This is a genomic window from Burkholderia lata (genome assembly GCF_902499335.1).
Classification (GTDB): Bacteria; Pseudomonadota; Gammaproteobacteria; order Burkholderiales; family Burkholderiaceae; genus Burkholderia; species Burkholderia lata_B.
In genome coordinates, this window is the sequence record NZ_CABVQK010000004.1 from 340,108 (window position 1) to 397,203 (window position 57,096).

The following is a 57,096-nucleotide window of genomic DNA, read 5'->3' on the forward strand; positions in this document are numbered from 1 at the left end:
GCAGCGTCCTGATCGTCTTCGTCGTCGTGCTCGTCGCGTCGTCGATCCGCATCTTCCGCGAGTACGAGCGCGGCGTGGTGTTCATGCTCGGCCGGTTCTGGAAAGTGAAGGGGCCGGGGCTCGTGCTGATCATCCCGATCGTCCAGCAGGTCGTGCGGATCGACCTGCGTACCGTCGTGTTCGACGTGCCCGCGCAGGACGTGATCACGCGCGACAACGTGTCGGTGAAGGTCAATGCGGTCGTGTATTTCCGCGTGGTCGATCCGGAGAAGGCCGTGATCCAGGTGGCGCGCTTCTTCGAGGCGACGAGCCAGCTCGCGCAGACGACGCTGCGCGCGGTGCTCGGCAAGCACGAACTCGACGCGCTGCTCGCCGAGCGCGAACAGTTGAACGCCGACATCCAGAAGACGCTCGATGCGCAGACCGACGCGTGGGGGATCAAGGTATCGACGGTCGAGATCAAGCACGTCGACCTGAACGAGACGATGATCCGCGCGATCGCGCGGCAGGCCGAGGCCGAACGCGAGCGGCGCGCGAAGGTGATTCATGCGGAAGGCGAACTGCAGGCGTCGGAGAAACTGCTGCAGGCCGCGCAACGGCTCGCGCTGCAGCCGCAGGCGATGCAGCTGCGCTACCTGCAAACGCTGACGACGATCGCGGCCGACAAGAACTCGACGATCGTGTTTCCGCTGCCGGTCGATCTGCTGGGGGCGTTGCTGGAGCGGTTGGGAGGGAAGCGCGAGGGCTGAGACGCTCGTTTTCCAGCCCGCGCGGCGCAGCTATCGATCCCGATGGACGCAGGGCCGTAACGGCCCCGCGCCCCGCGCGCATCAAGCCAGCAGCTTGCGCTCGGTCTTGCCGTACTTGATCGACTTCTCGTCCGGGATCATCAGGCCCGTGCGCTCGTCGCGGCCCTGCAGCAGGAAGCGCGCGTCCGGCTTGCCGATCTGTTCGGCCGCGAGTTTGCTGTCCGCGCCGATCTCGCCCTTCTTCATCCGGTTGACGATCACGCCGGCCGCGGTGTCCTTGAAGTCGCGCAGCATCCACGCATCGCCGTCGCTGTCGCCGAACACCAGCAGCGGGCCATAGCCCTTCTTCGACTCGAGGACGTTGCGGATGCCAACCGTCTTGCCGGGCCCCCAGTTGAAATGCCAGCCGGCCGGATACGTGCTCGTGTACTTGCCGTCCTGCATGTCGAGACGCAAGCCGATCACGTTCCCGGGCGGCACGCCGTAGCCATAGTTCGGATTGCCGGCGAACACGCGCACGACATCGTCGAGCGATGCCGTGCTCACGTACACGTCGATGCCGTTCGCGCGCAGCGTGTGCATCACCGCACGGATTTCCTCATGAATGCGGATGCCGTGGAAATGCGTGTCGGCCACCACGCCGGCCTTGCCCGGCAGCGTCTTCGGGCTTTCGTAGCGGACCTTGCGCAGCGCGTCGCCGATGCCGTAGTTGTTCGACGCTTCCGCCATCGCCTGCAGCTCGGCGGTCGTCATGTTCTTGTAGAAATAGATGATCCACTTGTAGCCGATCTCGAGCGGATGCGTGTCGCAAATCGCGTCGTACATGAAGTACAGCTTCGCGCGGAAATCCTTGAACTGGTCGGTCTCGCGAATCTCGTCGAGGCTCTTGTCGCCGCCGAATCCCTGGTAGTTCGCGTAGAGCCAGCGATAGTCGGATTCGACATCGGCCGCGAGGTCCTCCATCGTCACCGGCTTGCCGTCCACCGTCACGTAGTCCTTCATGAAGGCGCCCTTCGGCACGTCCTTCCACATTACGTCGACGAATTCACCCGGCGTCAGCTTGTACTGCAGATGGTTGATCTGGTACATCAGCAGCGCCTCTTCGCAGTCATTCATGATGCACGTGTTGTCCCAGTCGAACACCGCGTACGGTCGGCGCTTTTCGTCGTAGCGCGCGCTCGCGACGCCATGCCGGTCGAGCACCGCCTGCAGGCGCGCGGCGTTGAACGGCGACCAGCGGGCCGGGTCCAGCGCATCCGGCACGGTTGCGCTCTTCGCGTCGGCCGTGCCGGCCTTGAGCATCAGCGACGTCGCGGCGGTCGCCGCGGCAAGGGTATTCATGAACTGGCGGCGTTGCATGGTCTCTCTCCGTGGAAATGTCGAATCGGGTTCAGTCGCTATCCCGCGCGGCTCACCGCGCACCGGCCGCTCATCGGCACGGTGAAGCCGGGACGGCTCCGAACCGGGGGCGAATGATGTGACGAAATTATTTCGGCAATTTGACAGCGTCACGTCGCGACGCGACGGAGAGTTAATCCGGAGCGACATGCCGGGCCGTCGCAAGGCGGCCGTACGCTCGGCCATCCGGGCCGGCGCCCGCCGTGAGACCGCTCGTGACGATCTCCGGCCAGCGCCCCCGGTCCATACGGGTGCGCGCCGTGGGCCATGCGGCCCAACTTCCGGAAATCTAGAGTCTCCGCTCCATTTCGGCCCTTCATTAGGAGAAATCCTCACCTCCGGGGGCTGGCGCGCCACGCCGAACCGGCTATCATCATTACATCATTCAATGGCACATTAAATGCTGACTGAATAATTCGCGACGGGAACGACAGCGGATGCATTCCGGATCAGCGCCCCGCCTTACACAGGACTGGAGTACGCGTTGCGTGGGACCGGAGCAAGTGCTGAAGCACCAACACCGGTCGACAAGCGCTGAAGCGCCAACTCTGGCCGACATTTGGAGACGCATCATGGCCGACCACCATCCGCTGCCGGAAGTCCACCTCGACGAGCTGCCGCAATTCCGCGCGGTCCAGCAGCTCGCGTACCGCTGTGTCGAAACCGTCGGCGCGATGCTCTACCCCGGCATCACCGAAAAGGAAGCCGCGCGCCTGCTGACCGAATGGCTGCAGGACAACGGCGTGCACGACTGGCTGCACAAGCCGTTCGCGTGGTTCGGCGACCGCACCGCGTTCGAGGGCTTTTCGGGCCTCAAGCACATGGGCGGCTTCAATCTCGCGTTCTTCCCGAGCAACCGGCAGCTCGAGACGGACATGCCGGTGATCCTCGACGTCGCGCCCGTGCTCGACGGCATCGTGGCCGACGTCGGCTACGCGCACTGCCTCGGCCACAACCCGATCCTCGAACAGCTGCAGGACGACCTGATGGACCATCGCGACATGATCGTGCGGCTCGTGAAGGAGCGCCGGTCGATGGCCGAAGTCGCGCAGGAAGTCGACGCGCTGTGCCGCCGCCAGGGTGTCGAGCCGCGCCACAAGGCCTATCCGTTCAAGGTGCTCGCGCATCGCGTCGCGAAGATCCACAAGCTGTCGAAGCCGCGCTTCGTCGCGCGCTTCGGGCTGAACGCGACGCGCAACCTGCTGCTCGACCAGGGCCGCGCGGCGAAACAGCAAGGCTGGTCGCCGCTGTGGTCGATTGACCGCCGCTCCGAGCATGCGCCGGTGCCCGGCCTGTGGGCCGTCGAGCCGCACCTCGGCTTCGCCGGCGTCGGCGCGAAATTCGAAGAGCTGCTCGTCATCACCGAAGACGACGCGTACTGGCTCGACGAAGACCTGCCGCACGTGCGCCGCTGGCAGCGCCGCCAGGCCGAGCGTCCGCAGGCCGTCGCGACCGTGCCGGCCGCCGCCTGACGCAAACGCGCCTTTCCTCCCGAATCCCTGAACGACGGACTCACGATGCAGCCTCTTTCCGACGAAGCGCCGCTGGCCCTGTTCGAATCGGTTCATAGCGAAACGGCGGTCGCCTCCGGCGACCTGACGCTCGCGGTCAGGACCTGGGGCGACCCGGCCCGCTCGCCGGTCGTGCTCGTGCACGGCTATCCCGACGACAGCAGCGTATGGCAGCACGTCGCGCCGCTGCTCGCGCGCCAGCACTACGTGATTGCGTACGACGTGCGCGGCGCGGGCCTGTCCGGCGTGCCGAAGCGCACGGCCGACTACCACCTCGCGAAGCTGACCGACGACTTCGTCGCGGTGATCGACGCGCTCTGCCCCGGTCGCGCCGTGCACCTGATCGCCCACGACTGGGGCTCGATCCAGGGCTGGGAATTCGTCACCGATCCGCGCCTCGCCGGCCGGATCGCGTCGTACACGTCGTGTTCGGGGCCGTGCCTCGACCACGTCGGCTTCTGGCTGCGCGAACGCGTGCTGCGCCCGACGCCCGCGTCGCTCGCCAAGCTCGGCGGCCAGCTCGTGCGGTCGTGGTACGTGTACCTGTTCCACCTGCCGTTCATCCCCGAGCTCGGCTGGCGGCTGTGGCTCGGGCGCGCGTGGCCGCGCCTGCTGCGCCGGCTCGAGAAGACGCCCGCCGCGCCGCGCCCGACGCAGGCCGACGACGGAGCGCGCGGCGTGCGCCTCTATCGCGCGAACTTCATCCGCTGCCTGTTCGCGCCGCGCGAGCGCTACGCGCATGCGCCGGTGCAGACGATCGTGCCGCTCGGCGACAAATACGTGAGCCCCGCGCTGTCCGAGAACCTGTCGCGCTGGGTGCCGCAGTACTACCGCCGCGAGGTCGCGGCCGGCCACTGGCTGCCGCTCGCCGATCCGGCGCGCTTCGCGGATCTCGCCGGGCAACTGATCGACGCGGTCGAATCGGGCAACGAACCGCCCGCGCTCGCGAACGCGCGCCGCCGCGCGACGAGCGGCCGCTTCAGCGGCAAGGTCGCGGTAGTGACCGGCGCGGGCAGCGGCATCGGCCGTTGCGCGGCGCTCGCGTTCGCCCGCGAAGGCGCGACGATCGTTGCGTGCGACATCGATCTCGCGAGCGCCGAACGCACCGCGCTGCTGATCGGGCTGACCGGTGCGCAAGCGCACGCGAAGCGCGTCGACGTCGGGTCCGCCGACGAAATGGAAACGCTGGCGACGTGGGTCGGCAGCGAACTCGGCGGCGCGGACGTCGTGATCAACAACGCGGGCATCGGCATGGCCGGCGGCATCCTCGACACGAGCACGCGGCACTGGGAACGCATCCTGCACGTGAACCTGTGGGGCGTGATCCATGGCTCGCGGCTGTTCGCGCAGCAGATGGCCGCACGCGGCACCGGCGGGCACATCGTCAACACCGCGTCGGCCGCCGCGTTCGGGCCGTCGCGCGACCTGCCCGCGTATGCGACGACGAAGGCCGCCGTGCTGATGCTCAGCGAATGCATGCGCGCGGAACTCGCGGAGAAAGGTATCGGCGTGACGGCCGTGTGCCCCGGCTTCGCTGAGACCGGAATCATGGCGTCGACGCAATACGCGGGCGCCAACGCACAGGACGAAGCGCGGCTGCGCAAGCGCGCAACGAAGCTGTACCAGATGCGCGGCCTGAAACCCGAAACCGTCGCACAGGCAATGGTCGACGGCGTGCTGCGCAACCGCCCCGTCGTCGCGATCGGGGGCGAGGCGCACGCGATGCGCTTCGTCGGCCGCTTCATGCCGTGGCTCGGCCGGATGATCGCCCGCGTCAGCATGGCATCGCATTGACGGCGCACGACGCCGCACAGGGAGACACAGATGACCGATACCGCCGACTATCACAAGATCAAGGCCCGGCACGTGAAGTTCGACTTCAGCGATACGCCGATCACCTGGGTGCCGAACGACCCGGGCAGCACGCACATCATCAACACGCTGAACCTGCTGTTCCCGGAAGGTGAGCTGTGGTTCTGCCGCGTGTACAACAAGGCATTGCCGCTGATCACCGATGCGCGCCTGCGCGACGAGGCCGAAGGCTTCCTGCGGCAGGAAGCCGTGCATTCGCGTTCGCACGGCGGCGTTCTCAAGCACTACTACGACCGGCACGGGATCGACACGAAGCCGTTCACGCAAAAGCTCAACCGCCTCTTCACACGCGTGCTCGGCGAACAGCCGCTCGGGTTGAAGATCGGCCACACGCGTTTCTGGCTGCGCCAGCAGCTCGCGGTGATCGCGTCGCTCGAGCATTTCTTCGGCTATCTCGGCAACTGGGTGCTCAACGCGCACGGGCTCGACGAAGGGAAGGCCGACCCGACCATGGTCGACCTGCTGCGCTGGCACGGCGCGGAGGAAGTCGAGCACCGCACGGTCGCGTTCGACATCTACCGGCACCTGGGCGGCACCTATCCGGAGCGCTGCATACACATGGCGTTCGTGATCCTGCTGCTGCTCTACTACATCACGACGGGCGCGAAGTTCATGTACCGGCGCGACCCGGACGCCGGCCGCTACCCAGGCTTCGTGCTCTCGTGGTGGCAAGGCTCGCGGCGCGGGCACCTGCCGTCGTTCTGGAAGGTGATCGGCGCGGCGCTACGCTATTTCAAGCCGAGCTATACGCCGCACCACGAAGGCTCGACCGAACAGGCGCTCGCCTACCTCGCCCGCTCGCCGGCCGCGCAGGCGGCCGCGCACGGCGGCAACTGGGGCACGGCGAAGGGCGCCTGACCGGGTTTCTTGCCGGTTCGGCGGGCGGCGCCCGCCGAAATGCGTACAATCGCGGCTTCATTTCCCGGAGGTGCCGCGATGGCCATGAAGAAAACCGATCTCGAAAAGAACAAGGCGCTCAAGCTGACGCACTCGATGAAGCAGTCGAGTTCCGCGCGTTTCGGCAAGGGCGCCGAAGAAGCAGCCAAGCTCGACCGCCGTGCGCAGCGCAAGCTCGACCAGGAACACGGCCTCGTGCCGTTCGCGTGCAAGCTCAACGCCGAACTCGTCGAACAGCTGAAGGCACGCGCGGCCACGCACCCGGAAGGGATGACGGGCCTGCTGTCCGAGCTGCTCGTAAACGGGCTCGCGCAACGCGACGCGTGACCGCCACGTATCTCGAAATTTCCGTTGACATTGCTGCGCTACCACGACACACTCGTTCGCATGCTTACGCTCAAACCCGCCGCCATCGCGCATAAAAACCGAGTGAACGCCCACCCGTGGCGATCACCGGAGGCGCTTGTGCGTTAGCATCGAGATTCAGTTGCGCATGTCACAAGGCCTCGCCGGAAACGGATGAGGCCTTTTTGTTTTGGTGCGCGTCATCCCGCCCGGCTCAACGGATGGAGATGACGATGGACCAAGCAAGCCGGCTGGTTGTCTGCCCCGATCGGTGCCGCACCGATGCAATCGCATTGCCGCGGGTCGTGATGCAATTCACGGTCGCGCCGCGCAAGACGCTGACATGGTGCGCGCAAAACGATGCCGAGATCCGCGTGCACGACGCGACGCTGTGGGTCACGCGACAGGGCAGCGTCGACGATTACTGGATACGCACCGGCGACGTGCTGCGCGTGCGGCGCGGCGATCGCATCTGGATGAGCACTGAAGACGACCGCCCGGCCGAAGCATCGATCACGACCGCGTACGCGATGAGACGCGGCGCGTGGCTGGAACGTGCGCTCGAGCGAATGCGCAGCTTGCTCCGCGAGCGAAGTCGAAGTCGAAGTCGAAGTCGAAGCCGTACATGACGAAAGCGCCGCTGCGCACGCGATACGGGTACGCAGCGGCGTCACGAAATTCCGGGCGCGCACGTCGATGCATCGCGCTCGCCTATCCCGAAAATTATCGTTGACAACAACGTTCCACGAAGACAAACTCGTTCGCATGCCTACGTATACATCCATCGCCGCCGTGATTCATCGATCGATGAACATTCGAAAGAATGGTTCACGGGAGGCGCGTGTGCGTTAGCAATCGAGCAGTACCGCATGTCACACAAGGCCTCACCGGAAACGGATGAGGCCTTTTTGTTCTGGTGCGCGTCATCCGTCCGGCTCACTGAATGGAGAAGACGATGGACCAGGCAAGCCCGCTGTTTGACCGTCCCGATCGGCGCCGCGCCGGCACGATCGCATTACCGAATGTCGTGATCCGTTTCGCGGTCGCGCCGCGCACGACGATGACCTGGCGCGCGCCGCAGGACGCGGAGCTCCGCGCGCATGGCGCGGCGCTGTGGGTCACGCGCCCGCCGTGCGTCGACGATTACTGGGTGCAGCCCGGCGACGTGCTGCGCATCGCGCGCGGCGAGCGCATCTGGCTCGGCACCGATGCCGACCGGTCAGTCGAAGCGACGCTCACGACCGCGTACGTGCGTCGCGGCGAACGCTTCAGGCGCACGCTGGCCCAAGTGCAACGTTTGCTCTTCGGGATAGGGAGACGGAGCGGATGAGCGACGTGCCGTCAGGCACGCGAGACGCTCAACGGCCGCAACCGGAAATGGACGCACCTGCGGCGTAACGCGCCGCAGGTGCGCATCGAATGACGCGGCACGCCGATGCGTGCCGCGAGCGATCGCGCGCCGTACTCAGCGACGGGATGCAACCGATGCATCAGGTGCTGGCGGCGAGACGTGGGCCCGTGCTTCGTGGAGTGGAATCAAGGTCGGGGCGTTGCGCTGCCTGCGAGGTCACCCACGGATCGATGCCCTGCTTCTGCACCTCTTCGAGGAATGACACACGTGTGCGCCAGTAATCCGCTTGTAATTTCGCGTCGATGACGCGCTGTTCGGCAGCGAACAGTTCCATGCGCGCCGTCACGAGCATCGACGCAGCGGTTTTTTCCGGCGTGGGGGCGTGTCGCATAGCCCAACGGCTGATCCAGTTCAACATGCTGACCTCCGTGATTACGGACGAACCCGCATCGGGCAATCGCAAGCGGCCGTGCCTGCCCGAACACGCAACGGCCTTGACCGCACTTCACCGCCCGGCCTGCACGAACTGCGACTCCCCCGCGTCGGCAATTACCGGCCGGCGTGTGCATGCGCGGTGTATCTATCCTAGAAAGACTTGCCGGTTTATGCGATGGGGTCTTGCAATCTTTTACACAGAAACCACAGTCCCCCCCGCCTCGCGAAATGACAGTTGCGGACGGGACGGCTTCGGCGCACGATAGCCCGATATCTGCAACCGCCTGGACTGACGAATGGCCGCTGCACGCCGCTGCCGGGCATCCGTACCGGCCGCGTACGTGCGTTTGCGCGCACGCGCTGCCCGCCCCGCATGCGTGCATGCATGCGGGCGCTCCGTTTCAGTCGGATGTCATCCCGCCCCCGCCGCGCGCGATACGTCGCGCGTGCCGTTTTGCATGCCGTTGCGCACGCATCGGCCGGCCTCGTTCACGCGCCCCGCTCCCGTTTCCGCCATTTCTTCCGGCCCGTTCCGCCCGAACCGGTAAAATGCGCGCCTTCGTCGCGCGGCCGGACTGCCAGACCGTTCGCGCGCAGGCAGCCGATCGATCATTCGATCGTGCCCTCCAACTATATCGTCCGAGCTATCCGCGCTATTACAATCCGCCGATAGCCGGGCAATAGTGGCTGGTTACAGTAAGCCGGCCGCGCGCTGCCTTTACAACAATTCGGCACAACAAGCAACACGACAACCCGACCGGAGAAACGCCTTCATGGAATCCATCAAGCGGTATTTCGGCTTCGCTGAAGCCGGCACCGACTTCCGCACCGAAATACTCGCGGGCGTCACCACGTTCCTGACGATGGCCTACATCATCTTCGTCAACCCCGCGATCCTCGGCGATGCCGGCATGCCGAAGGAATCCGTGTTCGTCGCGACCTGCCTCGTCGCGGCGCTGGCGTCGATCATCATGGGGCTGTACGCGAACTACCCGATCGCGTGCGCACCCGGCATGGGCCTGAACGCGTACTTCGCGTACACGGTCGTCAAGGGGATGGGCTTCACGTGGCAGGCCGCGCTCGGCGCGGTGTTCATCTCCGGCTGCCTGTTCCTGCTCGTCACGCTGTTCCGCGTGCGCGAGGCGATCGTCAACGGCATTCCGAAATCGCTGCGGATCTCGATCACCGCGGGTATCGGCCTGTTCCTCGGCATCATCTCGCTGAAGACGTCCGGCGTGATCGTCGGCAGCCCGGCCACGCTCGTCACGCTGGGCGACCTGCACAAGCACGACACGATCCTCGCGATCATCGGCTTCTTTACGATCGTCACGCTCGACCACCTGCGCGTGCGCGGCGCGATCCTGATCGGCATTATCGGCGTCACGATCCTGTCGTTCTTCTTCGGCGACAACCAGTTCCACGGCGTGTTCTCCGCGCCGCCGTCGATCGACGCGACGCTGTTCAAGCTCGACATCGGCGCCGCCCTGTCGACCGGCATCATCAACGTGATCCTCGTGTTCTTCCTCGTCGAGCTGTTCGACGCGACGGGCACGCTGATGGGTGTCGCGAACCGCGCGGGCCTGCTCGTCGAAGGCAAGATGAACCGCCTCAACAAGGCGCTGCTTGCCGACAGCACGGCGATCGTCGCAGGTTCGGTGCTCGGCACGTCGTCGACCACCGCGTATATCGAAAGCGCGTCGGGCGTGCAGGCCGGCGGCCGCACGGGCGTGACGGCCATCACCGTCGCGGTGCTGTTCCTCGCGTGCCTGTTCATCGCGCCGCTCGCCGGCGTCGTGCCGGGGTATGCCACGGCACCGGCACTGCTGTACGTGTCGTGCCTGATGCTACGCGAGATGGTCGACGTGCCGTGGGACGATGCGACGGAAGCCGTGCCGGCCGCGCTGACCGCGCTGCTGATGCCGTTCACGTACTCGATCGCGAACGGTGTCGCGTTCGGCTTCATCGCTTACGGCGGCCTCAAGCTGCTGACGGGCCAGGCCCGTACGGTCAAGCCGATCGTGTGGATCATCGCAGCCGTGTTCCTGTTCCGCTTCTTCTATCTCGGCAGCGAGTGACGGTCGCGCTTCGGCGCGATGCACGATGAAAAAACGCCACCTTCGGGTGGCGTTTCCGTTTTCGCATGATTCATCTGCGATCCTGACGAATCGACCCGCACGGCGATACCGACGCTCGGGCAATCCGGTGCGGCCCGCATACGAAAATGCCGCCCGGCCCCGCCGAACGGCATCGCATGAAGGCAACGTCTTCGCGTGCGCAGCGTTCAGCGCCGCGCGCAGCAAGACGAGCGTCGTGTCATCCGCGCCAGTTTGCCTCGTAGAAGCGGACGTAGCCGCTGCGCAGCGTCACGCATTGCGCGCGCGTCTCCGACAGCAGGCGCCGTGCGGCCGCCTCGATACGATCACGGTGCTGGTCGAACGCGCCGACCATGTCCTCGAAGCGCGGCGACGCCGCGCCGAAGTGATCTTCCAGCGCCTCGGCCGTGATCTGACATTGGACGCGCTCGCCATTGACCAACGCCGTGAACGCAAGCATCAGGTCGCGCCCCGAATACTCAGGCTTCTCGTTCGTGAAATGAATCTGCATGGGAGCCGCCTCGACCGGTAGAAAACGAATGACCGCGTCCGTCGTCCGCTACCGGCCGGACGAAATGTACGCGGGCTCGCCGACGGAGGCACGGCCCGCGGGGATAGGCGCGGACAATGCATGCCGGTTGATTTCCACTTTAGACGGTTTCGCGCAGGAGACAAATTTTCCGGCGTGCGTCGTTCCGACGCGCATTTCATCAGATCAGCGCGGCATCCGGCACCGTTTCGGAAACCGGCGTCAGTGCGGATCGGTCGGCCAGACGTTGAGCGCAATTGCAGCCGACGTGGCGCCCACCGCAATTGCGGCCGCCCCGTATCGCACCGCATCGGTCAGATCGAACAGCAACCCGTGGATCGCCACGGCAATGCCGCCCAGCATGATGAATGTGGCGATGGCCGCCAGCACGACTCTCAGTTCCGTCCGAACCATGATGCGTCTCCCGAACGGATGCATGTCGCGTCGCATGCATGTTGCAATGCGGAACACGGCGCGTGCGTGCTCCATTTCCATCATTGCAGGCGGGCATTTAAAAGCAAGGGGATTTTGTTCGCGGTCGCGTAGCGGACGCGGCGCTTGTATGATGATGCGTACCCGGATGGCCGGCGTTCGCACATCGATGGTGCGGCGCACGCGGAGGCGGGAATCCGTAGAGGATTTCGGCGAGTGTGCGTGTGCCGGATCGGCCATTTTCGAGGAGCATGGGGCATCATTAAGCGCTGAAGCGCTAACTGCCGCCGACCGCGAAGCATGGGGTCGCTGTAAGCGCTAAAGCGCTAACAGTGACCGACCGCGAAGCATGGGACCCCTGTAAGCGCTGAAGCGCTAACAGGGGTCGACAGGAGACAAGTCATGCCGCAACCCTTCGTGCTGCCCGCCACCGCGGGTCGCACCGACCTGCTTGCGCAGGCGCATGCGCGTTCGACCGCGGTCGGCCTGCGCGCGCACGAACGCCCGGATTTCTCGCCGCTGTCGCGCATCGCGCTGCGCGAACTGCTCGACACGAACCAAGCGCTGTTCTCGCACGCCCGCCCGGTGATGGAGAACCTGCACGCGCAAATCGCCGACACGCAAAGCCTCGTGCTGCTGACCGACGCCGATGGCGTGATCCTGCACAGCATCGGCGACGCGGACTTCATCGAAAAAGCCAACCGCGTCGCGCTATGTACCGGCGTCTCGTGGGCGGAAGGCGCGCGCGGCACCAACGCGATCGGCACCGCGCTCGCATCGGGCCAGGCCGTCGCCGTGCACGGCGCCGAACACTTCCTGCGCGCGAACCATATCCTCACCTGCTCGTGCGCGCCGATCTTCGACCCGTTCGGCCGCACGCTCGGCACGCTCGACGTCAGCGGCGATCCGCGCGGCTCGAGCCCGCATACGCTCGCGCTCGTGCGGATGTCCGCGCAACTGATCGAGAACCACCTGTTCGCGAACCAGTGCGCGGAAGCCTTGCGGCTGCGCTTTCATGCGCACGAGGAATGCGTCGACTCGCTGTTCGCCGGGCTCGTCGCCTTCGGCCCCGACGGCGGGCTGATCGCCGCGAACCGCAGCGCACAATTCCAGCTCGGCGCGTCGTTCGACGCACTGCAGCATCAGGCTAGCGACGCGCTGTTCGGCATGCGTTTCGGCCAGCTCGCGCAGCAGGCGGCACGCGCACCCGGCGCAATGTTCCGCCTGACGCTGTCGACCGGCGTACGCGTGCTGGCGCGCTGCGAATTCGCGGAAGCGCACAAGACCACCATCGCCGTCACGCCGCCCGTGCCCGCCGTACGGGTGCGCGCACCGGACCCCGACACGATCACGTTCGCGACGCTCGACACGGGCGACGCACGCATGGCCGCCGTACTCGAACGCGTCGCGAAGATCCGCGGGCGCGACCTGCCGCTGCTGATCCTCGGCCAGACCGGCACCGGCAAGGAATGGCTCGCCCGCGCGCTGCACCAGGCGTCGCCGCGCGCGGATGGCCCGTTCGTCGCGGTCAACTGCGCGGCGCTGCCCGATTCGCTGATCGAGGCCGAGCTGTTCGGCTACGAGGACGGCGCGTTCACCGGCGCGCGCAAGCGCGGCAGCCCCGGCAAGATCGTGCAGGCCGACGGCGGCACGCTGTTTCTCGACGAAATCGGCGACATGCCGCTCGCGCAGCAGGTCCGGCTGATGCGCGTGCTGCAGGAGCGCGCGGTGATGCCGCTCGGCGGCGCACGCGCGGTGCCGGTCGACGTGCGCGTGGTCTGCGCGACCCATCGCGACCTGCGCGCGATGATCGCGGAAGGCACGTTCCGCGAAGACCTGTTCTACCGGATCAACGGGCTCGCGGTCACGCTACCGGCGCTCGCCGCACGCACCGACCTGCCGGCGCTCGTCGAGCGGATTCTCGCGCGGCTCGCACGCAGCGAACCGATGCCGCGCAGCATCGCAGCCGACGTGCTCGACGCATTCACGCGCCACCGCTGGCCCGGCAATCTGCGCCAGATGACCAACGTGCTGCGCACGGCCGGCATGCTGGCCGAAGACGAAGCCGAAATCACGCTGGCCCATTTGCCCGACGATTTCTGGCTCGACTGCGACGACGCACCGGCGGCGCCCGCCGCCGCTGCGCCAGCCACCGCGGCCGGTACGCGCGAAGGAACGACGCTGCAAAGCCATCAGGCCGCGGTGATCGATGCCGTGCTCGCGCGGCATGGCGGCAACGTGTCGGCGGCCGCGCGCGAGCTCGGGCTCGCCCGCAATACCGTGTACCGGCACCTGCGCCGGCATTGACGCCAGCGGCCGGCCGGCGCCGGCCGCCAGCCCGTTCGGGTATGCTTGGCGCGTTGTCGCCGAACCGCCGCCCGCCTCTGCCTCCGCCATGACCGATCCGGAACACCTCCCCCTCGTGCGCATCGAGCCGCTCGGCGCGACCTTCGATGCGCCCGATTCGCTCACGCTGCTCGAAGCCGCCGCGTTCGCGCACGTGTCGCTGCCGCGTTCGTGCCGCAACGGCACGTGCCGAAGCTGCCTTTGCCGGATCGTCAGCGGCAGCGTACGCTACACGATCGAATGGCCGGGGCTGAGCCGCGAGGAAAAGGCCGACGGCTATACGCTGCCGTGCGTGGCCGTCGCGACGTCGGACCTCGTGCTCGACGTGCCCGACGCGGTCATGCTCGACTAGACGCGGTGCGCGCTTGCGCGTGCCGTCCAGCAAAGGTTGATCCTGTGTGGAGAACGTCATGACCCAGCAAACCGATCGCATCGAAAAACAGGCCCAGCTCAACGCATCACCCGACCGTGTGTGGGAAGCCGTCAGCAATTCCGGCGAATTCGGCCAGTGGTTCGGCGTCACGTTCGACGGGCCGTTCGCAGCCGGCCAGCCGCTGTTCGGCCGCATCACGCCGACACGCGTCGACGACGACGTCGCCAAGGCGCAAGAGCCCTACGCGGGCACCGTGTTCGAAATCGTCGTCGATCGCGTCGAGCCGAAGGATCTGTTCTCGTTTCGCTGGCATCCGTTCGCGATCGATCCGAATTTCGATTACACCTCCGAGCCGATGACGCTCGTCACGTTCGCGCTCGCCGCACAGGCCGGCGGCACGCTGCTCACGGTCACCGAAACGGGCTTCGATCAGTTGATCGAAACGCGCCGCGCGAAGGCGCGCGAGATGAACGATCACGGCTGGGCCGCGCAGATGACGCTGATCACGAAATACCTGGCGAAACACGCGTAGCGCGCCGCAACGCCGCACGTCCGTGCCGACATGCGAATCGACGTGCGTGGCATAATCCGCTCCATCGTTGTCCAACCGTCGCCGCGCATCGCATGCTGAGTCGTCGCCTCCGGAAGATCGGCAGTCTGATCGGGATGCTCGCCATCCTGATGACGGCACTCGCGCCGACGATCTCGCAGGCACTGACGACGCAGCAGCGTGTCGATACGCTGCTGGCCGGCTACTGCACGACCGCGCCTGCCAACGGCGAGCACTCCGCCGATTCGTCGCGGAAAAGCCTGCAGGCCCACCTCCAGGCATGCGGCTATTGCAGCCTGCTTGCTCACACACCCGCCATGCCCGCGCCCGAACTGACGTTCGCGGCCAACGTGCACGTCATTCAGCATCGCGAAGCAACCCGCTTCGAAAGCCTGCGCCGCGCGCTGCCGCTCACGGCCGCGCAACCGCGCGCCCCGCCATTCTCGTCCTGATTCGTCGTCAACGCCCGTGATGCCGTAGCGCATCGCGTGGTTCGCGCACGCCACCGGCGCGCGCGACGTGTCACGTTTCGAAGGACGATCATGTGTCACCGTGTTGCGCGCGGCATCGTGCCGTGCGTGCGGCTGGCGGCTTCCGGTTCGTGCTGTCGCACCGACATTCGCTTGCGGGCGAACGTCCGGCCGCACACGTTCGCGCCGGCATCGGTGCCGATGGTGCGCGTGCATCCGTTCGTCGAATTCGTGTTGCTCCATCCAGTTCGCCACTCGCACACCCAACCATGAAGACCACCTCTTTCATTCGCGGCGCACTCGCCGCACTCGGCTTCGTCGTCATCCAAGCCGCCCAGGCCCACGCGCTCCCGAAGACGCAGGACCCGGCCGCCGACGCCACGCTTTCAACCGCGCCGCATGCGGTCACGATCGGTTTCAGCGAAGCGCTCGAGCCCGCTTTCAGCTCGATCGCCGTCACCGACAGCCACGGGCAGTCGGTCGTCGACGGGAAATCGTCCGTCGACGCCGGCAACCGGAAGCGCATGCACGTCGCACTGGCCAGCCTGACCGCCGGCACGTACACGGTCGCGTGGATCGCGGTGGCCAGCGACGGCCATCGCACGCAAGGCCACTACACGTTCACGCTGAAATGACGTTCGCGATGCGCGCCGGCGTTCCGCGCCGGCCGCGTCGCCGCCGCTACCCTTTGCATCCGCTGCATCCCCCCATCAGGAGAACCAACCATGAAACGCTCGATTCCAACCGGCCTGCTGTTCGCACTGCTGGCGCTGCACGCCCCCGTCACCTTCGCCGCGCCGGCCGTGCAGGCAGAAAACTGCTGGATCCGCGCGATGCCGGCGGCCGTGCCGTCGTCCGGCTACTTCACGCTGAAGAACGACGGCGATGCCCCCGTCACGCTGACGGGCCTCGACTCGCCCGCGTACGGGATGGCGATGCTGCATGAAACGCAAACGAGCGGCAGCACCGCGAAGATGGTCCACGTCGACGCCGTCGAAGTGCCCGCGCACGGCACGGTGACTTTCAAACCGAAGAGCTATCACGTGATGCTGGAGCAACCGCGCCAGGCCGTCGCACCCGGCGCGAAGGTGCCGTTCCGGCTGCATTTCGCTGGCGGCTCGACGGTGTCCGTGACCTGCGACGCCAAGGCGCCGACCTACGCCGGCCAGTAATACCCACCGCCCCCGATCGAAGGAGACGCACATGAAACATCGCCTGCCGCTGGCCGACCTGATCGTCCGCTACCGGACGCCGCTGAACGTCGCCGTGATGATCGTCTGCGGGATATGGGCCGGGTGGATCGCATGGATGACGCGGCCCGCCGCGATCGATACGCCGCCGTCGATTCCGGCGTACTGCATGCGCGACGCAAGCTGACGCGCCGCGACGGCACGGTTCCGGCGCAAGCCCGCGCCAATTATTGGCGTGGCATCATCGCTTCATCCCGACCGCCGGAACCGTCTCTCGGAGCGCCGCATGTCCATTCAGACCTGGATGCTGTTTGCCGCAGCCTATCTCGCCACGACGCTGTCGCCGGGGCCCAACGTGCTGCTCGTCATCCGTAACACGGTGCGCTACGGCACGCACGGCACAGCCGCGACGATCGCGGGCAACCTCGTCGCGCAAGGCGTGGTCGTGGTGCTCGTCGCGCTCGGCGTCGGCGCGGTGCTGGCCGCGATGCCGCCGCTGTTCGTCGCGATGAAGGTGGTCGGCGCCGCGTACCTGATGTTCCTCGGTGTCCGGCAACTGCGTGGCGACCGCAAGGCCGCCGCTTCGACCGGTGCGACGGAAATCGCCGCGCCCGACCGCAGGAAACTGTTCCGCGAAGCGCTGTTCGTATCGGGCAGCAATCCGAAGACGATGATCTTCCTGTCGGCGTTCATGCCGCAGTTCATCGTGCATGACCGTCCGCTCGCGCTGCAGTTCGTCGTGATGTACGCGACGATCGCGTGCACCGTCGTGGTCGTTCACAGCGTCTATTCGGCCGGCGTGCGCCGGTTCCATCGCGGCTTCGGCATGAGCCGCGCGGTGCGTGCGCTCAAGCGCGCCAGCGGGCTGCTGTTCGTCGGGCTCGGGATCAAGCTGCTGACTGCGCGGCAGGCGTAAGCGGGCGCGCGCCCGTCAGCGCGTGTGCGCGGCCAGCTCGGCCGCGATCTCGCCGAACGACGGCCGCGCATCGACATCTTCGTTCAGGCAGGTCATCGCAAGCGCATCGAGCGCGTTCCTGCCGGCCCAGGTGTGCGGTTCGCATCGCTCGAGCAACTCGCCGAGCAGATGGCCGAACGCCCGCACCTCGAGCCGTTCGAACGCAGTAGCACGCGTGCGGTCCTTCACGTCATAGAGCGACGCTGCGCCGAAATCCCCGAGCAGCGCACCACCTTCGCCATCGTGCAGGATGTTGTGCGCATACAGGTCACCATGCATGATGCCGTGCACGTGCAGATGGCCCGCCACCGACGCGATGCCATGCGCGATCCGCACCGCCTCTGCCGGCGCGAAGCTCGCGTCGGCCGCATACACGTCGCGCGTGCAGGTCGCGAAGCTCGGCGGCCCGGCGAGGTTCGTGAGCGCGGGATCGACCAGTTCCATCACGAGGCCGTGCGTGCCATCTGGATGCCCGCTCACCTTGCCGATCACCGGGATCATGCCCGGATGTCGGCCGGCATGCAGGCACGCAGCCATTTCGCAATCGGGCAGGCCGTCGCTCGTCACCGCGCCCTTGAACAGCTTGACCGCGACCGCCCGCGGCGGATGCCCGTCCGCACGCCATTGCGCGCGGTAAATGACGCCCGACGCGCCCTCGCCCAGCTTCTGCTCGCATGCCAGCGACGCCCAGTCGACGTCCGCGACCTCGGGCCCGGCCGACGCCGCGGCTTCCGGCGCAGCGCCGAACGGGTTGCCTGCGGTGGCGAGCCACGCAAGGCGCGGCAGGCGCAGCAGCCAGTCGGGCAGGTCGTCCAGCCGGTTCGCGGACAGGCGCACCAGTTCGAGCGCGCGGCATGCGGCCATTTCCGCCGGCAGCGCGCGCAGCCGGTTGCCGGCGAGCATCAGCTTCTGCAGCCGCGAGCAATCGCCGATGTCGGCGGGCAATGCGTCGATTGCGTTGTCGGTGAGGATCAGCCAGCGCAGCGCGCGCGGCAGCGACCCGCTCGGTACCGTTTGAATCCGGTTCGCCTTGAAGCCGATCATGTCGAGCTGCCCGCATGCGCCGAGCACGTCGGGGAAGGCGGTGAAGCGGTTGCCGGACGCGAACAGGATACGCAGGCGGTGCAGCCGCGGCAGGTCGTCCGGCAGCGCCGAGAGCGCGTTGCCGGTCAGGTCGAGCACTTCGAGCGTGTCGGCAAGATTGAAGATCTCGCGCGGGAATTCCGTCAACCCGCATGCGAGCTTGAGTTGCCGTGCGCCGGCGAGTTGCCCGGCCTGCAGTTGTTCGAGGGTGTGTGTCACGCGGAGAAAGCGGGTTGCGGTTGCGACGATCGTCGGGTCGATCGCCCGAATTCTACCGGGATCGCCCGCGTACGATCACCGATCGTGTCACACCCCCTTCACAAACGCGCAACGTCGCGCTAGAATTGCGCCCCTTGCAGTGCCGACGTGGTGAAATTGGTAGACACGCTATCTTGAGGGGGTAGTGGCGAAAGCTGTGCGAGTTCGAGTCTCGCCGTCGGCACCAGGATTTCTTCTCTCATCGTTGTGCGACATGCGACAAACGCATTCCGGCAACGATCGACGATCATCCCGCGCAATCGCGCACCTCTGCTTCCGATTCCGATATTCAGGCTGCAACCAAGCACTACCGTGCTGCGAATTCGCGCGCGCCCCCGACTGCCGCCTGGACTGGGCAGAACAGCCGGAATCGCACGCACGCTACGTCGATCACGACGCCAGCACATCATCCCCCTTCACCGCATACGCCGCCTCCCGCCGCCGCAACCGCATCGCGATCAACGCGGCCAACACCGCCAGCGCCACACCGGCCAGGAACCCGCCCGTATAACCGACCTTCGCCGTGAGCGACAGGATCGTCGACGACGCGATCAGCTCGCCGAGATCGCGCGTGCTCTGCACGGCCGTCACGTCGGTGCCGGCCTGGTCGCTGCCGCCCGCGAAGCGCATGCCGGCCGTCATGATCGACACCGACGTGATCCCGGTCGCCAGCGAACCGAGTACCGTGCACAGCCATGCCCACGACGGCGACACCGGCACCCACCCGCTCGCCTGCGCGAACCACAGCAGCGCGGCCGCGCCCGCACAGCTCACGCCGGCCGTAAACGCACGCCACAACCCGAGCCGCCTGACGAGCCACGCGCCGCCGCCGCAACCGAGCACGACCGTCACGATGCCGCCGGCCATCCCGAGTTTCCCGATCGCGTCGAGCGTCCAGCCCGCATCGTTGAGAAACAGCTTCGACAGGCCGAAGCCCGATACGGCCGTCATCGCCGACAGCAGCGCGAGCGACAGCAGCGACCACGAACGCGGCCGCTTCGCGAAGCGCACGAGGCTCGCATTGTGTCCGGCTTGCACACGTGCGCGATCCGCATCGCGCGGCAGCACCCAGAGCACGCATGCAAGGCTCGCGAGCGGCACGGCAGCGAGCGCAAGAAACGCGGCGCGCTGGCCGAACAGGCCGATCAGCGTCAACGTGCCGGCGCCGCCGCCGAAGAAGCCGATCATCACGCCCGCGATCTGGATCGCGTTGATCTTCGCGAGCGTGTCGCCGCTGAAGTGCTCGGCGGCCATCCCGTCGTTCGCGATGTCCTGCGTCGCGCTCGCGAGCGACGCGACGGCCAGCAGGCCGACCGCCCAGCCGGCCGTCGCGACCGTCATCCCGATCTGCGCGAGGCTGCCGAGGCACAGCACGACGAGCGTCTGCATCGGCAGCATCCAGCTGCGCCGCCGGCCGATGCGCGGCGACCAGCGGTTGTCGACGACGGGCGCCCACAGGAATTTCACGACCCACGGCAAACCGACGAGCGGCAGGAACGCCAGTGCGTGAAGCGGCGCGCCGTCGTGGCGCAGCAGGGTCGGCATCGCGTCCATCGCAATGCCGATCGGGATTCCCTGTGACAGGTAAAGCAGCGTGATCGTGATGACCAGGCGGCGATGTTCGAGCAGATCGCGCATCGAAGTCTCCAGTTGCATGAAATTAAAAAGGTTCGACACCTGCCGGCACGCGCGCGGGCCGCATCGCATCGCGGCGCGGACGGCGCGCGGCACGCAGCAGCAATGCGCCGAATGCGACGAGTGCCGCGTCGATCGGCCAGTACACGGGTTCGCCCGTGCCGAGCAGCGCGATCGCACAGTGCGTCACGCCGGCCAGCCCGTAAGCGGCGCCGGCCGCACACATCAGCCGGCGTAGCCAGGCCGCGCGATCGGCCACACAGGCCGCAAGCGCGACCGTGCCGCCCCACACGGCCCAGAACAGCATCGCGAGCACATGGTCCACGTGCACGCCATCGGGCAACGCACGCCCCGCGAGCAGCAGTACGCCGCCCGCGAGCACGAGCCCGCCGCATGTGCCGACGGCGACGGCGGCCAGCACGTTCGCGACGCGATCGTGCTGCGCCCGCCGTCGCTCGATCCACAGATGCAGACCCGTCGCGCACAGCGCACACGCGGCGAGCCCCATCAGGAAATGCACGACGCGCAGCACGCCACCCATCGCACCCACCCAGCCGTATTGCGCGAAATGCAGCGGCTGCACCGCGATGAACGCGCGCAACCAGAAGCCTCGGCCGCGCGACGTGGCATCCGCGAGCCATTGCCCGTCCGTCGCGCGATACAGGTGATGCTCGAACACCGCCGTACTCGGCAGGCCGGCGGTCGTACCGGCAATCTCGACGCGCGCGTTCGCATCGCCCCTGCCATGCAGCACGACGGCTTCACGCCGGAAATCCGGCATGCGTGCCGCGTCGCGCCGCAGCAGTGCATCGAGATCGGGGGCACGTTGCCACGCGCCGCCGGCAGCGGCTGGCGGCGGCCCGCCGAGCAGTTCGGCGAACGCGCGCTGCGGCTGCCCCGGATACGCGACGCCCGCGAGCGACACCGTGCCGAGTGCACCGAGCCCCGACAACGCACCGGTGAACGCGAACAGCACGAGCCACGGCGAGCCCCACAGGCCGATCCACGCGTGCAGATCGAACAGCGCGGCGCGCAACCCTTTTCCGCGCCGGATACGCGCCGCGTCGGGCCAGCGCCGGTGATGCACGACAAGCCCCGCGACGATGAGCACGAGCAGCACGATTCCCCACAAGCTGACGAAGATGCGCCCGGGAAAGCCCGCGAACAGCGTCTTGTGCAGCGTGACGAGCAACGCCGCGCGTCCGCCGTCTGCCAGCCGCTCGCCCGTCGCCGGGTCGAGCGCCAGCGTGCACGCCTGGCGCGCATCGCAGAAACGGATCGCAGGATCGTCCGGTTGCGGCAGCAAGATGCGCGCATCGCGCAACGGCACACCGAGCGCCGCCGCGCGTGCGACAAGTTCATTCAGCGGCAGCAACGGCCGGGCGACGGCGATCGACGATGGCCGCCACCAGCCCTGCATCGAATCGGTCGCGAGACTCCAGGTGCCGCTGAACAGCACGACGAACAGCACCACGCCGAACAGCGCACCGGCGCCGCGATGCAGCGCGCGCCAGCGCGAACGCGACGAAGCGTCCATGTCAGCGCCCTCCCCAGAACATCGCGCACGGCACGAGCACCGCGAACCACGCACCCGCGCGCCACGCGGCCTGACGCCGCCCGGGCGCGACGAGCACCCACAGCAGCGCGGCAACGCCCGCGGCAAGCGACAGCAGCACGGCCGCGTAGAGCCGGTTCAGGCCGTCGGCCGGGTAATGACGGGCCAGCGTAACCGCGAGCGCGACCGCGCCCGGCAACACACCGCCGATCGCGAGCGCCACCCGCGTCCCCCAGCCGCCCGCCATCAGAACTGCCCGCGCACGGTCAGCATCACGTTGCGCGGTTCCCCGTAACGGTTGTTCCAGCCCGGGTTGCTCAGGCTCAGGTAGTACTTGCGGTCGAACAGGTTGTTGACGTTGACCGCCGCGCTCCAGTGCTTGTCATAGCGGTAGCCGAGCCGCAAGCTCGCGAGCGCGTAGCCGCCCTGGCTCATCGTGACGCCGTTCGCCTGCGCCGAGTAATTGCTCTGCACCTGCACGCCGCCGCCGACGCTCCAGCGCCGCTCCTGCCACGGCAGGTCGTAGTTGGTCCACAGCCGGAACAGGTGGCGCGGGTTCAGCAGCGGCGCGAATGACGAGCCCGCGTTCGCGAGGTTGTCCGCGTAGCTCATCGTGTCGTACGTGTAGCTCGCCCACACGCTCCACCACGGCGTGATGCGGCCGTTCGCCTCGAACTCGAAGCCCTGGCTGCGCACGCTGCCGCCGTTCACGTAGTAGCAGTTCGGCCCCGCGCACGGATGCGCGAGATCGACCTGCGGGTTGTTGTCGAGATCGATGCGGAACGCCGCGAGCGACACGTTCAGCTTGCCGCCCGCCAGTTCGCCCTTCACGCCCGTCTCGTACGTGCGCCCCTTCACCGGCGTCAGGATGCCGCCACCCCACATCGACTTGGTTTGCGGCTGGAACACTTCCGCATAGCTCGCGTACCACGACCAGTCGCGCGCGAAATCCCAGATCAGCCCGCCGTAAGGCGTGAACTGATGGCCGGTGTTGAAGTGCGCGCCGAGGCTGTCCTGGTTCCACCAGCTCAGCCGCCCGCCGAGCACGAGCGTGACGGGTTCCGCAAGCTTGATGCGGCCGAGCCCGTACACGCCCTTCTGCGAAATGTCGTTCTGCTGCGATTGCTGGAACGGGCCGACGCCCGGCTCGGGCACGCTGCTCGGGTTCCAGCGAAACACGTTCACCGGCGTGCCGACCACGTTGCCCTGCAGCTGCGCCGACATCTGCCCGCTGCTGCTGTTCGCGTAGGTCACGCCGAACAGCAGGTCGTGCGTGAGCCCGAACGCATGCACCGGGCCCTGCACGTTCGCATCGAGGCTGCGGCTGTAGCTGCTGAACTGGTACGCGCCGCCCGTCAGCGCGCCACCCGCGCCGGTCGCCGGGTCGATCGCGCCAAACGAGCCCGCGTACTTCAGGTCCGAACGCACGCTCTGGTACTCGCCGCTGACCTTCGCCTTCCAGCCGGCGCCGAGCTTCTGCTCAACCGACGCGAACGCACGTGTCGTATCCCAGTCGAAATGGCCCCACGCGGTGTCGAGGAACGTCGAGCGAGACAGGCCGAGGCTCGATCCGTCGCGCGCCATCGGCACGCCGGACATGTCGGGTATCGAACGCGTCGTCTGGTATTGCGCGCCGAACGTGAGCAGCGTATCGCGGGTCACGTCGACCTCCGTGATCCCGTAGATCGAGCGCGTGTCCTGTTTCGCGTGGTCGTAGAAGAAATGGCGATCCTCGTACGCGGCGACGAGCCGGCTGCGCACGGTGCCGGCCGCATTGAGCGGGCCGCCGATGTCGGCTTCCGCGCGATAGCGGTCCCAGCTGCCGACACTCACGCTCGCGTTCGCGGAGAACTGGTACTGCGGCCGCTTGCGCACGAGGTTGACCGTCGCGGCCGGATTACCCGAGCCGTGCAACAGGCCGTTCGCGCCGCGCAGGATTTCCACGCGCTCGTACACGGAGATGTCCTGCGGCGCGCTCGCCATGTCGCCGATCACGACCGGCACACCGTCGAATTCGAACGAATCGACCTTGAAGCCGCGCACGAAGTACGCAGTGGTGAGCAGCACGTAGGGCTGCACGGTCACGCCGGCCGACTGCTGCATCACCTCGTCGAGCGAGAACAGGTTCTGCTGGTCGATCCGCTCGCGCGTCGTCACGCTGACCGACTGCGGAATCTCTCGCAACGCCAGCGGCATCTTGCCGACCGTCGCCACCGACGGATCGTCGGCCACGCCGCGCGATGCATTCACCGAAATCGCCTTCAGCTCGCCCGCGGCGGGCTTCGCGGCGGTCGTTTCCGCCTTCCGGACTTCCGCGCCGGCCGCCGGCGCCGGCGCCGTATCGGCAAACGCCGCCGCCGGATGTGCGGCGATCAGCAGGCCGAGATACAGCGACGGACGCCAGCGCCCTCGCCCGAAAAGGGCGACTCGCGCGCCCTTCGTCCTTGATCTCCCAGGTTCCAGCACCTCGTACCGCATTCACGCCCCCGTATTTGATAATCATTCTCATTATCAAATAGAACCGGCAGGCGATTTTTCGATCGAGGGGCTTTTCCTATCGATTCCGGGCACGCCGGATCGCATTGTTCACGTCAGTGCTCGGATTCGGCCGGCCGGGCCTCCGCGTCCGTATCCGCATCGGCGGGCGGCGGCCCGTCGGGCAATTGCCCGGCGCGGGCGAACGTCGCGTACCACGCATCGGTCTCGACCAGCTGCGCGTGCGTGCCGGTCGCCCGCACCCTGCCCGCGTCGAGCACGACGATCGTGTCGGCGGCCGCCGCGAGCGCCGGCTGGTGCGTGACGACGACGCGCGTGCGCTGGCCGCGCAGCGCGACGAGGCTGTCGCGCACGCGCCGCGCGCTCAGCTCGTCGAGGCTCGCGGTCGGCTCGTCGAACATCAGCACCGGCGCACGCGCCAGCAGCGCACGCGCGAGACACGCACGCTGGCGTTGCCCGCCCGACAACAATTGGCCGCCCGGCCCCACGTCCGACTCGAACCCGTCCGGCAATCGCTCGGCGTCGCGCAGCAGGCCGACCGCGTCCAGCGCGTCGCGCAGTTCGGCATCGGACGCGTCCGGGCGGCCCATCCGCACGTTCCACGCGAGGCTGCCGCGAAACAGCCCGTTGTCCTGGAACACGAGGTTGCGCGTCGCGGCGAGTGTCGCCTCGCTCAGGTGCCGCACATCGGATCGGCCGAGCAGCACGCGCCCGGCACCCGGATCGTCGAGACGTGCGAGCAGGCCCAGCAGCGTGCTCTTGCCGGCCCCCGTGGGGCCGACGATCGCGACGAAGCCGCCCGCCGGGCAATGCAGGTCGACGCCGTCGAGCAGCGTCGCGCCGGTGGCCGACCGGTAGCCGACGCGCACCGCGTCGACGCTCGCATCGTGTACCGGCGTGCCGCGCTCGGGGCTATCGAAACGCGGCGCATGCAGCACCGCGAGCACGGTGTCGAGCGCGCGCCAGCCGCCGCGCAGCGCCTGGTCGAGCTGCGTGAGCTGCGCGAGCGGCTCGATGAAGCGCACGAGCAGCACGAGCACCGCCACGGCCGTCGCGGCATCGAGCCGGCCGGCGGAGACGGCCCATGCGCCGCCGACCAGCATCGCGACGAACACGCCCTGCACCGCGCCTGCAAAGCCGAGTTCGATCGGCAGCGAGCGCCGCATCAGCGCACGCGTGCGGCGATGCTGCTCGTCGAACGCGTGCTGCAGCGCCGCGCGTGCGTCGCCTTCCTGGCCCGCGAAGCGCAACAGCCCCTGATGCGCGGCGAAGGTCTGAAGCTGCACGGCCATGTCGCGATCGCCGGACGCGCGCGCCTGTTCGAATGCGAGCGTCCGTGTACCGCCGCGTTCGAGCAGCGTGAACAGCAGCACGGCCGCGGCCGCGAGGCACAGCGCGATGCGCCAGTCGATCCACGCGAGCCCTGCGACAACCGCAAGCGGGGTTACGACCGCGCCGATCAGCGGCCCGAGCAGGTGTGCAGGTATCCCCATCGCCTGCATGACCGGCCCGCGCAGCAGCCCGGACGGATGACGGTCGCGCACGGCCTGCCACGACGCGATGCGCGGCAGGTGCCGCACGAGGCGTTCGACGAGACCGGCCGCGAGCGCGCCGCCCGCGCGATAGCCGCCGCGCTGCGCGACGTACAGCACGAGCGCGTGGCACAGCGTCAGCGCGCCGAGCGCGATCGTCCAGTGCAGCACGGCCGCATGCACGCCGGCGAACCATGCGCGGATCAACGGCACGAGCAGCAACCCGCAGGCGCCGTCGAGCAACGCGGCAGCCACCGCCCAGCCAACCCCGCGCCACAGCGCGCGGCGTGTTTCGGATGGCAGGCACTGCAAACGTTTGAGCGATTTCATCATCATGCGGCCTCCCCGCCTGCGACACCGCGTTCGTTCCATAGCCGCGCATACAGCCCGCGCGCGGCCAGCAGCACCGCGTGCGTACCACGCTCGACGATGCGGCCGCGATCCATCACGAGAATCTGGTCCGCATGCCGGATTGCATCGAGATCGTGGCTGACGATCACGCGGGTGCGCATGTCGCCGCGCAGCGCATTGCGCAATGCACGCCCGGTTTGCGGATCGAGCGCAGAGGCCGGTTCGTCGAGCAGCAGCAGCGGCGCGGGCGACAGCAGCGCACGTGCAATCGCCAGCCGCTGCAGTTCGCCGCCGGACAGCTGCACGTCGCGCCCGCACACGCAGTCGTAGCCGCCCGGCAACGCGTCGATACGCTCGTCGAGGCAGGCCGCGCGTGCGACTGCGCGAATTTCGTCGTGATCGGCGTCGGGCCGGTAAAGCGCGATGTTCGCGGCAATCGTCACGTCGAGCGCGGCGGCTTGCTGGAACACCATCGCGACCTGCTCGCGCCGCGTATCCGACGCGAGCAGCCGCAGATCGGCGCCGCCGAGCCGCACCGTGCCGCGGTCCGGATCCATGAAGCGCGCGAGCAGCATCAGCAGCGTGCTCTTGCCCGCGCCCGACGGCCCGACGATCGCAGTGGTCGTGCCGGCCGCGATCGTCGCGTCGATGTCGCGCAGGATCGGCGTGCCGCCGATGTCGACGCTCACGCCGCGCAATTCGACCGACGCGTCGCGCGGCACCTGAGCAGCGCCATCGGCTGGCTCCGGCAGGCCCGGCTGTGCGAGCAACGCATCGAGGCGTGCAGCGGCCGCGCGCGCTTCGCGCAATGCGTCGGCACCGTGGCCGAGCGCACGCACCGGCGCGGCGACCGCCCAGATCAGCAGCGCGAACGCGCACAGTTCGCCGACCGGCAAGCGGCCGGCCGTCAGCCACATCGCGCCGAACACGACCCACGCGAGCAGAAACGGTGTGCCGAGCAGCACCTGCGTGCAGGCGCCGGGCCCGCCGACGCGGCCGACCCACGCTGAAAACGCCTGTTCGAAGCGCCCGGTCGACTCCAGCGCAGCCGCCTCGATACCCGCGCCCGGGTACTGCCGCACGAGCGCCGGGTTCTGCGCCAACTGTGCGTAGTCGCCCATCAGCTGTTCGAGTGCCGCATTGCGGGCAGCGACAGCCGGTGCGAACCGCGCCGAACGCATCCAGCGAAACAGCGCGGCGCCCGCGACGAGCGGCACGAGCGCGAACGCGAGCAGCGCGGGATTCAGGTAAAGCAGACACGCGAGCGCTACGCACGGCACGACAATCAATTGCGTGACATCGGCCGGCGCATGCGCGACGAGCTGGTGCAGCGCGCGCACATCCTGGTCGACATGACGCGAGACGCGATCGCTGCCCGCACGCGCGAACCAGCCGAGCGGCAAGCGCTGCAGATGATCGGCGAGGCGTCTGCGCAAGCGGTCGGCGAGATCGGCGTCGACGCGGTGTGTCAGGTGCAACGCGATCGTCTGGCCGCCCAGCCAGCACGCGCCGGCCACCACGGCCGCGACAAGCCAGCCGCGTGCCGTCGCGTCGAGCTGCGCGGTCGCGCGCCATGCATCGGCGACACGACCGAGCGCAAGCCACGGCACGAGCGACGCGACACCCGCCAGCGCCTGCAGCACGACCGCCGCCACGAGCGGCACCGCGAACGGCCGCAACATCGAAAGCAACGGCCTCTTCATGCGGCACGCTCCAGCAGCATGCCGAGCGTCGCCGCGCACGCGTCGCCCGGCGGCTGCTCCGGAAAGCCGAGTTGCATGGTCAGTTGCTGCCAGACGCGCGTCACGTCGATGCTGCGCTGATTGCACGCCTGCAACCCTTCGCCCGACACGAGCCGATCGACCGCGCGCACGGCCGCCTGCGGCCAGCTGCGCGCATGAATCGCGCCCCACGTGTCGCGCGCATCGTCGCAGATCTGGACGCTCGGCATGTCGCTGCCCGTCGTATCGCCGAAGATCGGGAACAGCCCGTTTTCGTCGATCTCCGGTTCGCGCAACGCCGGCGCCCACCACAGCGGGCCATGCGGCGACGCGAGCGTCCACGTGCCGGCGTCCGTCGTCAGCGTGATGCTGAACAGCATGCTCATCCGGCCGTCGTCGGCCGCCGCCATCTCGTTGTGCACGCGCAGCGAGACCGGCGTTTCGGCCAGCACCATCGCACATTCGCGCATCGACGACAGCGCCGGCCCGACCGGCTCGACCGACCACGGGCCCACGCCCTGCAGCGCGGCCGCGAGCACGTCGAGCGCCGCGAAACTGGCCTGCACCGAGCACACGACATCCGCATGCACCGGCGCACTCGTTTCACGCAGCCGCCGCGCGACGGCGATGAAGCGAGAGACGACCGGCAGGTTCGGATAGAAGCTGTTGAGCAGGCAGCGGCGGCCATGACGCGACGCGGTGCGCAGCACGCGATCCCATTCGTCGGGCAGCAGCGGATGCTCGATCACGACATCGATCCCGTGTTCGAGCAGCCGGCACGCGAGCGCGGCCCCGTCGGCGCCGCGCGCCGCGCCGCCGACCGCGACGCACGCGACGCGCACGTCCTCGGGCAGCGCTTCCGGACGGTCGAACACGGGCGCGCCGACACGCGCGGCCAGCGCGGCGGTACGCGCGCTGCCTTGCCCCAGGATGCCCGCGACACAATACGCATCGGACGCAGCGAGGCCCGCCGCATAGAACTGGCCGAAGCGGGAGCCGGCCACGACGACCGGCAGCGGATGGACCTTCATTGCGCCTCCTTCAGGCGGGTATCGACGAACGCGGCATTCAGGCAGTCGAAATGACCGCCGGGGATATCGACGGACGTGATGCCGCCGAGCGCCTGCGCCGTCCAGTACTCGGTGAGCGCCGCGCGCTGCTGCGGAATCAGCGGGTTGCAGCGCTCCGGCACGAACAGCCGCAGCGCACCCGTGTACGGAGCGTCGCCGGCCCAGTGGCTCGCCTGCACCGAATGCATGAAGAGCCGGTACAGCCGTTCGCGTTCGTCGAGCAGCGGATGCGCGACCTCGTCCTGCATCGATAATCCGGCGGCCGCGCGCAGCACGCGGCGGCGCAACGCGTCGAGCGGCTCGCAGCGACCGCCGAAAATCTCCAGCTGTGCCTGCAGGCTGCCGGGCGCGAGACGTGCGGGGTCGGCCTTCAACGCGTCGGCGAGTGCGTCGGCCAGCACATACGTTTCCGGAAAACCGAGCGCGTCGAGCGGCAGCCCGAGCGTCGCCGCGAAGTTGAACAGCACGAGCCGTTCGTCTTCGATCAGGTACGGAATCCGGTAGCTCGACACGATGTCGAGCGTGCGCACTTCGACGCCGAGCTGCACCAGCGACTTCGCCATTTCGAGTGCGATCAGCCCGCCCGAGCAGTAGCCGAGCACGTCGACCTCGCGCACGCCGGTGCGCCACAGTGCATCCGCATAGCGCCGGCCGAGCGTCGCATTCAGGTGGCGTGCCGGCAGGTCGAGATAGTCCTGCGCGTCGCGCACCGCGAAGCCGAGCACCGGCCCGAGCCGCGCGAGCGCCGGCATGACCGGACGATAGGCATGCACGGTGCCGAGCCCTTCGTGCACGACCACGCGCGGCACGCCGTCGCCCGGCGCGAGCGGAATCGGCCGCACGTCGGCACGCACGCGGGGCGCAGGCGCATGGATGACCGCCGATACGTGCGTCGTGCGCGGGGCGGCCGGTGACGGTGCGACCGACGGTGGCTCGCCCGCATCGCGCAAGCATTGCGCGAACGCGGCGGGCGTCGGTTGCGCAAGCACCCAGCGCAGCAACCGGTCGAACGGATGCGCTTGCGCGAGCGGTTCCTCGCCGCGCAGCCGCGACACGAGCTGCGCGATCAACAGCGAATCGCCGCCCGCAGCGAAGAAGTCCTGATCCGGCGTGACGTTGCGCGTATCGAGCACGGCTTCCCACAAGCCGATCAGCCGCGCCAGCAGCGGATCGGCGACGGTCTGCGCGTGGACCGGTCGAGCGGCCGCCGGCTCCGGTTCGCGGATGTCGGCGATGCCGGCCAGCGTCCGGCGGTCGATCTTGCCGTTCGCTGTCACGGGCAGGCGGTCGAGCACGCGCAGTTGAGACGGCACCATGTAGCCCGGCACGCGCTCCGCGACGAACGCCAGCAGCGCGTCCGGCGCGATGCGCGCCGCGCCGCGCTTCACGTGCGCGAGCAGGATGTCGTAGCCGAGCGCGTCGAGCGGCGTGCCGGGTGCCACGCAACCGAGCGCACGATCGCCACCATCCGACTGCAGCCACTCGAGCCACTGCGCGCGCGGCACGAACAACCGCGCCGACTCGGCACGCGCGTCGTTCGGCGTTTCCATCATCAACCCCTGGCTGATGCTGATTTCCGGATGCTCGGTCGTCAGTTCCTGGATCACCCACCACGCATCGGCCGCCGACAGCGCACGCAATCCTGCGATCAACGCGACCGTGTCGCGCGCATTGTTCAGCGCGCCGGAGCTGATCGTGACGTCGACGGAATGCGGCGCGATGCCCTGCGCGTCGAACGGCGCGTTCATGTCGAACCGCACGAACCGCATCCACGGATACGCGGCAAAGCGCTCGCGCGCCGCCGCGAGGAAATAGCTCGACACGTCGCTGAACAGGTAGTCGATCCGTGTGCCCGCTTCGGCCAGCGGGGCAAGGGCGTCGACGATCGCCCGTGTCGCCGCGGCCGTTCCCGCGCCGATCTCGAGGATCCGCCATGGGCGCTGCGGCTCGCGTGCGACGATCGCGCGCACGGCCTGTGCCATCCCGTTGTGCAGTGCGTGCGCATGTTCGCCGTCGCTGTACATCGCGTCGGCGATATGCGATGCGCCTTCCGGGAACATCAGGCCGGCAGGCGACACACTGCCGTCCACCTGCACGTCGATGCATCCGGCGCTGTCGCGGAAATAGTCGACGAGGACGGCCGGCCACAGATCGGGCGACGCATCCTGCGCAAACGCGTCCCAGCATGCATGCGCATCAGCATGGCTGGCATCGGGCCGCAGACGCCAGCCGGCTGCTTCTGCATCCGCGCGCAGCACACCGTGCTTGTCGAGCATCGCGAGCCAGTGGCGCAACAGATGCTGCCGCGCCGGCGGCACGCGCAGCCGTTCGCACAGCGTCGCGAAATCCGTCGCGGCATCGTCGGTCAGCGCGCCTGCCGGCACGATCCACGCGGCCAGCGACGCAACGCAGGCCGCTTCGAGCTGTGCGACCGACCGTGCCACATCCGCGTGTTCGGGCCAGCGCGCGGCGTCGAACGCCGTGCGCACCTGCTTCGCAATCTCGTGCAGCGCGTCGTCCTGTGCGTTCGGTGCCGGCTCCGCGCCGTGCAGCGACGCGAAGCTCGCGAGCCGGCGCTCCGCGCCTTCGCCGAGCACGATCGTCGCGGCTGCACCGACGAGCGGATGCGCGGTCAGCGCCGCATCGATCTCGGCCAGCTCGATCCGGTAGCCGCGGATCTTCACCTGATCGTCCTGCCGCCCGAGGAATTCGAGCGAACCGTCGGCGCGCAAGCGGCCAAGATCGCCGGTGCGATAAAGCCTGCGCCCGTCGCGATGACGGATGAAGCGTTCGGCCGTGCGCACGGGATCGTTCGCATAACCCGTCGCGAGCCCGACGCCGCCGATATGGATCTCGCCGCGCACGCCGGCCGGGCACGGCCGGCCGAGCGCGTCGAGCACTTCCATCGTCTGCCCGGTCAGCGCGCGGCCGTACGGAATGCTGGCAAGCTGCGTGTCCGCCGCACGGATCGGATGCTCGATCGACCAGATCGACGCCTCGGTCGCGCCCCCCAGGCTGAACAGCGCGCTGTCGGACCAGCGCCGCCACCAGCGCGTGGGCAGCGTCACCGGAATCCAGTCGCCCGACCACAGCACGCGGCGCGGGCCCGGCACGTCGAGCGCCGGTTCGCCTTCGAGGTAGTCGATCAGCATCTGCCCTTGCGCGGGCACCGAGTTCCACAGCGTCACGCGATGGCGCACCATCAGCTCGGCCCAGTGCGACGGATCGTTGCCGCGCGCCGGATCGGGCAGCACGATGCACGCGCCGCGTGCGGTCGCGCCGAAGAAGTCGTAGACAGACAGGTCGAAGCTCAGCTCGGCAAGGCCGAGCACCACGTCCCCGTCGCCGACTTCATGACGCGCGCTGATGTCGGCAAGCGTGTTGCACACCGCCGCGTGGCTCAGCATCACGCCCTTCGGTTCGCCGGTTGAACCCGACGTATAGATCACGTATGCGAGCGCGTCGCCGTCGATGTCGCGCGCGGCGCGCGGCGGCCATTGCGGATCGATCGGCAACGTATCGATATCGATGCGCGCGCAACCATCATGTTCGAAGTCGAGCGCCTGAACGCTGACGACCGCACGCACTCGCGCATTGCGCAAAATCGCCTGTTGCCGCAGCGCCGGCTGGCGGCTGTCGACCGGCACGTACGCGGCGCCCGCCTGGACGATCGCGAGTACGGCAGCAAGCTGGTGCGCGCACTTCGGCATCAGCACCGCGACCGTGTCGCCCACGCCGACGCCGGCCTGTTCAAGCGCGGACCGCAGCGCCGCCGCGTGCAGCGCGACGTCGCGATACGTGCGCGCCCCCTGCGCGTCGATCACCACCGGCGCATCGGGCGTCCGCAACGCCTGCGCGGCGAAGCCGGCCGCGATATGCGTATCCGCATCCGGGTGGACATCGGCAACTGGCACGCCGGACGGCAACACGATATCGCCCGCACGCGACCACGATTCGGCATCAGCGGCGAGGCGGCCCAGCAGCGCGACGTACGCGTCGAACATCGCCGAGGGCATCCCGTCCGGGAACAGGTCGTCACGCACGTCCCAGCCGATTTCCAGTCCGCCGAACTGGTCGGTCACCTGACAGTCGAGCCAGACCTGCGGCGTCTGACTGATCATGTGGAGAGGCGGCTCGGCGCGGCCGGCGTGCTCGCCGAGCAGGCGGCCCACGCTGCCGATGCCGCTCGTGAACACCACCGGCATCAGCGCCGCATCCTTGCCTCGCCGCCGCGCGAGTTCGCGCATCACGTCGACACCGGTAAACGCGCGATGGTCGAGATCGTCGAACATCCGCGCGCCGATCGTGCGTGCGCGTTCGACGAAATCGCGCCCTTGCGTCGCGTCGACCGCCAGCAGGCTCAGTGCGGTGAAATCGCCGAGCACCGCGTCGATGCGCGGATGCACGGGCGGCCGGTTCAGCACCGTCAGGTTCAGGCAGAACGCGGGCGACTGGCTCCAGCGGCCGACGACTTCGGCGAACGCGGCCAGCGCGACACTTGCCGCGCTCAACCCGAAGCGGCTCGCGTGTCCGCTCAGCGCGGCCCATTGCGCACGATCGAGCCGCGCATGACGGTGCGTGAAGCGCGGCCGTGCATCGGAACGCATCGCGGGCACCACCGGCAGATCGGGGCGCGCCGGCAGATCGTCGATGCGCGCGAGCCACCACGCCTTGTCGCGCGCATGATCGGCGCGCGTGCCGGCATGGGCTTCATTGACGACGTAATCGCGGAACGTCGCATCGAGCGGCGCAGGCTGCCATTGCGGATCGTCGTAACGGCGCCGCCATTCGGCGAGCAGCAACTGCAGGCTCGCGTAGTCGATCAGCGTGAAATCGACGGACAGGTGCAGCACCGCGCCGTCCGGCCCGAGGCTCACTTCCGGCTGCAGCACCGGCCAACGGTCGAGCGCGTGCACCGCGTGGTCGAGGCGCTCGCGCACATGCTTCACATGCGCGTCGAATGCGTTCGCATCGGCTTCTCGCAGGTCGTGCACCGTGAGCGGCTGCCACGGCACGTCGGGCAGCACGCGTTGCCATGCGTTGTCCTCGACGATTGCGCGCAGCATCGGGTGCCGCGCAACGCACGCATTCCACGCCGCCTCGAAGCGCACGCAGTCGAGATTCGCAGGCTCGCCGTATTCGACGTACAGATGGCATGCATTGCCGCCGAACTCGAACGATTCGTGCCGGCCGAGCACATACGCGGCCTGCACCGGCGTCAGCGCGAACCGCTCGTGCCGGCGCGCCGGATCGCTGCGCCATGCGCCGTCCTGCAGGAAGCGGACGAACGCGTCGCGTTCCGCCTTGATGCGCGCGGCCAGGTCCGCATCGAGCGCGCCGGCCGGCGCGCGATAGCGCAACTGGCCGCCGTCGTCGCACCACAGTTCGATCTGGCGTTCACGGCAAAGATCGAGCACGTCATCGAAGCTCACAGCACGCCCTCCTCAATCGTTGCGACCGGCGCGTCGCCTTCAGCCTGCGAGGGCTGCGCGGCCGATGCGGCCGCGTCGAGCTGCGCGGCGAGACCCGCGAGCGTCGGCTGCCGGTAGAACGCAGCCATCCCGACCCGCACGCCGAGCCGCTCGCGCAGTTGCGCGAGCAGGCGCGTCGCGAGCAGGCTGTCGCCGCCGAGCGCGAAGAACGTCGCGTCGCGCGCATTCGCCGGGCGACCGAGCGCGTGCTCCCAGCACGCGAGCAGCGTCGCCTGCCGTTCGTCGGCCGGCACGAACGCATCGTGTGCGGCCGGTGCGTCGCCGAGCGCCCGCGCGAGCGCATCGCCCACCGCCCGCCGATCGATCTTGCCGTTCGCGTTGAGCGGCCAGTGCGCGATGCACCACAGTGCCTCGGGACGCATCGCGTCGGGCAACCGGTCGCGCAGCCAGTCAGCCAGCGCCGCTTGCCCGGCCGGTTCGCCGACACGGCGCGCGTCGATGCACGCGAAGGCGTTCGAGCGCCAGCTCCGTGAATCTTCCAGCGCAAAGCCGCACGCGTGTGCCGCCGACGCCAGCGCATCGTGCGCAAACGGCCGCGGCAATGACGCATCGCCGGTCACGCCCGCGACGAGCTCGCGCAGCGGCGAATCGCGCAGCACGTCGGCGAGCAGCAAGCGGCCATGCTGCGCAAGCAACGCTGCCGCAATCCGGAACGTATTGCGCGGATCGTCGCGCAGGTGGGCCGCCGCGAAACTGATCACGCAATCGAACCGGCCGAGGTGGCGTGCGGGCAGCAGGCCATCCTGCATCGCCTGCAGCGTCGGCGCCGTTTGTACAAAGTAAGCCTGCGCGTTGTGCAGCAGACCTGGCGACGCGTCGAACAGCGTCACGTCGAAGCGCGGATCGTCGAGCACGCCGAGCCCCGCGTCGAACCATTGCCCGGCACGCGCGTCGAGCACCGCGACCCGCAACGGTTCGGTGCGCGTAGCGGCCTGATCCTGCAGTGCATCGCCAAACTCGCGCAGCGCGCGTGCGCCATCCGGCAGACGCGTCGCGAACGCCAGCGGCGCGATCCGCGGATCGAGCGGCACACGCTGCGCGGCGCCTTCAGGATCGGCAGCGAGCGCACGCAGCGACCCGGTCACGTCGTCGAGATCGGCGGCATACCAGTCGAGCAGTTCGAGCGCACCGTCGATGGAGATCGATACCTCGTCCTTCGCATGCCAATGCGCGCGCAGCGACGGAGGCCAGCCCGTATCGCCGTCGAGCAGCCGCTCGGCGACCGCACGCGCGACGGCCGCTTCCGCGTGCACGGTATCGGCAAGGTCCGCTTCCGCGAGTGCGGGCGATGAGGATGTTGCATCCGAGGCGCGATCTGCCGGCACGAACGCCGCGGCGATACGCGCGGCTTCGCCGCCGACGACGCTCGCACACGCACCGTCGATCTGCGGATGCGCGGCCAGCGCCGCCTCGATCTCGCCCAGTTCGATCCGGTGCCCGCGCACCTTCACCTGGCGATCCTCGCGGCCCAGGAATTCGAGCGTGCCGTCGAGCCAGTAGCGGCCACGGTCGCCCGTGCGATACCAGCGGCCCGACGCCTGCTGCACGAAGCGCTGCGCGGTCAGCTCGGGATCGTTCCGGTAGCCGCGCGCGAGGCTATCGCCGCCGATCAGCAGTTCGCCCGGCACGTAATCCGGTGCATCGCGGCCGTCGGCATCGACGACGCGATATGCCTGCCCCGGCAACGGCCGGCCATACGGAATCGAACGCCAGTGCGGCGGCACGTCGCGCACCGTCTGCACATTCGACCAGATGCCGGCCTCGGTGGCACCGCCGAGCGCATGGAAAGCACAGGCGTCGCCGCACCGTTCGCGCAGGCGCGCCGGCAGGTCGAGTGCGATCCAGTCGCCGGACAGCAGCGCCGCGCGCACGCTGCGGCACGCGTCGGCCGCAGCGGGCACCGCCAGCGCCATTTCCAGCAGCGCGGGTGCCGAATTCCACAGCGTCACGCGATGCTGCGCAATCAGTTCGATCCAGCGCGCCGCGTCGCGCGCATCGTCCTGGGTCGGCAGCACGAGTTCGGCGCCGGCACCGAGCACGCCGAACAGGTCGTACACGGACAGGTCGAAATCGAGCGCCGATACCGCGAGCAAACGGTCTTGCGCACGCACGCCAAGCAGCGCATCGATCGCATCGATCGTGTTGAGCGCCGCCGCGTGCGTCATCTCGACACCCTTCGGCACGCCCGTCGATCCGGACGTGTAGATCACGTACGCGGTGGCCTCCGGCGCCACCGTGAGCGGTGCGGCCAGCGGTTCGTGCCGCATCAGCGCTGCGACACCGAGATTCGGCAGCGGCGCATCGGCGAGCGTCGTGTCGCCGATCACGGCCTTGATACCGGCCGCGCGTTCGATCAGCGCCTTGCGCGCGGCCGGCTGCGCGATATCGAGCGGCACGTAGCACGCGCCGGCCGCCAGTACGCCGAACACCGCGGCCACCTGTGCGGGCCCGCGCGGCAGACTGATCTCGACAGCGTCGCCGTGACCGACGCCGGCCGCACGCAAGCCGCCTGCGATCGCCAGCGCCTGCGCGGCCAGTTCGCCGCGCGTCATCACTTGTTCACCACACCGCAACGCGACTGCCGCCGGCTCACGCTCGGCCAACGCGAAGAAGTCGGCATGCAGCGTGCGCGGCCGCGCGGGTGCCGGCACCGCGTTGAGCGCATCGCGCACGCGCCGCTGCGCGGACGGCAGCTCGACTGCGATCGGCAGCCGCCAGTCGCGATCGCACAGCGCCTGCACGAGCGCGACATACGCGCCGAACATCGCATCGATCATCCCGTCGGGAAACAGGCCGTCGACGCTGTCCCACGCGAGCAGCGCGCCGTCCGGCACGCGATAGAGCTGATGGTCGAGCCACACCTGCGGCGTCTGCGAAATCATGTCGTGCAGATCACCGAACACGTGTGCGAACGCGTCGGGCACGAACGACGCATCGCCGAGATTGCACGAGAACACGACGGGCGCCGCACGCGGCGTGCCCTGCCGGCGCGCATCGCGCAGCACGTCGAGCGCCGGATACGCGGCCTGCGCGATCGCGCCATGCAGCCGCTGCTGGAACGCGCGTACCGTGTCGGCCGCGCTCGCGTCGGCGCGCATGTCGCATTCGACGAGCAGCAGCGTCGTGAAATCGGCAATCACGCGGCCAAGATCCGGTGCATCGCCATGCCGGTCGAACAGCGGCACGTTGAGCAGGAACGCCTGCCGGCCGCTCCAGCGCGCGAGCACCGCGGCGAACGCCGCGCCGAACACCGACGACAGCGTGACGCCATGCTGCGCGGCCCGCGCCTGCAGGCGCGCGAGTTCGGCCGTGCTCAGCGTATGCGCGACGCGGCTGAAACGCGGCGCGCGGATCGTTTCCGGCGCACGGGCGAGCGGCAGCGCCGGCCCTTCCGGCAGCGTCGCGAGCCGCGCATGCCAGGCATCACGCGCCGCGGCCCGCGCATCGCGCGTATCGGCCGCGCGACGCGCGAGCCAGGCCGGGAACCACGTCGACGGCGCGTCGGGCAACGCGGACGGCTCGGCATATGCGGCGCCGATTTCCTGCATCAGCAGCCGCACGCTGTCCACATCGGCCGCGAGCAGGTCGACGCTCAGCCACACGCGATCCTCGCCGCCGGGCATCTGCACGAGCCCCATCATGAAAACCTGCGCGTGCTCGACGTCGAGACATTCGTGCGACCGGAACGCGCGCAGCGACACCCATTCTGCTTCCGCATCGGCGGCTGTCCTGTCGCGCCAGTCCGCATGCGCGAACACTGGCGCGTCCGGCGCCGCGACGATCTGCTGGCGGCCACCGGTGAAGCGCGCACGCAGCATCGGATGGCGCTCGCGCACGTGCCGGCATGCCGCGTCGAGACGAACGGGATCGATCGCGCGGCTACGAAACTCGAGGAACGCGTGACAGCTCACGTTGCCGAGCACTTCGCCGTCGCCGCGGCCGAGCCAGTACGCCTGCTGGACCGCGGACAAGTCGAACGGCGCATGCACGTCGACCTCGACAACTTCGGCAGCCTCGACGCCGGGCACCGCGGATGCGATGCGCGGCGCATTCGCGAGCAGTTCGGCCCACGCGCCGAGCGTCGGCGTGCGCGCGAGCGCATCGAACGTCAGCGCATAGCCGAGGCGGTTCACGCGCGTCTGCAGATACATCAGCCGGATCGAATCGAGGCCGCAGCTGAGCAGGTCCTCGTCATCGTCGAGCGACGCGATTTCGTCGACGGGCTCGTCGAGCAGCTCGGCGATCATCGCGACGAGCTGCGAGCGAAAGGCTATGGGAGAAAAACTGGAAGGATCGGAATGATCGATTCTGGAATCGACAGCGGTCTGGCTCATGGGCACGCCTTGTATGGGTCGTTAGATGGCGGATCCGCGCGGCGGCGGCCACCCGTGAATGAGAATCTATCTCATTCACGCCCATGAGCCCGGTCGATTGCTTTAGGCTGCCGGTCTGTTGTTTTAGATTGCCGCGCCCTCCATCTCCACGTCGTCGATCGCGTTCGACGACGCCCTAATATCGCTCGGCGAAATGCCGTAGCGCTTGCGGAACGCGATCGAAAAATGCGCGGGGCTGTAGCCGACGCGGTACGCGACGGTCGACACGTTCGCGTCCTCCGCGCACAGCATCGCGTGCGCGGTCCGCAGCCGGTATTCCTGCAGGTACGCATACACGCTCGTGCCGAACACCTTGCGGAAGCCGGCCGTCAGCTTGCGCGAATTCATCCCCACCCGGCCCGCGAGCGCATCGAGCGTCGGCGGCTGCTGAAGCTCGCGCGTCAGGATGTCGCTCGCCGCGTACACGCGCTCGACGTCCGACGACGTGACGCGCACGTCGGCCGGCGCGAACTGCCGCTGCGTCGCCAGCAGCTGCGCGCTCAGCGCGGTCAGCTCGAAGGCCTTGGCTTTCAGGTAGTACTCGCGCACCGCGCCCTCGAACGGGCAGGTCGCGATCTGCACCGCGAGCGCCTGCAGCGCCTTGGACGCCGGGCAACTGACGATGCGCGGATCGCCGCCCGTCGGCGCGAGCATCTTCTCCGGCAGCAGGCTCAGGTTGCGGTCGAGCGCATCGAGGCCGAGCTGCACGATCGTGTAGCGCAGCGGCGTGTCGCGGTCGTAGATCTGGTGCGTCGTGAATTCGCCGTCGTTGGCAATCACGCACAGGCCCGGCCCCTTGATGCATTGCTCAGGCTGGCCCGGCACGCGGCAGCGCAACTGCCCGCTCTGCACGAGGACGAGCTTCAGCCCTTTTTCGAGCGGCTCCTCGTACCAGTCGCGGCTGTCCGAGCACAGCGTGCCGCTCATGAGTTTCATGCCCGCGTCGATGTGCACCACGCCCGGATGATTGCCGGGCACGAGCACCGGCGGGTGACGTCGTGACGAAGCGAAGGAGGTCGAGCTCATCGGAGGTCCGTTGGTTAGGCGGCACGCGCGGCCCGGCGCGCGCCGGCGGCAACCGGCCGATTGTCCGGCCGGGCCGGGCGGGCGCCGCGCGACGGGCGCCCGATCGAATGAAATTGCCGCGATATCGAAAGAAACGGCGTTATCGCGGCACTTGTTACAAATGATAATACCTCTCATTTACATTTTCTGACAACTTGCCGGAACCCAAGGTCAGCGCATGCAATCCTCCCTCCCCTCCGTGGCGCCGGCTCTCCCGGCCGACGCGCCCGACTGGCCCGACGACTTCGCGCGCCGTTATCGCGACGCCGGCTATTGGCAAGACACGACTTTCTTCGATGCGCTCGACGCGCAAACGCAGCGCGATCCCGATGCGCTCGCCATCGTCGACGGCGCCTGCCGGCTCAGCTATCGCGACCTGCTGGCGCGCATCCGGCAGCTTGCGGGCGGCCTCGCGCGTCTCGGCCTGGTACGCGGCGACGCGGTCGTCGTCCATCTGCCGAACGGCGCGCGCTTCATCGAGACCTGCTTCGCGCTGTTCCAGCTCGGTGTGCGGCCGGTACTCGCCCTCCCCGCTCACCGGCACTACGAGATCGGCGCGTTCTGCCGCTTCGCCGGCGCGCGTGCGTATCTGTGCGCGGCGCAGCTCGGCGAGTTCGACTGCCGGCCGCTCGCGGCCGCGTTGCAGGCCGACTGCCCGACGCTCGAGCACGTCGTGATGGCCGGCGGCGATCACGCGTTCACGCCGTTCGACGCGCTGTACGACGCGCCGCCGCTGCGCGAGTGCGCGGCACGCGCCGACGACATCGCGTGCTTCCAGCTGTCGGGCGGCACGACCGGCACGCCGAAGCTGATCCCGCGCCGCCATCGCGAATACCTGTACAACGTGCGCGCGTGCAGCGCCGCGAGCGGCTTCGACGCCGGCACCGTGTATCTCGCCGCGCTGCCGATGGCGCACAACTTCACGCTGTGCTGCCCCGGCACGATCGGCGCGCTGCTCGCGGGCGGCCGCGTGGTCACGACCGGGCGGCCCGAGCCCGAACAGAGCTTCGCGCTGATCGCTCAGGAGCGCGTGACGCACACCGCGCTCGTGCCGCCGCTCGCGCTGCTGTGGCTCGACGAACAGCCGCAACGGCAGGCGGACCTGACGAGCCTGCGCGTGCTGCAGGTCGGCGGCGCACGATTGATGGACCACGCAGCCGCACGCGTGACGCCCGTGCTCGGCTGCCAGCTGCAGCAGGTATTCGGGATGGCCGAAGGGCTCATCTGCTGCACGCGGCTCGACGATTCGCCCGAACGGATCGCGCAGACGCAGGGCCGCCCCGTATCGGACGGCGACGAAGTGCGCATCGTCGACGATGCCGGCGAACCGGTCGCGCCGGGCGAAATCGGCGAACTGCAGGTGCGTGGCCCGTACACGATACGCGGCTACTACCGGCTCGCCGAGCACAACGCGGCCGCGTTCACCGCCGACGGCTTCTATCGCAGCGGCGACCGCGTGCGGCGCACCGCGGACGGCGACCTCGTCGTCGAAGGCCGTGACAAGGACCAGATCAATCGCGGCGGCGAGAAAGTCTCCGCCGAGGAAGTGGAGAACCTGTTGCTCGCGCATCCGCAGGTGCACGACGCGGCGGTGGTCGCGATGCCCGACCCGCTGCTCGGCGAGCGCACGTGCGCGTTCGTCGTTGCTCGCGCACCCGCACCGTCCAGGCTGGTGCTGAAACGCTACCTGCGCGACTGCGGGCTCGCGGCGTTCAAGATTCCCGATCGCATCGAGTTCATGCCGCGCTTCCCGGAAACCGGCATCGGCAAGACCAGCAAGAAAACGCTGCGCGACCTGCTGCGCCGCCAGTTGCAGGCGGCGGCCGCATGAGCGCACGGCCGACCGATTCGAACTGGATCCGCGAGTTGCGCCTGTCGCCGTGCCCGCGCGCGCAACTCGTCTGCTTCCCGCACGCGGGCGGCACCGCGAATTTCTTTCGCAACTGGAGCCGCGCGCTGCCGTGGGACGTCGACCTGCTCGCGCTGCAGTATCCGGGCCGCGAGGAACGCTTCGGCGAGCCGTGCGCAGCAACGATCGACGCACTCGCCGGCCCCGCCACCGACGCCCTGCAACGCTATGCGCATGCGCCGCTCGTGCTGTTCGGGCACAGCCTCGGCGCGGCGCTCGCGTACGAGGTGGCGGTGCGGCTCGAGGCGCGCGGCGCGGCGCCGCTTTACCTGGCCGTGTCCGCGTTGCCGCCGCCGCATCGTCAGCGCCTGTCGGATCTGCACCTGCAATCCGACGACGCGCTCGTGGGCGACGTCGCGCGGCTGTCCGGCGAGCACGCCGCGCTGCTCGCCGATCCGGAGATGCGCGCGATCTACCTGCCGATGATCCGCAGCGACTACCGCGCGATCGAGACGTACCGCCGCGACCGGCCGCCGCGGCTCGGCACGCCGCTCGGCGTGATGCTGCCTCTTGCCGATTCCGAGCTCGACAACGACGAAGCGCAGGCGTGGCAGGACGTCGCGTCGCGCCCGATCCGCATCGAGACGTTCAACGGCGACCACTTCTACCTGCGCCACCAATACCCGGCGGTGATCGCGCATCTGGTCGAACGGATCGACCAGTCCCTTCGTTACGGAAAGGAGTACACATGAAAACACCGGACGCCTGCACGGGGCTGCCCGACATTCGCGAAGCCATCGATCGCCTGGACGCCGACATCATCGACGCGCTCGGCCAGCGCATGCAATACGTGAAGGCTGCATCGCGCTTCAAGCCCGACGAAGCGAGCATCGCCGCGCCGGAACGAGTGGCCGCGATGCTGCCCGACCGGCGCCGCTGGGCCGAACAGGCCGGCCTCGACGGCGACTACGTCGAGACGCTGTTCTCGGGCCTGATCGCGTGGTACATCACGCAACAGACGCAGCACTGGCGCCGGCAACGGGGGCTCGCATGAACGCCGGCCTCCCGCTGCTGCACGACACGTTCGCCCGTGCGGCCCGCCGCGCCGCCGACGCCGGCACGCCGACGCTCGCGTCGGTGTCGGTGCCGCTGCGCCCGCTCGACTTCTTCGACCTGATCGCCGCGTGGGACGACGGCGCCACCCCGTGGTTCTTCCACGAAGCCGGCGATGCGTCCGTCACGCTGCTCGGCTGGGACTGCGCGCTCGAACTGACCGCCACCGGTGACACACGCTTCGCGCAGATCGATGCACGCTGGCGCGCACTCGTTCGCGATGCCGTGACGGCCGGCCCGCAACCGCCGCGCCTCGTCGGCGGCTTCCGGTTCGATTCACATGGCCCCCGCAGCGCACACTGGGCGCCGTTTCCCGACGCAAGCATGACGGTGGCGAGGCTGTTGATCGTGCGCGAAGGCGACGCGCACTGGGCCGTCTGCCAGCATGTCGTCGCCGCGCACGACGATCCGGCCGCGCTCGCACATGCGTGCCTCGCGCGCATCGAGTCGCTCGGCACGCTCGCCGCCGCCCGTGATGACGACGCCCCGCACCTGCTCCACACGCAGGCGCTGCAGGCGAGCGAATGGCAGCACGAAGTCCGGCGCGCGGTGGACGCGATCCACGGCGGCGCGTTCGGCAAGGTCGTGCTCGCGCGCGACGTGCTCGAACAGTATGCGCGGCCCGTCGCCGTCGCGCCGCTGCTGCGCCGGCTGCGCAAGCGCGACGCGCATGCGCACCTGTTCGCGGTCCGCCGCGAAGGCGCCTGCTTCGTCGGCGCCACGCCGGAACGGCTCGCGCGTGTCGCGGCCGGCGACGTGCGCACGCATGCGCTGGCCGGGACGATCCGGCGCGGCGCCACGCCCGACGACGATCGCGCACTCGGCGCGGCCCTGATGGATTCCGCGAAGGAGCGGCTCGAACATGCGCTCGTCGTCGACGCGATCCGCGCGGCGCTCACGCCGCTGTCGCGCACGCTCGATGTGCCCGAGCAACCGTCGCTGCACCGGCTGCCGAGACTGCAGCACCTGAGCACACCGATCCGCGCGACGCTGAAGGCGGACGCGACGCTGCTGCAGGTCGTCGCGGCGCTGCATCCCACACCGGCGGTGGCCGGCCATCCGCGCGCCGCGGCGCTCGACCACATCCGTGCGCATGAGGGCTTCGATCGCGGCTGGTACGCGGCACCCGTCGGCTGGATCGACGCGCACGGCAACGGCGACTTCATCGTCGCGCTGCGCTCCGCGCTGGTCGATGGCGGCGCCTGCCGCCTGTTCGCGGGATGCGGCATCGTCGCCGATTCCGAGCCGATCAACGAATATCAGGAAACCGAACTGAAGTTGTCGGGCATGCAGGCTGCAATACGCGTGCGCGATGCGGCGGCGGATGCGGATGCACGTGGCTCGGCAAACGTGTCGGCTTCGTCAACGGTCGAGTGATGTTTCGGCGCGGCGGCCGCGCGCATCACAACAGCGGCAGCGTGAGCCGGATATGGTCGGCGAACGCCGCCGTCAGATGCGACGGCCGCTTGCGATCGAATTTCAGCGTGATGCCCACGGCCGGCAACGGCGGCAAGCGCGGATCGCCGGTGACGATCGCCAGGTCGGCCGGTACCGCCGTCTGCGTCATCACCGCGAACGCCTGCCCCGAACGCACCAGCGCGATCAGCCCCGCGAGACTGCTGCTCGCATACGCGACGCGGTAATCGCGGCCCGCGCGGTCCAGCGCCTCGCAGGCCGCGATGTGATCGAGCGTGTCGCGATCGGACAGCGCAAGCGGCAACGGATCGAAATGCGCGGGTTCAAGCCCCGGATAGCCGATCCAGACCAGTTGCTCGCGGCGAATGACGTCGTCGTTCGCGACGTCGTCCGGCAATGAAATCATCGCCAGATCGACCGCGCGTTTCTCCAGCTGTTCGATGAGCCGCGGCGTCGGCCCGCAGACGACTTCGGCGATCGCCTGCGGATGCTGGCTCGAAAACTGCCGCAGCAGCGAAGGCAGCCAGACCTCGGCGTAATCGTCCGGACACCCGAAGCGGATCGTCCCCGACAGCCCCGTGCCGCACAGGTCGGCCATCGCCTCGTCGTGCAGCCGCAGGATGCGCTGCGCATGCACGAGCAGCCGCTCGCCCGGGTGGGTCAGCACCACGCCGCGGCCGGTGCGCTGGAACAGCGGCTGGTCGACCACCTCCTCGAGCCGCTTCATCTGCTGGCTGAGCGCGGACTGGGTCCGGCCGACACGCGCGGCCGCGCGGCTGAGCGCACGCACCTCGGCGATCACGACGAACGAGCGCAGCAGGTCGATTTCGAGCGAAAGCGCCAAGGTATTAGCTCCTTTTCTACCTTGCATAAGAACTATTCGTTTCCATCAAACCAGACACGCGCCTAGACTGCAAGCGCCCCCTGCCCCTTCGCCCCTTGTCTGGAGACGCCCGATGTCCCTGAACGACGACCCGACCTTCTGGCGCAACGCCAGGCAGCACCTGGTCCGCTACGGCGGCACGTTCGAGCCGATGATCATCGAGCGCGCGAAAGGCAGCTTCGTGTACGACGCGGACGGCCGCGCGATCCTCGATTTCACGTCCGGCCAGATGAGCGCGGTGCTCGGCCACAGCCATCCGGAGATCGTGTCCGTGATCGGCGAATACGCGGGCAAGCTCGACCACCTGTTCAGCGGGATGCTGTCGCGGCCGGTCGTCGACCTCGCGACGCGCCTCGCCGACGTCACGCCGCCCGGGCTCGATCGCGCGCTGTTGCTCAGCACCGGCGCGGAATCGAACGAAGCGGCGATCCGGATGGCGAAGCTCGTCACCGGCAAGTACGAGATCGTCGGCTTCGCGCAGTCGTGGCACGGGATGACGGGCGCGGCCGCGTCGGCCACGTACAGCGCCGGTCGCAAGGGCGTCGGCCCGGCGGCCGTCGGCTCGTTCGCGATTCCGGCGCCGTTCACGTACCGGCCGCGCTTCGAGCGCAACGGCGCCTACGACTTCCTCGCCGAACTCGACTACGCGTTCGACCTGATCGATCGCCAGTCGAGCGGCAACCTCGCGGCCTTCATCGCGGAGCCGATCCTCAGTTCGGGCGGGATCATCGAGCTGCCGGAAGGCTATATGGCGGCGCTCAAGCGCAAGTGCGAGGCGCGCGGGATGCTGCTGATCCTCGACGAGGCGCAGACCGGCGTCGGCCGCACCGGCACGATGTTCGCGTGCCAGCGCGACGGTGTGACGCCCGACATCCTGACGCTGTCGAAGACGCTCGGCGCCGGGCTGCCGCTCGCGGCGATCGTGACGTCCGCGGCAATCGAGGAACACGCGCACGAACTCGGCTACCTGTTCTACACGACGCACGTGTCGGATCCGCTGCCGGCGGCCGTCGGCCTGCGTGTGCTGGACGTCGTGCAGCGCGACGGGCTCGTCGCACGGGCGAACGTGATGGGCGACCGGCTCCGGCGCGGCCTGCTCGACCTGATGGAACGCTTCGACTGCATCGGCGACGTGCGCGGGCGCGGGCTGCTGCTCGGGGTCGAGATCGTCAAGGATCGCCGCACGAAGGAACCGGCGGACGGGCTCGGCGCGAAGATCACGCGCGAATGCATGAATCTCGGGCTCAGCATGAACATCGTGCAGTTGCCCGGCATGGGTGGCGTGTTCCGGATCGCACCGCCGCTGACCGTCAGCGAAGCGGAAATCGATCTCGGGTTGTCGTTGCTCGAGCAGGCGATCCGGCGCGCACTGTAACGGAACACCACGCGCAACGCCACGCGCCTCGAAACCTAGTCGAGCCTCCCGGCCCGAAACACGCTGCGCAATTCGTCATGGTTATGTACGTTGAGCCGGCGATAGATCTTGCGAACATGATCGACGACCGTGCTGTCGCGCAGCGCGAAGTCACGCGCAATCTCGCTGTGCGAGCGGCCCAGCACGAGCTGCACACAGAGTTCGCGCTGCCTCTCGGTCAGGCCGAACGCGAAGCCGAGCCGTTCGACCATCAGCCTGAGCGGCGGAAAGTGTTCGATATAGATCACGATCGCGGCATCGCGTTGCAACGCGACCGTGTCGGTACATCGATAGGCCTTGAAGCGGAAACGCCCCGCATGGTTGCGACGCTCGAGCGTCGCGGGTGGTGCCGGGTAGCCGAGCCAGATCCGGTTGAGGTTCGACCGTAGCGGCGCAAGCCAGTCCGGCAAGCGTTCGTGATGGTAGAACGCGAGCGGCTCGCCGGTCGCGAGCGACAGCATCCGCCTGCTGTCTGCGTTGTGCAGCAGGAGCCGGCCATCGTCGTCGACCACCATGACCGCGGACTGGCTGCATTCCGATTCATGCAGCGTGGGCTGCACGGGCTGCGACAGCGCATGGGCAAGATGCCGTGCCACGGGCTCGATGTCGCGATGGTTCTGTTCCGAGAACGGACGACAGCCTGGTGCGCGCGACAGCAGCAGGCTGCCCCAGCCGCGCGTGCCATCCGTCGCGGTCAGCTCGAGACAGTGGCGCATCGACACCGGCCGCCACAGGTCCGCATACATCTCGCTCGCCAGCAATTTGTCGTCGTAATGCGCGCTGTTGTCGAAACCGCGCCCGCGGCGCATCGCATCGGAAAACGTGATGCCCAGCACCTCCTGCCGGGACGTGTTGTGGATGTTCGCGAAATACGTCGGCAATAACGTATAGACCACTTCGTTTTCGCTGCACACGTCCGACACGGCGAAGTGCTCGTCGGCATAGAAGAACATGCCCCAATCGGCTCCGACGATGTGCCGGGTCGCCTCAATCACATGAGGAATGACGAGGTGCGGCTCGACGGCAAGCGAACAGAGCCGACGAATGTGACTCGCAAGCGCGACGTGTTTGTCAGACATGAATGCGCTCCTCGAACATGCACCGGATTCGCTCGCGGGCCGGGGCGAGACGCTCGACTTCACACGTTCCGCGATGTCCGTCCAGTTTAGGCAATCCACATGACAAAGACGGCAATTACCCCCTTTCAAGAGGGCGTTAAACCGGCATGCGGGTTCTATCATTTCGCCATTCCGGCTGCAATCGCGTGACGAACCCACTACTGCGTTCGGCCAACGGGATTTGTCCGGCGCGATGCAATGGCGGCGGAATGACCCGATTCACGATGCGCGAGTCAAACGCGCACGAGACGACTCGACACGCGCGACAGAACCATCGCGTGAATCCGCGCATGCCGATGCGTCAATCGCCGTAAAGCCTTGAGGAATGGCCGGGGGAGGATCGACGTAACGCGTGCGGGCGAGGACAGGCGCAGGCCTGTCGACCGCAGGTGCCGCCGCGTCGCGCGTCACGATGCAGGTGAGCGCGCCGTAAGCAGCCGCTCGCATGCGGAGTGTCGACCTACGCTGACGATGTGCACTCCGCGTCGTTGGTGTTGCATCGCTTTTTCATGTGAGGTGCCACGATGAAGAGCATGGTCAAGGCGGCGCTGGCCGTCATTTGTGTGTTGGGTGCGTCGGGTCTCGCCCGGGCGCAGGACGATGGTGCCGCGGCGGGGTCGAGCAAGCCGTCCGACTCGGCGATCAGCGCGACGTCGATGGGCAGCATGCCCAGCGCCGGTTCGCAGGCGGGTGGGCCGGCCGGGCTCACGCGCGCGCAGGTCAAGGAGGAATACTTGCGCGCGCAGAAGTCGGGGGAACTCCAGCGTCTCAACCAGCTGTATGAAGGCGGCCAGTAGCAGCAGATGTCCGGCTCGGCATGGTCGCTCGTGTATCGGGTGGGGGTAGCGATGGCGCGACCATGCATGGCCGACGGATAGACAGGCAGCGAGCAGAAGCGCGTCCGGCGTTCTCTCACGCCGAACGCGACATGCTGAAACGCACGGACCGCATCCGTCCGTGATACATGCACGTACGTGCATACCACCGCGCCGCCGGCCCATTTCAAGCCGGCGACATCCCGCATCACTCGCACAAACAAGCCTGCCTGATCCAGTCGCCGGCAAGCAGGTTCGCGCTCATGCCGGCGAGCCTCAGCCCGCTTCGGCCGCCCACGCGACGGCATCGGCGCCGGCCGGCATGCGCATCGGGCTCGACGGATCGGTCGCCGCGCGCCACACCGCTTCGGCGACATCCTGCGCATGGGTGATCGGCGCGGAGTCGTCGACCAGGCGCGCAAAGGTCGCCGCGACAAATTCCGCATACGCCTCGTGCTCGAAGCCGTGCATGTGCGCGCGCGCGTTGTCGGCGAAACGCGTGTCGGGCGCACGGCCCGGCAGCACGAGATGCGCGCGCACGCCGAACGGTGCGAGTTCGAGCGCCACCGATTCGGTGTACGCATTGACCGCCGCCTTGCTGGCGCGATAGGCGGCAAGCAGCGGCAGCACCTTCAGCGTGACGCTCGACGTGACGTTCACGACCACCCCGGCCCCGCGCCGGCGCAACTGCGGCAGCACGGCTTCCGTCACCGCGATCGTGCCGATCGTGTTGGTCTCGAACAGCGCGCGCACGGTGTCGAGCGGCATCAGTTCGGCCGGTGCGGCCGCGCCGAACCCCGCATTGTTGACGAGTACGTCGATCGGGCCGGCGGCATCGATCGCCGCGCGGATGCTGTCGGGGTTCGTGACATCGAGCGCCAGCACGCGCAGGTGCGCCGACGGCGGCAGCACGTCCTCGCGCGGCGTGCGCATCGTCGCGACGACCTGCCAGTCGCGGGCCAGGAAATGACGGGCGATTTCGAGGCCGAAGCCGGAAGAACAGCCGGTGATCAGTACGGTCTTCATGCGAACTCCTGTGAGTGTGTTGGGCATGTGTTCGTACGATAGATGGCTGGATTCGTATTCGCTACAATCGAAAATCCGCTTTTCTTTTGCGAGAGTCCGGCGATGATCGACCCGTTGACCGAAGTCGTGACCCTGCTGCAACCGGGCGCGCGGTATTCCAAATACATTCGCGGCGCAAGCCCGTGGTCGATCAGCCGCACGGTCGCGGGCGAGCCGTTCTATTGCGCGATCCTCGACGGCGGGTGCCGGATCGCGATCGACGGGCACGCGCCGATCGAGCTGCTGCCCGGCGATTTCATGCTGATTCCGGCGGCGTACGGCGTCGCGATGTCCAGCCTCGAACCGCCGCCGCCGGGCGTCGAAACCGCACCGCCGGTCGCGCTCGATCACGGCGAATACCGGATCGGCGATCCCGCCAACCCGGTCGACACGCGGATGATGGCCGGCAACTGCACCTTCGGTTCGTCGGATGCATCGCTGCTGGTGTCGCTCTTGCCCCGATTCGTGCACGTACGCGGCGAACCGCGGCTGACCACGCTCGTGCAACTGGTACGCGACGAATCGCGTGCGCAGCGCCCCGCGCGCGACATCGTGCTGGCACGCCTGCTGGAAGTGCTGCTGATCGAGGCGCTGCGCTTCACGTCCGGCACGAACGCGTCGCCCGGCCTCGTGCGCGGGCTCACCGACAGCCGGCTTGCCGCCGCGATCCGCCGAATGCACGAACGCCCCGCGCATCCGTGGACCATCATCGAGCTGGCGAAGGAAGCCGCGCTGTCGCGCTCGACCTTCTTCGAACGCTTCAGCCGCGCGGTCGGCGTCGCGCCGATGGAATACCTGTTGACGTGGCGCATGGCGCTCGCGAAGGATCTGCTCCGCCGCAACGAGGGCCGCATCGCCGAGATCGCGGGGCGCGTGGGCTACAGTTCGGCGAGCACCTTCAGCGTCGCGTTCACGCGGCACGTCGGCCGGCCGCCCGCGCAATACGCACGCGACGAACAGGCGGAGGCAAACGACGCATGATGCGCACCCGCAACCCCTGCCCTGCGACCTGCGTCCCCTGTTTCAGGATTCCCGGATCGCTCGACACGCGTCGGCGCCCAGGCCGGCTACGCGAGACGAACCGGCCGTGGTGCGCTGCTCAGGTGCCCGTCGACGTATATTTGCGCACCCCGAACCGCCACGCGACGAAGCACGCGCCCAGGAACACGAACGCGACCGCCGGCGCGAGCGGCAGGAACCAGCTCGGCGCACCGAGCGGGTCGGGCTTGCCGAGGATCGCCAGCACCGGGAAATACGCGATGCACGCGATCGGCACGACGAACGTCAGGAAATGGCGGAGCCAGCCCGCATAGAGGCTGATCGGAAACTGCGCGGCCTGCACGCCGCCGTACGTGACGACATTGACGACTTCCAGGCTTTCGACGGTCCAGAACGCGAGCGTCGCCTGCAGCACCATCAGCCCGAAGAACAGCGCGACGCCGCCGGCGATCGTCCACACGGCCAGCGCGATCGACGCGGCGTTCCAGCCGAAATCGAGCGCGCGCGTCGCGACGACCAGCACGACGATGCCCTGCAACAACCGCCCGATCACGCGCAGCCGGAAGTCATGACCGATCAGTTGCAGCGTGGCCGTGCGCGGGCGCAGCAGCAGGCGGTCGAAATCGCCCGTCCGGATGAAGTCGCTGCCGAACACGTCGAACCCGCGGCTGATGAAATCGGCGATCGCGAAGCTGACGCTGACCATCCCGAAGAACATGCAGATGTCGCCGAAGCGCCAGCCCTGCACGTCGCCGAAGCGGTCGAACAGCGCCCAGATACCGGCCAGTTCGATGATGGTCGTCAGGAACGTGCCCGCGCAGAGCATCAGGCTCGAGGCCGGATACTGGAGCTGCGCACGGATCGAGGTCGCGAAGTAGCGGGACAGCAGGCGGGCGGTATTCATCGGCTCAGCCTCCCTGCAGGTGAAGTCGCGACATCACGCGGTGCATTGCGATGCGCCCCAGCGCGACGAAGGCAGCAATCCAGAATGCCTGCAGCGCGAGCCCGGCCCATGCGGCGCCCCCGCTCAGCGTGCCGATATAGATCCGCGAAGGGATGTCGAGCATCCCGGCGAACGGCTGGGCGATCAGCAGCGGCTGCAGCCAGTCCGGAAACAGGCCGAGCGGAATCAGGTTGCCCGAGAACAGGATCACGAACGCAGGCGCGAGCGTGTTGATCCCGCGATCGGTCAGCGTCGCGGCGATACACAGGTTGAGCAGCATCACGAAGGCGGCGGCGAGCGCGATCATCAGCATCACGGACACGACGAACAGCACGGCCCGCGCGGCGTCCGCCGGCGGCTGCCAGGCCCATTCGCCGAAACCGGCGAGCGGCAGCACGATCGCCGCCGCGACGAACATCAGCACGACGCGCGGCAGCGCCCGCGCGCTCATCCATGCCATCGCCCGCACGTACCACCATGTGTACGTATCGACCGGGCGCAACCGGTCATAGCTGACCGCGCCGGTCCGCACCGCCGCCGCGACATCGGGGTCGCCGCCCCATGGCTGCAGCGCGAACAGCGCCTGCGCGATCCATGTGTAGGTCGTCACCTGCTCGAGCGTCATCGGTACGTGCGCGTGCGTCGCGTGACGATAGAACGCCGCGTAGATCATCACCTTGAGCGCGCCCCACCAGCATTGCGTCGTGAAGCCCGCGAGGGCGGCCGCGCGATACTGGAGCAGCGTCTTGAAGCGTGCCGAGAAGGCCGCGGCGTACGGGCGCAGGACGTCCATCGGCTTACGCTTCCGTCGCGCCGTGCAGGCGATAGAAGCGCGCGATGACCTCCTCGATCGCCGGCTGCTCGACGCGGATATCCTCGACCGCATGCTCGGCCGCGATGCGCGCGACGAGCGCGGGCGCGCCGATGATGCCCGGATCGAACGCGAGCTCGGCCGTGCGCCCCTCGCGTCGCAGCAACTGCGTACCGGCGATGTCGAGCGCCGGCGCTTCGTCCGCGAAATCGACCAGGATGCGGCGGTCGGACAGCACGCCGGCGCGCAGCGCGTCGAACGGCTGGTCGGCCAGCACGCGGCCATGCCCGATGACGATCACGCGCTCCGCGAGCGCCTCGATATCGTGCATGTCGTGCGTCGTCAGCAATACGGTCACGCCGCGCTCCCGGTTCAGCGTCTTGACGAATTCGCGCACCGCGAGCTTTGACGGTGCATCGAGGCCGATGGTCGGTTCGTCGAGAAACAGGATCGGTGGCTCATGCAGCAGCGCCGCGGCAATCTCGGCGCGCATCCGTTGCCCGAGCGACAACTGGCGCACCGGCTGGTGCAGCAAGCTCTCGAGGCGCAGCATCGCGACGAGCGCGTCGCGCGTGCGCCGGTAGGCGCCGTGATCGACGCGATAGATGTCGCGCAGCAGATCGAAACCGTCGATGACGGGCAGATCCCACCACAGCTGGCTGCGTTGCCCAAACACCGCGCCGATGCGCGCGACGTGCGCGATGCGATCGTCGAACGGCACGCGGCCGTCGATGATCACCTTGCCGGAAGTCGGCCGCAGGATGCCGGACAGGATCTTGATGGTGGTCGACTTGCCGGCCCCGTTCGGCCCGATGAAACCGAGCAGCTCGCCGCGCCGCAGGCTGAAGCTGACGTCCTTGAGCGCTTCGACTTCGCGCCAGCGGCGGCGCAACAGGCCGAGCATGCCGGGCTGCCGCTCCGCGATGCGGTAGGTCTTCACCAGGCCTTCGACGATGATCTGGGACATGCCATCCTCGCGGGTTCGTTGACCGCCCGCGGCCGTCGGGCAGACGGTGCCGGCGCGGAAAGCGCGCGATCTTATCACGGGGCGGGACGATGGATCGACAGGCTGCCGCCGCATGATCAACCGGCCCGCCCACTCGCAGCCCGCGATCTGCGTACACTGACGGCCAGGCAACGACGACCCGCGAGGCAAGCGATGACGACTGCGACGTAACCTGCCGGCGAACCCGACCACTGGCTCGTCGCGCATCGCGATGCTGAAACCGGCATCGAAAGCCTGCACGCGCATTTCAACGGCCATGCGTACGACGCGCACGATCACGACGACATGCTGGTCGGCTTCACCGAACAGGGCGTGCAGCAGTTCCAGTGCCATCGGTCGGTACATACGAGCGTGCCGGGCCGCGCGATCCTGATCGAGCCGGGCGCGCTGCACGACGGCCATGCGCCCGAAGCCGGCGGCTTCACCTACGGGATGCTGTACCTGCCGCAAGCGTGGGTCGAGCGCGCCGCGCGCCGGCTGGACCTGCCGGGCCTCGGCGGAGTCGAGGCATCGTTCGGCCATACGCTCGTCGACGATCGCGGCCTCGTCGACACGATCCGGCACGCGTTTCTCGCGATCCACGGCAACGAAGGCAAGCTCGCGCGCGACCAGACACTCGACCGCCTGCTGATGCGGCTCGGCGGCGAATTGCGCGGCCCGCTCGTGCTGGAAGGCGCGGTCGTGCCGCCCGCGATCGCACGCGTGCGCGATCTGCTGCATGAACACATGGACGGCAACATCGGGCTCGACGAGCTGGCCAGCGTCGCCGGGATCGACCGGTTCCGGCTGACGCGGCTATTCCAGCGTGCGTTCGGCACGTCGCCGCACGCGTACCTGGTGCGCTTGCGGCTGCGTGCCGCGCGCCGGCTGCTGGCGGCCGGCCGCACGCCCGCGCAGGCGGCAGCGGACGTCGGCTTCGCCGACCAGAGCCACCTGGGCCGCTGGTTCCGCCGCGCGTACCGGATCACGCCGGCCGCATACCGACAACTGTGCACAAACGTTCCAGACTGAACGCGCGCGGCATCCGATCATGAGCGTCTCTACGAGGAGCAATCATGTTCGATACCAAGGTAGCGCTGATCGTGCGCGACGATCTCGCGGCGTGGCAGAAACTCAATGTCGTCGCGTTTCTCGCGACGGGCGTCGCGGCCGAAGCGCCCGAAGCGCTCGGCGAGCCTTACGAGGATGCGACGGGACGCCGCTACGGCCGCATGCTGGGCCAGCCGATGCTGGTGTTCGCGGCCGACCTGAACGGCCTGCAGGCTGCGCACCGGCAGGCACTGTCGCGCGAACTCACGATCGTGCCCTACGTGCACGCGATGTTTTCGACCGGGCACGATGCCGCCAACCGCGAAGTGTTTCGGGCCGGCGATGCGGAGAATCTCGACTTCGTCGGGCTGGCGCTGCGCGGGCCGAAGAAGGCCGTGGAAAAAGCCGTGAAGGGGCTAACGTTGCATGCATGAACGCTGAAGCCGCCCCGGCCTTCCGGGTCAGCGATGCGTGAGCACGTTGACGAGCTTGCCGAACGGGTCGCGCACATAGAACCGCCGCACACCCCAAGGCTCGTCGGCCGGGCCGTATTCAACCGGAATCCCGGCCGCATTGACACGCGCGAGCGCTTCATCGACGTCATCGACCTCGATCGACAGATCGGGGGTCGGTGTACCCGACCCGCCCTGTGATGCGAAGCTGATCTGCACGTCCATCTGCTCGGCATTGCCGTAGGTCGCGATCCAGCCGTGATCCATCAGCAGGTCGAGGCCGAAGATCCGTTGGTAGAAGCGCTTTGCGTCGTCGACTGATCGGGTGTCGATATTGGCGACGATCCGTTTGACTTTCATCGGTTTCCTTCGCGGGTCGTGACAGTACCGCGACGCTACACCGGAACCGCGCGCACAACCAGTGCGTCAGCGGCCTGCCGTCTCCATGTTCGCCCGCCGCGCCCGTGCAGGCCGCTCGACGTGCTTGCCGGCCAGCCACACGCCCACCGCGACGACCACGATGCCGAGATAGGTCGTCACTTCGATCCGGTCGCCGAACATCCACGCGGCCCACATCAGCGTCACGGGCGGTTCGAGATAGACGAGCGTCGCCACGCGCGTCGCCGGCATGCGCTTGAGCAGCGCCCACAACGACAGGTAAGCGACGAAGGTCGAGAACACCGTCAGCCACACGACGGAGACCCACACGTTCGGCTGGGTCGGTACATGCAGGTTGCCCGTGACGATTCCGCACGCGGCGAACAGCACGAGGCTCACGCAGCCCTGCACGAACAGTGGCAGGAACAACCCGTCTTCGTTGCTGCGCGCGGCCGTCAGCGCGCGGCGCCGCTGATAGATCGTCGCGATCGACAGCCCCAGCGCGGACACCAGCGGTAACAGGTACATGACGAACCCGACCGATCCGGCCGGCAGCGCATACTGCCCGCCGATCACGATGCCCACGCCGACGAACCCGACGACGAGCCCGACCCACTGGCGCGCCCCGCTGCGTTCGCTGCCTTCCACCGCCGTCATCGCGGCCGTGATGAGCGGCTGCAACGCGGCGACGATCGCGGCGATGCCCGGCGGCAGGCCGTGCTGAATCGCGATATACACGCAGGTCAGATAGAGAAACTGCGACAGAAAGCCGATCACCGCGTGATAGCGGATTTTTTCGAGCGTCAGGCGCCCCAGTTGCCGATTGAGGACGATCGCCAGGCACAGCGTGACGAGCAGGAACCGCCAGAACAGCAAGTTGAACGCGCCGGCCGTCTCCGCGCCGAGCTTGGCGCCGATGAAGCCGGAACTCCACGACAACACGAAAACGAGCTGGAGCAGGAATAGCTGCATGTGGCGACGGCTCTCAGAAGGTTGCCGGGGACAGGCGCTGGTCGCCCAGATCCTCGGGGCGAATCGGTTCGAGCCCGAGGCGCCGGTACTGCAGTTCGGCGTCGTCCCTGAGCGCGCGCTGCAGCCCCAGCCAGTTGACGACCGTGCGCGGGATACCGTCGTCCGACGCGAGATGCCAGAACCCGTTGTCGTCTTCCCGCGTGTACGGGCAGTGAAACGACAGCACCAGCGACATGCGGCGCCCCGCCTCGACCGGCTCGACGCCATGGAACAGCTTGCTGCCGTAGATGAGCAGCGCGTCGCCCGCGTTGTCCAGGTTCGCGGTCTTCACATGCCGGCGTTCGCGATCGTGGCGGTCGAACGTCTCCGCAGTCGATTCGTAGAACAGAAAATTTCCGCCCTCGTAGTCGGATCGATTCGACAGCACGATGTTCAGCACGAAGCTGGTGCCGTCGGTGTGCCACATGCCCAGCTGTTCCTTGCCGTCGCGCTGGCCCGTCGGGTAGTAGTAGTTGAACTGCGACCGCGCATTGACCATCGGATACGGAATCAGCGGCGCGCCGGCGAGACGCGACACCCTCAGCAGGAACGCGCGGTCGTGCATCATGTCGTCGATGAACCGCGAGCGCTCCGTCACCGCACGCACGCGCTTCGAGATGATCCAGTTGCTGCTCGACGCGCTGCGCTCCAGCGCGCGGCCGATCTC

49 protein-coding genes and 1 tRNA gene (2 of these 50 cut by a window edge) are annotated in these 57,096 nt (G+C 68.3%); 26 read left to right on the forward strand and 24 right to left on the reverse strand.

Translation table 11 applies throughout. The annotated features are described in order from the left end of the window. Positions 1 to 749, forward strand: the 3' portion of a protein-coding gene (locus tag BCO18175_RS12140) for a slipin family protein (protein WP_011354319.1). It extends 25 nt beyond the left edge of the window; 749 of the gene's 774 nt are visible here — the last part of the coding sequence; its start codon lies off the left edge, out of view; its stop codon occupies positions 747 to 749. Between the two features lie 81 nt (positions 750 to 830). Here BCO18175_RS12140 and BCO18175_RS12145 read toward each other — a convergent pair whose 3' ends face one another. Next, the gene (locus BCO18175_RS12145) at positions 831 to 2,108 is read right to left on the reverse strand and encodes a haloacid dehalogenase-like hydrolase (protein WP_174970134.1); all 1,278 of its coding nucleotides are present in this window, start codon (positions 2,106 to 2,108) and stop codon (positions 831 to 833) included. A gap of 611 nt (positions 2,109 to 2,719) precedes the next feature. Between BCO18175_RS12145 and BCO18175_RS12150 the strand changes: the two genes are divergently transcribed. The 6 genes from BCO18175_RS12150 to BCO18175_RS12175 all read left to right on the forward strand — a co-directional run bounded on the left by BCO18175_RS12150 (position 2,720) and on the right by BCO18175_RS12175 (position 8,102). Next, the gene (locus tag BCO18175_RS12150; protein WP_174970135.1) at positions 2,720 to 3,619 is read left to right on the forward strand and encodes a M24 family metallopeptidase; all 900 of its coding nucleotides are present in this window, start codon (positions 2,720 to 2,722) and stop codon (positions 3,617 to 3,619) included. Positions 3,620 to 3,664: 45 nt separating this feature from the next. Beyond that, positions 3,665 to 5,452, forward strand: coding sequence for an SDR family oxidoreductase (locus BCO18175_RS12155; protein ID WP_174980938.1), 1,788 nt, complete (start codon positions 3,665 to 3,667; stop codon positions 5,450 to 5,452). Between the two features lie 30 nt (positions 5,453 to 5,482). Next, positions 5,483 to 6,388 carry a metal-dependent hydrolase gene (locus BCO18175_RS12160; RefSeq protein WP_174980940.1) on the forward strand — a complete coding sequence of 302 codons (906 nt, stop codon included), beginning with the start codon at positions 5,483 to 5,485 and terminating at the stop codon, positions 6,386 to 6,388. Between the two features lie 78 nt (positions 6,389 to 6,466). Then, entirely contained in the window at positions 6,467 to 6,754 is a 288-nt protein-coding gene (locus tag BCO18175_RS12165) for a hypothetical protein (RefSeq protein WP_174915914.1), read from the forward strand. Positions 6,755 to 7,005: 251 nt separating this feature from the next. Then, a complete protein-coding gene (locus BCO18175_RS12170) occupies positions 7,006 to 7,401 on the forward strand; it encodes a DUF2917 domain-containing protein (RefSeq protein ID WP_174981430.1) in 396 nt (131 codons plus the stop codon). 326 nt (positions 7,402 to 7,727) lie between these two features. Continuing rightward, positions 7,728 to 8,102 (forward strand): DUF2917 domain-containing protein, encoded by a 375-nt coding sequence (locus tag BCO18175_RS12175; RefSeq protein ID WP_174980942.1) that lies wholly within the window; start codon positions 7,728 to 7,730, stop codon positions 8,100 to 8,102. A gap of 160 nt (positions 8,103 to 8,262) precedes the next feature. Here BCO18175_RS12175 and BCO18175_RS12180 read toward each other — a convergent pair whose 3' ends face one another. Beyond that, positions 8,263 to 8,541, reverse strand: a complete 279-nt coding sequence (locus BCO18175_RS12180) for a hypothetical protein (protein ID WP_006480752.1) — start codon at positions 8,539 to 8,541, stop codon at positions 8,263 to 8,265. A 790-nt stretch (positions 8,542 to 9,331) separates the two neighbouring features. On the opposite strand from BCO18175_RS12180, the gene BCO18175_RS12185 reads away from it, so the two are divergent. Beyond that, the gene (locus tag BCO18175_RS12185) at positions 9,332 to 10,633 is read left to right on the forward strand and encodes an NCS2 family permease (protein WP_174980944.1); all 1,302 of its coding nucleotides are present in this window, start codon (positions 9,332 to 9,334) and stop codon (positions 10,631 to 10,633) included. Positions 10,634 to 10,871: 238 nt separating this feature from the next. On the opposite strand, the gene BCO18175_RS12190 is transcribed toward BCO18175_RS12185, so the two are convergent. Both BCO18175_RS12190 and BCO18175_RS40555 read right to left on the reverse strand, forming a co-directional pair. Beyond that, on the reverse strand, positions 10,872 to 11,162 hold the full coding sequence (locus tag BCO18175_RS12190; RefSeq protein ID WP_039366385.1) for a DUF1488 domain-containing protein: 291 nt from the start codon (positions 11,160 to 11,162) through the stop codon (positions 10,872 to 10,874). 240 nt (positions 11,163 to 11,402) lie between these two features. Further along, positions 11,403 to 11,678, reverse strand: coding sequence for a DUF2964 family protein (locus BCO18175_RS40555; protein WP_346779580.1), 276 nt, complete (start codon positions 11,676 to 11,678; stop codon positions 11,403 to 11,405). Positions 11,679 to 12,014: 336 nt separating this feature from the next. On the opposite strand from BCO18175_RS40555, the gene BCO18175_RS12200 reads away from it, so the two are divergent. The 8 genes from BCO18175_RS12200 (at position 12,015) to BCO18175_RS12235 (ending at position 17,457) form a co-directional block, all read left to right on the forward strand. Next, positions 12,015 to 13,919 (forward strand): sigma-54-dependent Fis family transcriptional regulator, encoded by a 1,905-nt coding sequence (locus tag BCO18175_RS12200; RefSeq protein ID WP_174980947.1) that lies wholly within the window; start codon positions 12,015 to 12,017, stop codon positions 13,917 to 13,919. Between the two features lie 88 nt (positions 13,920 to 14,007). After that, complete coding sequence (locus BCO18175_RS12205; protein WP_089426933.1) at positions 14,008 to 14,310, forward strand: 2Fe-2S iron-sulfur cluster-binding protein; 303 nt, start codon at positions 14,008 to 14,010, stop codon at positions 14,308 to 14,310. Between the two features lie 58 nt (positions 14,311 to 14,368). Continuing rightward, positions 14,369 to 14,863: an SRPBCC family protein gene (locus tag BCO18175_RS12210; RefSeq protein WP_174915920.1), complete on the forward strand. Its 495-nt coding sequence runs from the start codon at positions 14,369 to 14,371 to the stop codon at positions 14,861 to 14,863. A gap of 92 nt (positions 14,864 to 14,955) precedes the next feature. Next, the gene (locus tag BCO18175_RS12215; RefSeq protein WP_174980950.1) at positions 14,956 to 15,333 is read left to right on the forward strand and encodes a DUF2946 domain-containing protein; all 378 of its coding nucleotides are present in this window, start codon (positions 14,956 to 14,958) and stop codon (positions 15,331 to 15,333) included. 287 nt (positions 15,334 to 15,620) lie between these two features. Further along, positions 15,621 to 15,986, forward strand: coding sequence for a copper homeostasis periplasmic binding protein CopC (gene copC / locus BCO18175_RS12220; RefSeq protein WP_174980951.1), 366 nt, complete (start codon positions 15,621 to 15,623; stop codon positions 15,984 to 15,986). A gap of 90 nt (positions 15,987 to 16,076) precedes the next feature. Then, positions 16,077 to 16,523, forward strand: coding sequence for a copper chaperone PCu(A)C (locus BCO18175_RS12225; RefSeq protein WP_174980953.1), 447 nt, complete (start codon positions 16,077 to 16,079; stop codon positions 16,521 to 16,523). A 31-nt stretch (positions 16,524 to 16,554) separates the two neighbouring features. Beyond that, on the forward strand, positions 16,555 to 16,728 hold the full coding sequence (locus BCO18175_RS12230) for a hypothetical protein (protein WP_166895179.1): 174 nt from the start codon (positions 16,555 to 16,557) through the stop codon (positions 16,726 to 16,728). A gap of 99 nt (positions 16,729 to 16,827) precedes the next feature. Further along, positions 16,828 to 17,457 (forward strand): LysE family translocator, encoded by a 630-nt coding sequence (locus tag BCO18175_RS12235; protein WP_174980955.1) that lies wholly within the window; start codon positions 16,828 to 16,830, stop codon positions 17,455 to 17,457. A 15-nt stretch (positions 17,458 to 17,472) separates the two neighbouring features. Here the strand turns inward: BCO18175_RS12235 and BCO18175_RS12240 are convergent, their stop codons facing one another. Further along, positions 17,473 to 18,798, reverse strand: coding sequence for a leucine-rich repeat-containing protein kinase family protein (locus BCO18175_RS12240; protein ID WP_174980957.1), 1,326 nt, complete (start codon positions 18,796 to 18,798; stop codon positions 17,473 to 17,475). Between the two features lie 141 nt (positions 18,799 to 18,939). Between BCO18175_RS12240 and BCO18175_RS12245 the strand changes: the two genes are divergently transcribed. Further along, positions 18,940 to 19,024, forward strand: a tRNA-Leu gene (locus BCO18175_RS12245). A gap of 203 nt (positions 19,025 to 19,227) precedes the next feature. On the opposite strand, the gene BCO18175_RS12250 is transcribed toward BCO18175_RS12245, so the two are convergent. From BCO18175_RS12250 to BCO18175_RS12295, 10 genes are all read right to left on the reverse strand, one after another. Then, positions 19,228 to 20,475 carry a RhtX/FptX family siderophore transporter gene (locus BCO18175_RS12250; RefSeq protein WP_174980959.1) on the reverse strand — a complete coding sequence of 416 codons (1,248 nt, stop codon included), beginning with the start codon at positions 20,473 to 20,475 and terminating at the stop codon, positions 19,228 to 19,230. Positions 20,476 to 20,497: 22 nt separating this feature from the next. Then, positions 20,498 to 22,009, reverse strand: coding sequence for a PepSY-associated TM helix domain-containing protein (locus BCO18175_RS12255; RefSeq protein ID WP_174980961.1), 1,512 nt, complete (start codon positions 22,007 to 22,009; stop codon positions 20,498 to 20,500). A 1-nt stretch (position 22,010) separates the two neighbouring features. Then, the gene (locus BCO18175_RS12260; RefSeq protein ID WP_174980963.1) at positions 22,011 to 22,274 is read right to left on the reverse strand and encodes a hypothetical protein; all 264 of its coding nucleotides are present in this window, start codon (positions 22,272 to 22,274) and stop codon (positions 22,011 to 22,013) included. Further along, positions 22,274 to 24,505 (reverse strand): TonB-dependent siderophore receptor, encoded by a 2,232-nt coding sequence (locus BCO18175_RS12265; RefSeq protein ID WP_254608050.1) that lies wholly within the window; start codon positions 24,503 to 24,505, stop codon positions 22,274 to 22,276. Before BCO18175_RS12265 ends, BCO18175_RS12260 begins: the two co-directional genes overlap by 1 nt. Before the next feature lie 113 nt (positions 24,506 to 24,618). Next, entirely contained in the window at positions 24,619 to 26,391 is a 1,773-nt protein-coding gene (locus BCO18175_RS12270) for an ABC transporter ATP-binding protein (protein ID WP_438820493.1), read from the reverse strand. Continuing rightward, a complete protein-coding gene (locus BCO18175_RS12275; protein WP_174980964.1) occupies positions 26,388 to 28,109 on the reverse strand; it encodes an ABC transporter ATP-binding protein in 1,722 nt (573 codons plus the stop codon). The genes BCO18175_RS12270 and BCO18175_RS12275 overlap by 4 nt, the downstream gene beginning before the upstream one ends. Next, entirely contained in the window at positions 28,106 to 29,158 is a 1,053-nt protein-coding gene (locus tag BCO18175_RS12280; protein ID WP_174980966.1) for a Gfo/Idh/MocA family oxidoreductase, read from the reverse strand. Before BCO18175_RS12280 ends, BCO18175_RS12275 begins: the two co-directional genes overlap by 4 nt. Beyond that, on the reverse strand, positions 29,155 to 34,629 hold the full coding sequence (locus BCO18175_RS12285) for a non-ribosomal peptide synthetase (RefSeq protein WP_174980967.1): 5,475 nt from the start codon (positions 34,627 to 34,629) through the stop codon (positions 29,155 to 29,157). The genes BCO18175_RS12280 and BCO18175_RS12285 overlap by 4 nt, the downstream gene beginning before the upstream one ends. Next, positions 34,626 to 39,023: a non-ribosomal peptide synthetase gene (locus BCO18175_RS12290; protein WP_174980969.1), complete on the reverse strand. Its 4,398-nt coding sequence runs from the start codon at positions 39,021 to 39,023 to the stop codon at positions 34,626 to 34,628. Before BCO18175_RS12290 ends, BCO18175_RS12285 begins: the two co-directional genes overlap by 4 nt. 123 nt (positions 39,024 to 39,146) lie before the next feature. Beyond that, positions 39,147 to 40,088, reverse strand: a complete 942-nt coding sequence (locus BCO18175_RS12295) for a helix-turn-helix domain-containing protein (protein ID WP_174980971.1) — start codon at positions 40,086 to 40,088, stop codon at positions 39,147 to 39,149. A gap of 217 nt (positions 40,089 to 40,305) precedes the next feature. Here BCO18175_RS12295 and BCO18175_RS12300 point away from each other — a divergent pair, with 217 nt between their 5' ends. The 4 genes from BCO18175_RS12300 to BCO18175_RS12315 are packed head-to-tail and all read left to right on the forward strand — an operon-like array spanning position 40,306 to position 44,466. Then, positions 40,306 to 41,958: a (2,3-dihydroxybenzoyl)adenylate synthase gene (locus BCO18175_RS12300; protein ID WP_174980974.1), complete on the forward strand. Its 1,653-nt coding sequence runs from the start codon at positions 40,306 to 40,308 to the stop codon at positions 41,956 to 41,958. Continuing rightward, positions 41,955 to 42,728: a thioesterase II family protein gene (locus BCO18175_RS12305; RefSeq protein WP_174980976.1), complete on the forward strand. Its 774-nt coding sequence runs from the start codon at positions 41,955 to 41,957 to the stop codon at positions 42,726 to 42,728. Before BCO18175_RS12300 ends, BCO18175_RS12305 begins: the two co-directional genes overlap by 4 nt. Then, positions 42,725 to 43,030, forward strand: a complete 306-nt coding sequence (locus BCO18175_RS12310; RefSeq protein WP_174915943.1) for an isochorismate lyase — start codon at positions 42,725 to 42,727, stop codon at positions 43,028 to 43,030. Before BCO18175_RS12305 ends, BCO18175_RS12310 begins: the two co-directional genes overlap by 4 nt. Next, positions 43,027 to 44,466: an isochorismate synthase gene (locus BCO18175_RS12315; RefSeq protein WP_174980978.1), complete on the forward strand. Its 1,440-nt coding sequence runs from the start codon at positions 43,027 to 43,029 to the stop codon at positions 44,464 to 44,466. Before BCO18175_RS12310 ends, BCO18175_RS12315 begins: the two co-directional genes overlap by 4 nt. A 25-nt stretch (positions 44,467 to 44,491) precedes the next feature. On the opposite strand, the gene BCO18175_RS12320 is transcribed toward BCO18175_RS12315, so the two are convergent. Continuing rightward, entirely contained in the window at positions 44,492 to 45,376 is an 885-nt protein-coding gene (locus BCO18175_RS12320) for a LysR family transcriptional regulator (protein WP_174980980.1), read from the reverse strand. Positions 45,377 to 45,461: 85 nt separating this feature from the next. Between BCO18175_RS12320 and BCO18175_RS12325 the strand changes: the two genes are divergently transcribed. Then, the gene (locus tag BCO18175_RS12325; protein ID WP_174980982.1) at positions 45,462 to 46,763 is read left to right on the forward strand and encodes an aspartate aminotransferase family protein; all 1,302 of its coding nucleotides are present in this window, start codon (positions 45,462 to 45,464) and stop codon (positions 46,761 to 46,763) included. Between the two features lie 35 nt (positions 46,764 to 46,798). On the opposite strand, the gene BCO18175_RS12330 is transcribed toward BCO18175_RS12325, so the two are convergent. Then, positions 46,799 to 47,881: a helix-turn-helix transcriptional regulator gene (locus BCO18175_RS12330; protein WP_174980984.1), complete on the reverse strand. Its 1,083-nt coding sequence runs from the start codon at positions 47,879 to 47,881 to the stop codon at positions 46,799 to 46,801. A gap of 563 nt (positions 47,882 to 48,444) precedes the next feature. Here BCO18175_RS12330 and BCO18175_RS12335 point away from each other — a divergent pair. After that, positions 48,445 to 48,717, forward strand: a complete 273-nt coding sequence (locus BCO18175_RS12335) for a DUF4148 domain-containing protein (RefSeq protein WP_174980986.1) — start codon at positions 48,445 to 48,447, stop codon at positions 48,715 to 48,717. 294 nt (positions 48,718 to 49,011) lie between these two features. Here the strand turns inward: BCO18175_RS12335 and BCO18175_RS12340 are convergent, their stop codons facing one another. After that, positions 49,012 to 49,761 (reverse strand): SDR family oxidoreductase, encoded by a 750-nt coding sequence (locus BCO18175_RS12340; RefSeq protein WP_174980988.1) that lies wholly within the window; start codon positions 49,759 to 49,761, stop codon positions 49,012 to 49,014. A 42-nt stretch (positions 49,762 to 49,803) separates the two neighbouring features. Here BCO18175_RS12340 and BCO18175_RS12345 point away from each other — a divergent pair, with 42 nt between their 5' ends. Next, on the forward strand, positions 49,804 to 50,781 hold the full coding sequence (locus BCO18175_RS12345; protein WP_174980990.1) for an AraC family transcriptional regulator: 978 nt from the start codon (positions 49,804 to 49,806) through the stop codon (positions 50,779 to 50,781). A gap of 118 nt (positions 50,782 to 50,899) precedes the next feature. Here the strand turns inward: BCO18175_RS12345 and BCO18175_RS12350 are convergent, their stop codons facing one another. From BCO18175_RS12350 to BCO18175_RS12360, 3 genes are read right to left on the reverse strand one after another with little or no spacing between them, the layout of a single operon-like run. Further along, on the reverse strand, positions 50,900 to 51,703 hold the full coding sequence (locus BCO18175_RS12350) for an ABC transporter permease (RefSeq protein WP_174970164.1): 804 nt from the start codon (positions 51,701 to 51,703) through the stop codon (positions 50,900 to 50,902). Between the two features lie 4 nt (positions 51,704 to 51,707). After that, a complete protein-coding gene (locus BCO18175_RS12355) occupies positions 51,708 to 52,535 on the reverse strand; it encodes an ABC transporter permease (protein ID WP_174980992.1) in 828 nt (275 codons plus the stop codon). 4 nt (positions 52,536 to 52,539) lie between these two features. Next, positions 52,540 to 53,520: an ABC transporter ATP-binding protein gene (locus tag BCO18175_RS12360; protein ID WP_174981433.1), complete on the reverse strand. Its 981-nt coding sequence runs from the start codon at positions 53,518 to 53,520 to the stop codon at positions 52,540 to 52,542. Between the two features lie 264 nt (positions 53,521 to 53,784). Between BCO18175_RS12360 and BCO18175_RS12365 the strand changes: the two genes are divergently transcribed. Continuing rightward, positions 53,785 to 54,570, forward strand: a complete 786-nt coding sequence (locus BCO18175_RS12365) for a helix-turn-helix domain-containing protein (protein ID WP_438820495.1) — start codon at positions 53,785 to 53,787, stop codon at positions 54,568 to 54,570. A gap of 44 nt (positions 54,571 to 54,614) precedes the next feature. Continuing rightward, positions 54,615 to 55,022 carry a DUF2000 family protein gene (locus BCO18175_RS12370; protein WP_174980993.1) on the forward strand — a complete coding sequence of 136 codons (408 nt, stop codon included), beginning with the start codon at positions 54,615 to 54,617 and terminating at the stop codon, positions 55,020 to 55,022. Between the two features lie 27 nt (positions 55,023 to 55,049). Here BCO18175_RS12370 and BCO18175_RS12375 read toward each other — a convergent pair whose 3' ends face one another. The 3 genes from BCO18175_RS12375 to BCO18175_RS12385 all read right to left on the reverse strand — a co-directional run. Next, the gene (locus BCO18175_RS12375) at positions 55,050 to 55,400 is read right to left on the reverse strand and encodes a VOC family protein (protein WP_174981012.1); all 351 of its coding nucleotides are present in this window, start codon (positions 55,398 to 55,400) and stop codon (positions 55,050 to 55,052) included. Positions 55,401 to 55,466: 66 nt separating this feature from the next. Then, positions 55,467 to 56,390, reverse strand: a complete 924-nt coding sequence (locus tag BCO18175_RS12380) for a DMT family transporter (RefSeq protein ID WP_174981014.1) — start codon at positions 56,388 to 56,390, stop codon at positions 55,467 to 55,469. A 13-nt stretch (positions 56,391 to 56,403) separates the two neighbouring features. Then, positions 56,404 to 57,096, reverse strand: the 3' portion of a protein-coding gene (locus tag BCO18175_RS12385) for a 2OG-Fe(II) oxygenase (protein WP_174981016.1). Its footprint extends 294 nt past the window's final position; 693 of the gene's 987 nt are visible here — the last part of the coding sequence; its start codon lies off the right edge, out of view; the stop codon is at positions 56,404 to 56,406.

Bases quoted from the DNA above. Each gene is read 5' to 3' on its own strand.
- BCO18175_RS12145 (WP_174970134.1), bottom strand. From the start codon at position 2,108: ATGCAACGCCGCCAGTTCATGAATACCCTTGCCGCGGCGACCGCCGCG.
- BCO18175_RS12150 (WP_174970135.1), top strand. From the start codon at position 2,720: ATGGCCGACCACCATCCGCTGCCGGAAGTCCACCTCGACGAGCTGCCG.
- BCO18175_RS12155 (WP_174980938.1), top strand. From the start codon at position 3,665: ATGCAGCCTCTTTCCGACGAAGCGCCGCTGGCCCTGTTCGAATCGGTT.
- BCO18175_RS12160 (WP_174980940.1), top strand. From the start codon at position 5,483: ATGACCGATACCGCCGACTATCACAAGATCAAGGCCCGGCACGTGAAG.
- BCO18175_RS12165 (WP_174915914.1), top strand. From the start codon at position 6,467: ATGGCCATGAAGAAAACCGATCTCGAAAAGAACAAGGCGCTCAAGCTG.
- BCO18175_RS12170 (WP_174981430.1), top strand. From the start codon at position 7,006: ATGGACCAAGCAAGCCGGCTGGTTGTCTGCCCCGATCGGTGCCGCACC.
- BCO18175_RS12175 (WP_174980942.1), top strand. From the start codon at position 7,728: ATGGACCAGGCAAGCCCGCTGTTTGACCGTCCCGATCGGCGCCGCGCC.
- BCO18175_RS12180 (WP_006480752.1), bottom strand. From the start codon at position 8,541: ATGTTGAACTGGATCAGCCGTTGGGCTATGCGACACGCCCCCACGCCG.
- BCO18175_RS12185 (WP_174980944.1), top strand. From the start codon at position 9,332: ATGGAATCCATCAAGCGGTATTTCGGCTTCGCTGAAGCCGGCACCGAC.
- BCO18175_RS12190 (WP_039366385.1), bottom strand. From the start codon at position 11,162: ATGCAGATTCATTTCACGAACGAGAAGCCTGAGTATTCGGGGCGCGAC.
- BCO18175_RS40555 (WP_346779580.1), bottom strand. From the start codon at position 11,678: ATGATGGAAATGGAGCACGCACGCGCCGTGTTCCGCATTGCAACATGC.
- BCO18175_RS12200 (WP_174980947.1), top strand. From the start codon at position 12,015: ATGCCGCAACCCTTCGTGCTGCCCGCCACCGCGGGTCGCACCGACCTG.
- BCO18175_RS12205 (WP_089426933.1), top strand. From the start codon at position 14,008: ATGACCGATCCGGAACACCTCCCCCTCGTGCGCATCGAGCCGCTCGGC.
- BCO18175_RS12210 (WP_174915920.1), top strand. From the start codon at position 14,369: ATGACCCAGCAAACCGATCGCATCGAAAAACAGGCCCAGCTCAACGCA.
- BCO18175_RS12215 (WP_174980950.1), top strand. From the start codon at position 14,956: ATGCTGAGTCGTCGCCTCCGGAAGATCGGCAGTCTGATCGGGATGCTC.
- copC (WP_174980951.1), top strand. From the start codon at position 15,621: ATGAAGACCACCTCTTTCATTCGCGGCGCACTCGCCGCACTCGGCTTC.
- BCO18175_RS12225 (WP_174980953.1), top strand. From the start codon at position 16,077: ATGAAACGCTCGATTCCAACCGGCCTGCTGTTCGCACTGCTGGCGCTG.
- BCO18175_RS12230 (WP_166895179.1), top strand. From the start codon at position 16,555: ATGAAACATCGCCTGCCGCTGGCCGACCTGATCGTCCGCTACCGGACG.
- BCO18175_RS12235 (WP_174980955.1), top strand. From the start codon at position 16,828: ATGTCCATTCAGACCTGGATGCTGTTTGCCGCAGCCTATCTCGCCACG.
- BCO18175_RS12250 (WP_174980959.1), bottom strand. From the start codon at position 20,475: ATGCGCGATCTGCTCGAACATCGCCGCCTGGTCATCACGATCACGCTG.
- BCO18175_RS12255 (WP_174980961.1), bottom strand. From the start codon at position 22,009: ATGGACGCTTCGTCGCGTTCGCGCTGGCGCGCGCTGCATCGCGGCGCC.
- BCO18175_RS12260 (WP_174980963.1), bottom strand. From the start codon at position 22,274: ATGGCGGGCGGCTGGGGGACGCGGGTGGCGCTCGCGATCGGCGGTGTG.
- BCO18175_RS12265 (WP_254608050.1), bottom strand. From the start codon at position 24,505: ATGCGGTACGAGGTGCTGGAACCTGGGAGATCAAGGACGAAGGGCGCG.
- BCO18175_RS12270 (WP_438820493.1), bottom strand. From the start codon at position 26,391: ATGATGATGAAATCGCTCAAACGTTTGCAGTGCCTGCCATCCGAAACA.
- BCO18175_RS12275 (WP_174980964.1), bottom strand. From the start codon at position 28,109: ATGAAGAGGCCGTTGCTTTCGATGTTGCGGCCGTTCGCGGTGCCGCTC.
- BCO18175_RS12280 (WP_174980966.1), bottom strand. From the start codon at position 29,158: ATGAAGGTCCATCCGCTGCCGGTCGTCGTGGCCGGCTCCCGCTTCGGC.
- BCO18175_RS12290 (WP_174980969.1), bottom strand. From the start codon at position 39,023: ATGAGCCAGACCGCTGTCGATTCCAGAATCGATCATTCCGATCCTTCC.
- BCO18175_RS12295 (WP_174980971.1), bottom strand. From the start codon at position 40,088: ATGAGCTCGACCTCCTTCGCTTCGTCACGACGTCACCCGCCGGTGCTC.
- BCO18175_RS12300 (WP_174980974.1), top strand. From the start codon at position 40,306: ATGCAATCCTCCCTCCCCTCCGTGGCGCCGGCTCTCCCGGCCGACGCG.
- BCO18175_RS12305 (WP_174980976.1), top strand. From the start codon at position 41,955: ATGAGCGCACGGCCGACCGATTCGAACTGGATCCGCGAGTTGCGCCTG.
- BCO18175_RS12310 (WP_174915943.1), top strand. From the start codon at position 42,725: ATGAAAACACCGGACGCCTGCACGGGGCTGCCCGACATTCGCGAAGCC.
- BCO18175_RS12315 (WP_174980978.1), top strand. From the start codon at position 43,027: ATGAACGCCGGCCTCCCGCTGCTGCACGACACGTTCGCCCGTGCGGCC.
- BCO18175_RS12320 (WP_174980980.1), bottom strand. From the start codon at position 45,376: ATGCAAGGTAGAAAAGGAGCTAATACCTTGGCGCTTTCGCTCGAAATC.
- BCO18175_RS12325 (WP_174980982.1), top strand. From the start codon at position 45,462: ATGTCCCTGAACGACGACCCGACCTTCTGGCGCAACGCCAGGCAGCAC.
- BCO18175_RS12330 (WP_174980984.1), bottom strand. From the start codon at position 47,881: ATGTCTGACAAACACGTCGCGCTTGCGAGTCACATTCGTCGGCTCTGT.
- BCO18175_RS12335 (WP_174980986.1), top strand. From the start codon at position 48,445: ATGAAGAGCATGGTCAAGGCGGCGCTGGCCGTCATTTGTGTGTTGGGT.
- BCO18175_RS12340 (WP_174980988.1), bottom strand. From the start codon at position 49,761: ATGAAGACCGTACTGATCACCGGCTGTTCTTCCGGCTTCGGCCTCGAA.
- BCO18175_RS12345 (WP_174980990.1), top strand. From the start codon at position 49,804: ATGGCTGGATTCGTATTCGCTACAATCGAAAATCCGCTTTTCTTTTGC.
- BCO18175_RS12350 (WP_174970164.1), bottom strand. From the start codon at position 51,703: ATGAATACCGCCCGCCTGCTGTCCCGCTACTTCGCGACCTCGATCCGT.
- BCO18175_RS12355 (WP_174980992.1), bottom strand. From the start codon at position 52,535: ATGGACGTCCTGCGCCCGTACGCCGCGGCCTTCTCGGCACGCTTCAAG.
- BCO18175_RS12360 (WP_174981433.1), bottom strand. From the start codon at position 53,520: ATGTCCCAGATCATCGTCGAAGGCCTGGTGAAGACCTACCGCATCGCG.
- BCO18175_RS12370 (WP_174980993.1), top strand. From the start codon at position 54,615: ATGTTCGATACCAAGGTAGCGCTGATCGTGCGCGACGATCTCGCGGCG.
- BCO18175_RS12375 (WP_174981012.1), bottom strand. From the start codon at position 55,400: ATGAAAGTCAAACGGATCGTCGCCAATATCGACACCCGATCAGTCGAC.
- BCO18175_RS12380 (WP_174981014.1), bottom strand. From the start codon at position 56,390: ATGCAGCTATTCCTGCTCCAGCTCGTTTTCGTGTTGTCGTGGAGTTCC.